Source organism: Pseudomonas sp. MWU12-2029, from assembly GCF_023242425.1.
Taxonomy (GTDB): domain Bacteria; phylum Pseudomonadota; class Gammaproteobacteria; order Pseudomonadales; family Pseudomonadaceae; genus Aquipseudomonas; species Aquipseudomonas kribbensis.
The window spans coordinates 1-57211 of sequence record NZ_JALJDY010000004.1; the positions used below are offsets into that span (position 1 = coordinate 1).

Consider the following 57211-nt stretch of genomic DNA (forward strand, 5'->3'; position numbering starts at 1 on the left):
GATTTTTCTATCAGTCAGAAGCTCAGTACCGTCGAAAGATCCAATCAGCGCGCATTCAGCGCAACGAGCAACTGCCCCCCTCATGCTCCTCTATATAGAGAGAAGAACATTCGGGCTCCATGAAAACGCAAAGCCAAGCAATACAAGACAGGAAGCTGAGGTTCGATTCAGAAGCAATGAGCCACCCACGAGACACAACCAGCCCGCGCCGCTTCAGCAAATCAAAGGAGTATGAAAACAACAGACAGCGGTAATCAACCGTGAGACCGGCGGACATCAACAAAGAAGGTTTTGTATAGATGGTGTCCCAGGGCAGGTTCGAACTGCCAACCTTCCCCTTAGGAGGGGGATGCTCTATCCAATTGAGCTACTGAGACATACACGTTGTCGCTTGCAGACGCTGCGCGACGGACGGCGAGCATGTTAACGGCCGAACCCTGATTTGTCATGTCGTCCGTAGGGCATTTTAAGTGTAGGCAGGCGCCCCGCAATCTCGAAGGGCGATTTACCGTGCAATTTGCATCATCAAAAAATAACCGTCATTGCACATTGCAATGCGCCATTTTTTAACCACCCTCTTAAATCATTGTTTTTTAAGGACTTAACAGCGGTTAAACTGTTGGCATGACGACTGCTTCGCTGCTCTGCAGAAGAACGATCGGAGATCAGCCTCATGAACCGCCCCCTCTTGCTTGCAAACGCGATCGCTTTAACGATTCTGGTGGGCTTTCACTTTGCCCCCGAGAGCACTGAACCGGTTGCACAGCGCATGCCGCATTACTTGCAGGTACAAAAGGCGCCACAGTGGGCAGTGCTGAGTGACCAGCGCAGCCACTCGCAAGAAGTCAGCGACCCTCTCGAGACGTCGCAAGCCAAATCAATCGATCGCCTGGTGTTTTGAATCATCTTCAGGAGTACAGAATGTCCAAGTCAGCGGCAGGATTTTTGATCCTCGCCTTATTGAGCGGCGCCCTGCATTTTTCGCTGTTCGAACAAACCGAAGTCACCCCGCCCCTGATCGGTTGCGCCGTTTTTGCAGTGCTGTTCTTGCTTGCACTGGCAGCCGGCCGCAAGTTCAAATTTGATCCGGTACTACGTTGAGCTTCACCCACTCCACAAAATAATCAGCGGCCACCGCCAACTCGCCAGAATTGTCGAGATGGAACACAGGCCTGCTGATTGACCTCCTTTCCAGGAACAAGGCGTTGCGAGCAAGCCTGGCATTGATTTGCTCAAGCGTCTCTCGTCCACGCTTAAGCAGACGCTCCCGCAACACCTCTTCCCTGACAGTCAACAAAACCGGCAACAGCGTCGGATAACCCTCCAGTGCTTGGCGCAGATTCGCGCGCGATCCGTTTACCAATACGTGGCGCCCTGTTTTCAGCCATTGGTCCATTTCAGCAGGAATACCATAGGAGAGTCCGTTCGCCTGCCATGACAATGAAAATTCACCGGCGCGTCGGCGTCGATCAAACTCCTCAGGAGTGACACTGAGCGCATCCTCCCCCACAGATTCCGCCGACCGAGTAATGACGCGGCGCATGACCTCACAATTCAGCAGATGCAAACGCTCACGCGCAGCCTCGATAAGGCTGTCCTTGCCCGAGCCAGATGGCCCCATCAGATAAATAAGCTTGCCATCCATCCTGAAAACGCCCCCGAGCAGGTGTACGCCCCTAGTAAATCGGCCATTTGCCACTATCCTGTACAAGGTAAGGAACAAGGATTCTAGCCGCATAGCATGCACGGTCTGGCGCCTTCGGGCATCAGTTCCTGCACATCAGGACGCGGTCAGAGATACGGGCCGGCTCATTCTTTTCAAACCAGTCCGCATTTCTGATAATTGGTGCTGGCATTACGCCTTTACCCAGATCAATATTTGTCACAGAATTGACGCCAATGATCTGGCAATTTTGAGGCATGATGCGAGCCTCTTAACAATTCAGGTTGAACCATTTGGCGCGGATGCTTGTCCTACGACTCATCCTGCGGCCAATCCCGAGAACCGCTCCCCTGAACTAACCGGTTAAATATATGCGCCCATTGAAACAGGCAATTTATTCCAGCCGTACGGCTGACAAGTTCGTCGTACGCCTGCCAGACGGAATGCGTGAACGCATTGCCGAGGTGGCTCGCAATCATCATCGCAGCATGAACTCCGAGATCATTGCGCGCCTTGAGCAGAGTCTTATTCAGGAAGGCGCACTGGGCGAAGAGCTGAGCATGCGCCTCGACAGCCCGGAGCTTTCGCTGCACGAACGCGAGTTACTGCAACGCTTCCGTCAACTCTCCCACCGCCAGCAGAACGCACTGGTTTCGCTGATCGCCCACGATGCCGAAATGGCCGCAGACGCATCCTGAGTCAAATCGAATATCTCAAGCCAGCATGAATGCTGGCTTTTTTTTGCCCGCAATCCGGGATTTCAAGGACGAAAAAAAGCCCGCCAATCGGCGGGCTGTTCGATACAGGAGATCAGAGCAGGAAAATCGTCGCCAGCCCCAGGAAGATGAAGAAGCCACCACTATCGGTCATGGCCGTGATCATCACGCTAGCCCCCATTGCCGGGTCGCGCCCCATCTTGGCCAGCGTCATCGGGATCAACACCCCCATCAACGCCGCCAGCAGCAGGTTGAGCGTCATCGCTGCCGTCATCACCACGCCAAGCGACCAACTGCCGTAGAGCATGTAAGCCACTACACCGATCACTCCACCCCAGACCAGGCCGTTGATCAACGCAACGGCGAGCTCCTTGCGCATCAGACGCGAAGTATTACCCGTGCTGACCTGATCAAGTGCCATGGCGCGAACGATCATGGTGATCGTCTGGTTGCCGGAGTTACCGCCGATACCCGCCACAATCGGCATCAGAGCGGCCAGCGCCACCAGCTTCTCGATCGACCCTTCGAACAGGCCGATCACCCGCGACGCGACGAACGCCGTGATCAGGTTGATCGCCAGCCACGCCCAACGGTTGCGCAGGGATTTCCAGACGGAAGCGAAAATATCTTCCTCTTCCCGCAGCCCCGCCATGTTGAGGACTTCGCTTTCGCTCTCCTCACGAATCAGATCGACCATTTCGTCGATGGTCAGACGACCGATCAGCTTGCCGTTCTTGTCGACCACCGGTGCCGAGATCAAGTCGTAACGCTCGAACGCCTGAGCGGCGTCGTAGGCATCTTCGTCCGGGTGGAAACTCACCGGATCGCTGGCCATCACTTCGGAAACCTGTTTCTCCGGATCATTGACCAGCAATCGCTTGATCGGCAGCACGCCCTTGAGCACACCGTCGTAATCGACCACGAACAGCTTGTCGGTATGACCCGGCAGCTCTTTGAGACGGCGCAGGTAACGCAGGACCACTTCGAGGCTGACATCCTCGCGGATAGTCACCATCTCGAAGTCCATCAGCGCACCGACCTGCTCCTCGTCGTAGGAGAGAGCCGAACGCACGCGCTCGCGTTGCTGCTGATCCAGAGTCTCCATCAGCTCATGGACGACGTCTCGCGGCAGCTCGGAGGCCAGGTCAGCAAGTTCGTCGGCATCCATGTCCTTGGCAGCAGCCAGGAGCTCGTGATCGTCCATGTCGGCGATCAGCGTTTCACGGACGGAGTCGGATACTTCGAGAAGAATGTCGCCGTCGCGATCAGCCTTGACCAACTGCCAGAGCGTCAGACGATCGTCCAGCGGCAGGGCTTCAAGAATGTAGGCAACGTCGGCGGAGTGCAGATCATCGAGCTTGCGTTGCAGCTCGACGAGATTTTGCCGGTGGACCAGGTTCTCGACCCGGTCATGATGTGCGCCTTCCTGGCGGTGAGTCAGGTCTTCGACGACCCGCTGGCGCTGCAGCAGCTCAACGACCTGAGCCAGGCGATCCTGCAGGCTTTCCTGTGTTTTCTTTACTTCGATTTCGGACATAGGCGAACTCCACTCCCAGCAGCGGGGCACGCCGGAAGGATCAATCAGTCAATTCATGATTGGTAAAACGGGGTACTGAGTATCTACTGGGTAAGTCCATGGAAGTTTTCCATAAGCCCCGGCGGGGCTGACGGGCGCAATGATACACCGCCTGACGGTTTTAAACGTTAAAAATCTAGGCTGAAACAAGCGCTTGCGAGACAAAGCTGAGCGCCGTCCTGACTCTTCAGACTCCGACGACTCATCCTGAAAAGAAAACACACCGGCGCTGAAAAAACTGCCGGCTACGCTTGAAAGGGATCGTCATGGAGGACGCCGAATGCCATCGAAAACATCCCGACTCATGCTGACCACCCTGCTCTGCCTCCCATCCACAGGGAACACAACGACACTTCACCGCTGCGAAGCTGCTGACGGCAGCCTCACATTCACGACGCTGAGTTGCGCCAACAATGAGCGCCTTTCACTTCAGGAGGTACGCCCCTACTCGCCCGGCTCGACAGTGGCATTGATACCCGAAGCCCGACACGAAGAAATATCCGGCATGAATATCAGAAAGCGGGAAATGGCCGTCGTAGGGCGCACCCAAGACAAATGCGGAGACCTGATCGACGCACGACAGAAGCGCGAAGCAATCATCAATCAACGAATCATCGCCGGCATGAGCCAGCAGGATGTTGAAAGCGCCCTGGGAAAGCCTGACAAGATCAGCATCCGCAATTCGGCAACGACTTATCGTTACGACCTCAAGCGAGGCCGCAGTGCTCAGGTCGATTTTGATGAGAAAGGATGCGTGACAGGAAAACTCAAATCCCGGACAGCAAAAAGCCCGCGTTAAACGCGGGCTTTCTGGTATATGGTGCACTCGACAGGATTCGAACCTGTGACCGCTCGGTTCGTAGCCGAGTACTCTATCCAGCTGAGCTACGAGTGCAATTTGTGTTTTTAGACCAGACCACAACTGGCTGAAGCCAAGTTATTTACATTGCTGCAACTAACTCTTAAATGGTGCACTCGACAGGATTCGAACCTGTGACCGCTCGGTTCGTAGCCGAGTACTCTATCCAGCTGAGCTACGAGTGCATTTGTGTTTGTTAGACCAGATCACACCTGGTTGAAGCCGAGTCACTTACATTGCTGCAACTGACTCTTAAATGGTGCACTCGACAGGATTCGAACCTGTGACCGCTCGGTTCGTAGCCGAGTACTCTATCCAGCTGAGCTACGAGTGCATTTGTTGCGCCGCATTATAGCCCGTCTAATCTCTATTCCAACCACTTTTTCTACTAATTTCAACAACTTACAGAAAAAGCCAGATTACAACGTACTAAGCAAATAATGGCGGAGAACGGGGGATTCGAACCCCCGACACCCTTGTGAGGTGTACTCCCTTAGCAGGGGAGCGCCTTCGGCCACTCGGCCAGCTCTCCGCAACACGGGGCGTATCTTAACCAACCTTTTCCCCGTTTGCAAACATAAAAATCAATAAAAATTAATGACTTGGTTCTTCGTCCTTCTCTTTCTTTATACGCAGGTAGATTTCCTCACGGTGCACGGCGACCTCTTTCGGGGCATTGACGCCGATACGCACTTGATTTCCTTTGACGCCGAGCACGGTCACGGTGATTTCGCCATCACCGATAATCAGGCTTTCTGCGCACCGACGAGTCAGAATCAGCATACCTTTCTCCTCACGCGAATCATTTCAGGGACAACAGTCTGCAAAAAAAAGGCACCCGACCTACAACCGGAGCGATCGTAGCCCTACATGCCTGAGTATTGACCAGCGCGAGCAAAAGAACAGTTCAGGGCTCGCGCCATTCAAAAAATAAAGGGCGCGGTCAGACCGCGCCCTTCATTGACCAGGATTACTCGCCCTGACGGGCTGGAGCATCCAGTTCGAAAGCCGTGTGCAGGGCGCGCACGGCCAGTTCCAGGTATTTCTCTTCGATCACGACGGAAACCTTGATTTCCGAAGTCGAGATCATCTGGATGTTGATACTTTCCTTCGCCAGGGATTCGAACATGCGGCTGGCCACGCCTGCGTGGGAACGCATGCCGACGCCGACGATCGAGACCTTGGCGATCTTGGTGTCGCCGACGACTTCACGGGCACCGATCTCGCGAGCGGTGTTTTCCAGCACGGTCTGCGCGGACTGGTAGTCGTTGCGGTGCACGGTGAAGGTGAAGTCGGTGGTGTTATCGTGCGCGACGTTCTGCACGATCATGTCGACTTCGATGTTCGCGGCACTGATCGGGCCGAGAATCTTGAACGCCACGCCCGGGGTGTCTGGCACGCCACGGATGGTCAGCTTGGCTTCATCGCGATTGAAAGCGATGCCGGAAATGATCGGCTGTTCCATGGTTTCCTCTTCATCAATAGTAATGAGGGTGCCCGGACCCTCCTTGAAGCTGTGCAGTACGCGCAGCGGAACGTTGTACTTGCCGGCAAACTCCACGGCACGGATCTGCAGCACCTTGGAACCGAGGCTGGCCATTTCCAGCATCTCTTCGAACGTGATCTTGTCCAGACGCTGAGCAACCGATACCACACGCGGGTCGGTGGTGTAGACACCATCGACGTCGGTGTAGATCTGGCATTCGTCAGCCTTCAACGCAGCGGCCAGCGCCACGCCGGTGGTGTCGGAACCGCCACGACCCAGGGTCGTGATGTTGCCGTGCTCGTCGACGCCCTGGAAACCGGCGACCACAACCACACGACCGGCCTTCAGATCACCGCGAATCTTCTGGTCATCAATCTGCAAGATACGCGCTTTATTGTGCGCACTGTCCGTCAGGATCCGCACCTGGTTGCCGGTGTACGACACCGCCGGCACACCGCGCTTGATCAGCGCCATGGCCAACAGGGCGATCGTCACCTGCTCACCGGTGGAAACGATCACGTCCAGTTCACGCGGAACCGGTTGATCTTCGCCACTGATTTGCTTGGCCAGATCGATCAGACGGTTGGTTTCGCCGCTCATTGCAGACAGCACAACCACCAGGTCATCGCCGGCATCACGGAATTTCTTAACCTTGTCGGCGACCTGCTCGATTCTCTCGACAGTGCCGACCGAGGTGCCTCCAAATTTCTGTACGATCAAAGCCATTTCAAAGCCGCCTCTGCCCATGAAGGGCGCCCAATAATCACTCGAACAGCCGCCGGGCCCGCCACTAGACTGCGGGCCCGACAGACCGTCTTATAAACCCTGCTCGACGAATGGAACGGTCAGCGCCAGTGCGCTATCCAGTGCGCCGGCGTCGACACCGCCGCCCTGCGCCATGTCCGGACGACCACCGCCCTTCCCGCCCACTGCCGCAGCAGCCTGTTTCATCAAATCACCGGCTTTGAGTTGGCCAGTCAGGTCCTTAGTCACGCCTGCAACCAGTACGACCTTTTCCTCATGGACACTGCCGAGCAGGATCACTGCGCGGCCGAGTTTGTTTTTCAGCTGATCGACCAGCGCCAGCAGCGCCTTGCCGTCCTGACCATCCAGACGCACGGCCAGAACTTTCACGCCCTTGACGTCCACGGCCGAGGCCGACAGATCGTCGCCTGCGGCAGCAGCGGCCTTGGCCTGCAACTGCTCGAGCTGCTTCTCCAGCGCGCGGTTGCGCTCCAGTACGGCCGACAGCTTGTCGATCAGGTTTTCGCGGCTGCCCTTGACCAGGCTGGCCGCTTCCTTGAGTTGTTCTTCAGCAGCGTTCAAGTAAGCCAGCGCCGCAGCGCCGGTGACCGCTTCGATACGACGCACACCCGATGCCACACCGCCTTCGCTGATGATTTTCAGCAGGCCGATGTCGCCGGTACGGTTGGCGTGGATACCGCCACACAGCTCGACGGAGAAATCACCACCCATGCTCAGCACGCGCACGTTGTCGCCGTACTTCTCGCCGAACAGCGCCATGGCGCCTTTCTGCTTGGCGGTTTCGATGTCGGTTTCTTCGGTTTCAACGGCGGAGTTCTTGCGGATTTCGGCGTTGACGATGTCTTCCAGAGCCTTGATCTGCTCAGGCTTGATCGCTTCAAAGTGACTGAAGTCGAAACGCAGGCGCTGACTGTCGACCAGCGAGCCTTTCTGTTGAACGTGATCGCCCAGCACTTTTCGCAATGCGGCGTGCAGCAAGTGCGTGGCCGAGTGGTTCAACGAAGTGGCGTGACGCACGTCGGCTTCGACGTGGGTTTCCACCGGCGCGCCAACGATCAGGCTGCCCGACGCCAGTACGCCGTGGTGCAGGAATGCGCCGCCGGTCTTGGTGGTGTCGCGCACGTCGAAACGGCTGTTGCCGGCCTGCAGGTAACCGCAATCACCGACCTGGCCGCCGGATTCGGCGTAGAACGGGGTCTGGTTCAGCACCACAACGCCTTCCTGCCCTTCACTCAAGACGTCCACGGACTGGCCATCTTTATAGAGAGCAACGACTTTCGCCGAACCGCTGGTAGCGTGGTAGCCGGTGAATTCGGTATCGACATCAACCTTGACCAGGCTGTTGTAGTCCAGGCCGAAGGAGCTGGCGGAACGTGCACGGACGCGCTGGGCTTCCATTTCACGCTCGAAACCGGCTTCGTCGATGGTCAGGCTGCGCTCGCGGGCGATGTCCGCGGTCAGGTCCATCGGGAAACCGTAGGTGTCGTAGAGTTTGAACACTACGTCGCCTGGAACCACGTCGCCCTTGAGTTCGGCCAGATCCTGCTCGAGGATTTTCAGGCCCTGCTCCAGGGTCTTGGCGAATTGCTCTTCTTCGGCTTTCAGTACGCGCTCGATGTGCGCCTGCTGGGATTTCAGCTCCGGGAATGCTTCGCCCATCTCGGCCACGAGAGCGGCAACGATCTGGTAGAAGAAGCTGCCCTTGGCGCCCAGCTTGTTGCCGTGACGGCAGGCGCGACGGATGATCCGGCGCAGCACGTAGCCACGGCCTTCGTTGGACGGCAGCACGCCGTCGGCAATCAGGAAGCCGCAGGAACGGATGTGGTCAGCCACGACTTTCAGGGACGCCTGATTATCGTTGCTGCAACCGATGGCCTTGGCCGAAGCAGCCAGCAGGCTCTGGAACAGGTCGATTTCATAGTTCGAGTGAACGTGCTGCAGCACGGCACTGATCCGCTCCAGGCCCATGCCGGTGTCCACCGACGGCGCTGGCAGCGGGTGCAACACGCCATCGGCGGTGCGGTTGAACTGCATGAACACGTTGTTCCAGATTTCGATGTAACGGTCGCCGTCTTCTTCCGGCGAGCCCGGCGGGCCGCCCCAGATGTCGGCGCCGTGATCGTAGAAAATCTCGGTGCAAGGACCGCACGGGCCGGTATCGCCCATGGTCCAGAAGTTGTCGGAGGCGTAAGGCGCACCCTTGTTGTCGCCGATGCGCACCATGCGCTCGGCCGGCACACCGACTTCCTTGGTCCAGATGTCGTAGGCCTCGTCATCGCTGGCGTAGACGGTGACCCACAGCTTTTCCTTCGGCAGGTTCAGCCACTTCTCGGAGGTCAGAAAGTTCCAGGCGTAGGTGATGGCATCACGCTTGAAGTAATCGCCGAAGCTGAAGTTACCCAGCATTTCGAAGAAGGTGTGGTGACGGGCGGTGTAACCGACGTTTTCCAGGTCGTTGTGCTTGCCGCCGGCGCGCACGCATTTCTGGCTGGAGACGGCGCGGGTGTACGCGCGCTTTTCCTGGCCCAGGAAGCAGTCCTTGAACTGGTTCATCCCCGCGTTGGTGAACAGCAGGGTTGGGTCGTTGCCCGGAATCAAAGAGCTGGAGGCTACACGGGTGTGGCCTTGCTCTTCGAAGAAGCGAAGGAAGGCTTCACGGATTTCTGCGCTTTTCATTAGGTTCTTCCACGGAGGCTGCGGCCAAAGGCCTGTACGAAACGTCAACAGACGAAACGACGGCAAAGGGCCGCATTATATCGGCCCTGCGCGCGGGGTACAGCGTGTTTATACGATAGAAACGGTCAATTGAGGGGCTAACGCTGTCACTTGCGCGAAAACTCGACGAATGTCGCGATCACTTGCTCGATTTGCGAGCGATTGACGTCCATGTGCGTGACCATCCGCAGACGGGCGGCAGCGCTCAGTTTAATCCCGCGCTCGGCGGCAAACGCCTTGATCGCCTCGGCACGGTCGCCCATCTGCACGTAAACCATGTTGGTCTGCACTGGCTCGACGGTGAAACCGGCCTCGCGCAGGCCTTCGGCCAGGAATTGCGCATTGGCATGGTCATCCGCCAGACGCTCGACGTTGTGATCCAGCGCATACAAACCTGCCGCCGCCAGCAATCCGGCCTGACGCATGCCGCCGCCGACCATTTTGCGCAGGCGCCGCGCCTTGCCGATCAACTCGGCCGAACCGCAAAGCACCGAACCGACCGGCGCGCCGAGGCCTTTGGACAGGCACACCGATACCGAATCGAAGTGCTGCGTGATCTCACGGGCATCGACCCCGAGCTTGACCGCCGCGTTGTATAGCCGCGCACCGTCCAGATGCAACTGGAGGCCATTGTCCCGAGTGAACTGACGCGCCCGGGCCAGATACTCCATCGGCAACACCTTGCCCTGCATGGTGTTTTCCAGTGCCAGCAGGCGGGTGCGGGCGAAGTGGAAATCATCAGGCTTGATCGCCGCTGCCACCTGATCCAGGTCCAGCGAGCCATCGGCCTGCACTTCCAGCGGCTGCGGCTGGATCGAGCCGAGCACCGCTGCGCCGCCGCCCTCGTACTTATAGGTATGCGCCTGCTGCCCGACGATGTATTCATCACCGCGTTCGCAATGGGCCATCAAGCCCAGCAGGTTGCTCATGGTGCCGGTCGGCACGAACAGCGCGGCGGCAAAACCCAACCGTTTTGCCAGTTCGGTTTCCAGACGATTGACCGTCGGATCTTCGCCATACACGTCGTCACCGGTGTCGGCACGGGTCATCGCGTCCAGCATGGCGGGAGTCGGTTGGGTGACGGTGTCGCTGCGAAGATCGATAACGCTCATGAACCTGGCCTCTGGTCAGCAGGGGAAATCCCTTTTCGTAGAGGAATTACTGCGGGCATGGCGCAGATTAATCAACCCTTGCGCAAGGAAAAGTCGTTTCCACGCTCCGAAAAAACCGATGGCAATCATCACAAAGGCGCAATGCACAGCCCGGCAATCTGTGATAAAAACGCTGCGCCGCCCGATAAAGGGCGGCGAAACGTTCTCAGGGCGGGGTGCAATTCCCCACCGGCGGTAATTGCGCGCAATGCGCATAGCCCGCGAGCGCTTGGTGACGGGCACGGCAAAAACCGTGAGCGGCGGCAAGGTCAGCAGACCCGGTGTGATTCCGGGGCCGACGGTCACAGTCCGGATGAAGAGAGAACGGGATTGACGCCAAAGGGCCGTCCGCCGTGTTCGCGCGAGCGTGCGTACCCTTGAATCCCTTTCGATTCATAACGCCCTGTTTTTCACACAAACAGGAGTCAGAACATGCAACCCACCGCTATCGACAGCAAAAGCAAACACCCTCACGGCGAGCGCGTCGCGTTCATCCAGGCCTGCTGGCACAAGGAAATCGTCGATCAGAGCCGTAAAGGCTTCCTCGCCGAAATGATCGCTCAGGGTTATCAGGAATCGGACATCGATTTCTTCGAAGTCGGCGGCGCCTTTGAAATGCCCCTGCACGCCAAGCTGCTGGCCAAGACCGGCCGTTATGCCGGTATCGTTGCCGCCGCCCTGGTGGTGGACGGCGGGATCTACCGTCACGAGTTCGTCGCCCAGTCGGTGGTCAGCGGCCTGATGCAGGTTCAGCTGGAAACCGAAGTGCCGGTGTTCTCGGTATCCCTGACCCCGCACCACTTCCATGCCGGCGAAGAACACTACAAGTTCTTCTTCGAGCATTTCGTGCACAAGGGTCAGGAAGCGGCGAAGACTTGCGCGGATACGCTGCAGAAAGTGCGTGCGCTGCGCCGCACCGAGCCGCGTGCTGTAGCGGTCTGATGCAATAACGATCTCCCCCGCGCGCTGCGTGGGGGAGATTCAGTTTCAGGCGAGATTTTCGTCAGTGGTCGGCACGATCAGAATGCCCGCCCGCAGGCCGTTCTTGACCTTGGGGTTCGGGAAAATAATCCGCGCGCCCTGCTCTTCGATGATCCAGCGGGTATTGGCCAGGTCTTCGGCCAGCACATAACCCACATCCAGTTCCGAAAAGTTTTCGATGTCCGCCGGCAGGTTCAGGCGGAACGAGTCACTGTGCTTGATGATTTCCCGGGCCACGCTGAACAGTTGCAGACCGTCCAGGCCCTGCTCGGCCATCTCAGGCTCGGTGCCTTCGATGATCTGCTTCAGACGGGTTTCCAGCAGCGACACATTGACCCCGGCGTTCTGCCCGAACGGCCGCGCCTTGCCCAGTTCCAGGGTGAAGGACTCGGCACCGAGCTTGTCGTAGGTGTAGGAACTGAAGACGATCGACGGTTTATTCTGCAACAGCACCGCCTCCATGCCGGCGGCGCGCAGGCGGGCCAGTTCAAGGCGGGAGTGCTGGCGCCCTTCCTTCCACGGATACAACGCAAACTGTTCGATCTTCGAACCGCGAATCGCCGTGTGCAGGTCGTAGTGCAGTCGCTGACGATCCGGCACGCTGAAGAAGCTCGCGGCCAGGCGTTCCAGCTCGCAGGCGCGCAGGGCTTCGGAACCGCTGCTTTGTTCGTGACGGCCGTTGAACAGCCGATTGACATCCTGTTCGATGAAACGCTCGCCCTTGCGAATCGCTTCCGGGTTGCCGAACAGGAACAGAATGCGTGCGCGCGGCTTCAAGTCGCCGCGGGCGATGTCATGCAGCAGCCGGTCGAGCAATTCGATCGGTGCCGTTTCGTTGCCGTGGATGCCTGCCGACAGCAACAGGTCCAGGCCATTGTCGCGCGCTTCGGGTGGCCGGACTTCCAGCGCACCCTCGCTCAGCCAGCGCATGCGCACGCCTTCGACAGTCAGTTGAGTCTTCTCCGCCGGTTCGCGGCCGGCGAGGGTCAGTTCAAGCAGTTTGCCGAGGGCGAGCATAGAGCGGTTTCCTTAGTGGTCGTGGTTGCAATCTGGGCCGTGCACGTGACCGTCATCGTCGCCGAGGTCAGCCGGTTCCATCTCCAGTTGCAGACTTACCAGATTAGTCGCCAATGGGCGCAGCAGCAGGTTGGCGTACTCTTCGTCGCCTTCTTCGACGTCCACGCCGATCAGCAGCTGGCCGCGGCCGTCCTGCTGGATCCACAGCTCTTTGCCTTGCCACATGACCGCGACGCGGGTGCAGGACGTTTGCAGTTGCGTGCCGTCGGTGTCTTCAAGGATCAGCTGCAGGGAATCGCTCATGTTTTACGCTCTCTTGGGGAGATGGAACCGTGCGTCGCGACGAAGCGGCGCACCGGTCATCAATTGATCTGGAATGGATAAACCGCGCCCAGTTTAAGGATTTGCGTCAGTTCATCCAGTGCCGTCCGGCATTCAAGCAGCAATTGCGGATCCGCCAGATCGCTTTCGCTCAGACGGTCGCGATAGTGCTTTTCAACCCATGCGGTCAACGAACCGTACAACGGGGCGGTCATGATAACCCCTGGGTTGACGGCCGCCAGTTCGGTTTCGTTGAGCGCGACGCGCAGTCGCAAACACGCCGGGCCACCGCCGTTCTGCATGCTTTGCTTGAGGTCGAAGACCTTCACTTCGCGGATCAGGCCGCCGGAGCTGGTCAGGCCTTGCAGATAGTTCCATACGCGCTCGTTGCCACGGCACTCTTCCGGCACGATCAGCAACATCGAACCATCAGGGCGCGACAGCAACTGGCTGTTGAACAGATAGGAACGCACCGCATCGTCCACGGTGACCGCCGAACGCGGCACGCAGACCGACTGGAACTTGCCGCCGACCTTGGCCAGTTTGGCTTGCAGTTCTGCCAGCATGTTCTCGGTGTCGAGGAATGCGTCCTCGTGATAGAACAGCACCTCGCCGTTGCCCACCGCGATCACGTCGTTGTGGAAAACGCCCTGATCGATCACCGCCGGATTCTGCTGTGCGTAGACCACGCCGTCGTCACGCAGGCCGTGCAGACGGGCGACCGCTTGCGACGCTTCGAGGGTCTGGCGCGCCGGGTATTTCTGCGGCGCCGGGTAACGGGTGTCGAACGCACTGCGACCGAACACGAAGAACTCGACGCCGGCATCGCCGTACTCACGGCAGAAACGTGTGTGGTTGGCTGCGCCTTCGTCGCCGAACTGTGCCACTGCCGGCAATGCGGCGTGGTGAGCGAAGTGCTGCTGGTCGGCGAACATCGCACCCAGTACGCGACTGGTGGTCGGGTGCTCGATGCTGCGGTGATATTTGCAGTTCAGGTTGGCGGCGGTGAAGTGCACGCGACCATCGGCGGTGTCGGCACTCGGGCTGACCGTGGCGGCGTTGGCCACCCACATGCTCGACGCCGAGCAGCTGGCGACCAGCAGCGGCATCGCTTCTTTCGCGGCGCGCTCGATCACCTGGGCATCGGTGCCGCTGAAACCCAGACGGCGCAGAGCGGCCACGTCCGGACGTTCCTGGGGTGCGAGGACGCCCTGCTGAAAGCCCATTTCCATCAGCGCTTTCATTTTCGCCAGGCCTTGCAGCGCCGCTTCCTTCGGGTTCGAGGACTGCTGGCTGTTGCTCTGGGACGCAACGTTGCCGTAGGACAGACCACCGTAGTTATGGGTCGGCCCCACTAGACCGTCAAAATTGACTTCAAAGGATTTCATCAGCGAGGCTCCACGAGAATCTGTTTTTATAGGCATCAAATAACAATCGAGTGCAATCGAGGCGCGACGCGCCTCACGCCATCTTCACGCCAGGCGTCAGGGCCGCCGGCAATACCAGGCTCGGGGTTTCCAGCGAGGCCACCGGGTACGCGCAGTAATCCGCCGCGTAGTAGGCGCTGGCGCGATGGTTGCCCGAAGCGCCGACACCGCCGAACGGCGCGCTGCTCGCAGCACCCGTCAGTTGCTTGTTCCAGTTGACGATACCGGCGCGGCTTTCCAGCCAGAACTGCTGATAGCGCTCTTCGGAATCCGACAGCAGGCCAGCGGCCAGGCCAAACGCGGTGTCGTTGGCTTCGGCAATCGCCGCCGCGAAATCGGCGTAGCGGATCACTTGCAGCAACGGGCCGAACAGTTCTTCGTCGGAGCGATCGGCAACCGCCGTCACATCAACGATGCCCGGGGTCAGCAACGCCGACTGGGCCTGTGGTTGAGTCATTGCCAGCAGCGAAACAGCGCCGTTGGCCAACAAATGCGCCTGGGCATCCATCAACGCTTTCGCCGCGCCGAGGGAAACCACCGAGCCCATGAACGGCGCCGGCTGCTGATCAAACGCGCCGACCTCGATGGTCGAGCTGACGTCCACCAGACGCTTGAGCAGACTGTCGCCCCACGCACCTTGCGGCACCAGCAGACGACGGGCGCAGGTGCAGCGCTGACCGGCGGAAATGAACGCCGATTGAATGATCGTGTACACCGCGGCATCGAGGTCAGCGACCTCATCGACCACCAGCGGGTTGTTGCCGCCCATTTCCAGCGCGAGGATCTTGTCCGGACGACCGGCGAACTGCTGGTGCAGGTGATTGCCGGTACGACTCGAACCGGTGAAGAACAGACCGTCGATGCCCGGATTCGCCGCCAGAGCGATACCGGTTTCGCGGGCGCCTTGCAGCAGGTTCAGCACACCAGCCGGAAGACCGGCTTCGATCCAGCACTTGACCGTCAGCTCGGCGACTTTCGGGGTCAGCTCGCTTGGCTTGAACAGCACGCTGTTACCGGCCAGCAGCGCCGGCACGATGTGGCCGTTCGGCAAATGGCCGGGGAAGTTGTAAGGGCCGAACACTGCCACCACGCCGTGGGGCTTGTGGCGCAATACGGCGGTGGCGTCGCCCAACGGGCCGCTCTTTTCGCCGGTACGTTCGCGGTAGCTCTGCACCGAGATCGCGATCTTGTTGACCATGCTGGTGACTTCGGTCGCGGCTTCCCACAACGGCTTGCCGGTTTCCTCACCGATGGTGCGGGCCAGTTCGTCGGCGTGGTTTTTCAGCGCAGCGGCGAACGCCTCGAGCACACTGATGCGCTCTTCGAGCGTCCGACGGGCCCAGCCCGGGAACGCCTGACGCGCAGCCTGCACGGCCGACTCGACCTGAGCGGCAGTGGCGCCCTCCCCCGACCACAGCACTTGCTGGGTCACCGGGTTCAGCGATTGAAAAGCATCGCCCTGACCGGCCAGCCACTCACCTGCGATGTATAGCGAATTCATTATTTCGACTCCCGGGCAGCAGACAACGCCACGGCGCGTACCTGATCGCCAGCGTTGAGTTGAAGACGTTTGGCGGTCAGCGGATCGACCACCAGCGTACCGGCGGCCAGACGGGCCGGCGCAGCCGTGATGCGGCAGTCTTCGCGTTTGCGGTTATGGATGATGAACGGCGTCGCGTCGTCGCCCGGCGTGCCGATGGCCAGCACCAGCGCCTCGCTGTCACGCACCGCGCGGATCTTGCTGGTCTCGCACTCGATGGCTGGACCGGCGTCGAAGATGTCGACGTAACCCTGATAGCTGAAGCCTTCGCTCTTGAGCATCGCCAGCGCCGGCTCGGTGTCCGGGTGCACCTGGCCGATGACGTTGCGTGCGTCCGGCGACAGGAAGCAGGTGTACAGCGGGAATTTCGGCATCAGCTCAGCAATGAACGCCTTGTTGCCGACGCCGGTCAGGTAATCGGCCTGGCTGAATTCCATCTTGAAGAAGTGACGGCCCAGGCTTTCCCAGAACGGCGAACGGCCCGCTTCATCGGATACGCCGCGCATCTCGGCGATGATCTTGTTGCCGAACAACTCAGGGAACTCGGCGATGAACAGCATCCGCGCCTTGGACAGCATGCGACCGTTGAGGCCGGTGCGGTAATCGGCGTGCAGGAACAGCGAGCACAGCTCGGAGTTGCCGGTCAGGTCGTTGGCCAGGAACAGCGTCGGGATCTCGCGATAGATGTTCAGCTCCTGCGAGGCGCTGACAGTCAGGCCGACGCGGAAGTTGTACCAAGGCTCGCGCAGACCGACGGCGCCGGCGATGGCGGAAATCCCCACCACGCGACCATTGTCGTCTTCGAGCACGAACAGGTAGTCCGCGTCGCCACGGCCGGCTTCACCGCGAAAGGTCTTCTCGGCCCAGCCGACCCGGTGAGTCAGGCGCTCTTCGTTGGCCGGCAAGGTGGTCAGGCCGGTGCCGGTGCTGCGGGCCAGGTCGATCAGAGCAGACAAATCGCTGCTGCGTACGGGACGAACAATCATGCTATCTCCTCAAACGGGCCGCCGTGGCCACCCGTGAAACTCGCTAAGGCGTTAAACCGCCACCAGGCGCACGCTGGCACCTTCACCGACGCCCAGGGCTTCGGCCGCTTCCAGATCCAGGGTCACCGGCTTGCCCGGTGCGTAATCCAGTTCCAGCAATACCGCGCGGTAATCCTGCAACTGAGCATTGGCCACCAGATACTGGCGCCCGGCACCTTTGACCGGCTCGCCGATCTTCACCGGCACCACACGGCTCTGGGCGATCGAACGGATCCCCGAAACGCGCGCATGCAGGGTCGGGCCGCCGTCGAAAATGTCGATGTAGTGATCGGTCTCGAAGCCTTCGCGCATCAGGATGTCGAAGGTGATCTGCGCACGCGGGTGCACCTGGCCCATCGCTTCCTGAGCGGAGTCCGGCAGCAGCGGCACGTAGATCGGGTAATGCGGCATCAGTTCGGCGAGGAATGTGCGGCTTTTCAGGCCACACAAACGCTCGGCCTCGGCGTAGTTCAGGTCGAAGAAGTTGCGACCGATGGCGTCCCAGAATGGCGAGTCGCCGTTCTCGTCGCTGTAACCGACGATCTCGGTCACCACCGAATCGGCGAAACGCTCCGGATGGCTGGCGACGAACAGCAGACGGCCACGGGAGTTGAGTTCGGCCCACGGCGAACCCACCAGCTCGCGCTGCACGTAGAAACTGGTCAGCAAGCTGTTGCCGGTCAGGTCGTGGCACTGCGAGAGCACGTGAATCTTGTTGTGGATCTTCAGCTCGCGGGAAGCGTGCACGAAGGTCTCGTTGCGAAAGCTGTAGAACGGCTCGGAATAACCGGCCGACGCGACGATCGCCGAGCAGCCCACCAGTTTGCCGGTGGCGGAGTCTTCGAGGACGAAGAAGTAACTCTCTTCACCGTTGAAACTCACTTCGGCGGCAAACGAGGCTTCGCTCGCGGCGATCTTGTCGCTCAGGCGTTCAACGTCATCCGGCAAGGAAGTGACACCAATCGGGCTGTCCGCAGCCAGACGCTGTACCTCGCCCAGATCAGCCATTTGCGCGGGGCGCATCACCAGCATGGTGTCACTCCTTTCTCTACTTCAGGTCGGCGAAAGCGCCGACTCGGGAAAAAAATGCCGGGCAGGCCCGGCACAGGAAATTTGTCCCGCTGCCAGTCCATGACGACAGGCAGCGGGCGGTCTTGCATGAATCAGGCTTGAGTCAGTTTCGCAGCAGCACGTTCGAAGCGATCCAGACCGGCGTCGATGTCCGCGTCTTCAACCACCAGGCTCGGGGCGAAACGGATCACGTCCGGGCCGGCCTGCAGAATCATCAGGCCTTCTTTTTCAGCGGCGTTGAAGATGTCCTTGGCCTTGCCTTTCCAGGCATCGCTCAGCACGCAACCGATCAGCAGACCGAGACCACGCACCTGGGTGAACAGGCCGTACTTCTCGCCGATCTGTTGCAGGCGGGTCTTGAACTTGTCGTGCTTGGCGTTGACGCCGTTCAGCACCTCAGGGGTGTTGATCACGTCGATTACCGCTTCGGCCACGGCGCATGCCAGCGGGTTGCCGCCGTAAGTGGTGCCGTGAGTGCCGACGACCAGGTGCTTGGCCAGCGCTTCGGTGGTCAGCATTGCGGCGATCGGGAAACCGCCGCCCAGGCTCTTGGCGCTGGTCAGGATGTCCGGAACCACACCGAAATGCTGGTAGGCGAACAGGTTGCCGGTACGGCCCATGCCGGTCTGCACTTCGTCGAACACCAGCAGCGCGTTGTTCGCGTCGCACAGTTCACGGGCGCCTTGCAGGTAAGCCAGCTCGGCCGGCAGTACACCACCCTCGCCCTGGATCGGTTCCAGAACGACCGCGCAGGTCTTGTCCGAAACAGCGGCTTTCAGTGCCGCCAGATCGTTGTACGGCACGTGGGTGATGCCGGTGATTTTCGGGCCGAAACCATCGGAGTACTTCGACTGGCCACCGACGTTCACGGTGAACAGGGTGCGGCCGTGGAAGCTGTTGAGCGCAGCGATGATTTCGTACTTCTCGGTGCCGAAACGGTCGAATGCGACACGACGGGCCAGCTTGAAGGCGGCCTCGTTGGCTTCGGCGCCGGAGTTGCAGAAGAACACGCGCTCGGCAAAGGTGGCGTCGATCAGCTTGTGCGCCAGGCGCAGGGCCGGCTCGTTGGTGAACACGTTGGACACGTGCCACAGCTTGTTCGCCTGCTCGGTCAAGGCACCGACCAGCGCCGGATGCGCATGGCCCAATACGTTGACGGCGATGCCGCCGGCAAAGTCGATCAGCTCGCGGCCGGCCTGATCCCAGACGCGGGAACCGGCGCCACGCACCGGAATGAAAGCGGCAGGCGCGTAGTTGGGAACCATAACCTGGTCGAAATCGGCGCGTTGTACCGCAGCGTGCTCAACGGACATCGGAGTCTCCTGATGAGGGCCACCCGCCTGAAACTGGCGAGCGATGGGGGGATTGTAAGGACAGTTTTATGCCCGGCCTTGTCGCCAAGCGACAACTTCTTATAGCGCAAACCCCGGATTTTCCCGGGTTTACGGCAATGCGACATATAGCGTCGCAAAGGCGCAGTTTAAACCGTCGCCGACAATTGCAGCAGGCCCACGAGCATATCAATTGGCATGTGCCGGCCTGTCATACATATCTACCGCATCCGTTGCAGAGATCTCTGGTTTGCTGACGGCTTCCCGACGTACATGGACAGACCCGATGCAGGCATCCACCGGACAGACTTCAGCCCACACACCGCTCAATCCCCCCGAGCACTACGAACCCCTCAGAAACGCTTTTCCGGAATGGCTCGGCAAAGCGTCGGCCGCCCGCCGCCAGGCCCTGAAGCACAATCGCCGCATGCTCACCGACAACCTCAAGAAAGCACCAAAAACGCAGCATGCTGAATTGAGAGCCCTCATCGCCCAACGCATGAGCATGCAAAACACCATCGACCGCACGCTTGAGCATCTGCAGGACACCAGCGCCTACGCCGAGCCGATCCTGACCCAGGCACTGAAGAGCAGATTCAGTCTGGACGTGGATGTCAGGAACACCTTCCTGCACCTCTACATCCCGGTGACAACGCCCGGGTTCCCGATCACCACCGGCAGCCGGACCTGGACGGTGTCGCTGCTCGATGCAGCACTGCACAATTTCGAAGAAGACGAAACCGAAGCTGACGCTTACTCCAGCGAGTCGACCTTCACGACCGGGCCATCACCGTCAGGTCAGTTCGAAACCCTGCCGCAGATAAAGGCACGCCTGAGCATCGCGGCGTTCACCCGCCTGTGCCGGGAACTGGACATCGGCGCCCGCTACAAGACGTATCTTGAAGAAAACCTGGCTATCAACGACCCCGGCGCCGGCGCGGCACTGCGTCAGCGCATCAACGTCAGCGAAAAGGCCGCCCTCCAGGCCGCCCTGCACATGGCAAAAATGAAGGGCGATGTCAGCGAGTTGTACGCACGCCTGATTGGCGGTTTGCTCGACGATCTGCAAGGCATGCGAGTCAATGGTCAGGCACTGCTTTGCCATGACCTGAGCATGATGTCGTCGAAGCTGACCGGTATCGTTCTTTTCGCGCCGGATCTACAGCAGGCACGCACCCCGGTCAGGGTGGTGGCCTATGTGCCGGACGACCCCGAGCATCCGATCAAGGAGTACGCCTCGACCGCAGAAATGATGCGCGAGCTGACACGTCAGTTGCGCAACCCGGAGTATCAGAAATTCTTCAGCCGTTTCGTGGCCCATGACCAGCGCGGGTATTTTTTCGCCGACCTCGGGCAGCGCCTGAGCCGGGTGAAATGGCACCCTTCGGAGCCCGGCAGCCCATTGCCCGCCTGGCGGGATACGCCCGTCGACAAGCCCAATCTGCAATTTTCCGTCACGCCCATCGAAGGCCGACTGCTGGATCAGCTATATCAACGAAAGCTGAACAAGATCCTCAATGACGCGGCAACGATCGCAGTCCCGACGGCCACGGTCGATCGCAACGCCCGCTGGGCGACATGGGACGCCTTCAGCCGGATTGCCTCTTCGATTCTTGAAATCGCCTCGTTCGTGCTGATGCCCTTCGTCCCCTTTCTGGGCGAAATGATGATGGCGTACATGGCCTATCAGTTTCTCGATGAAGTGTTCGAAGGGGTCGTCGACTGGGCCGAGGGGCTGAGCACAGAAGTCGCCGAGCATATGTTCGGTGCACTGGAATCGCTGATCCAGCTCGGTGCCTTCGGTATCGGCGGCGCCATCGCCGTCCAGGAGCTGCCGAAAGTGTTGCCTGCCGAGCTCATCGCACTGATCGACCGGTTCCAGCCCGTGAAAATGCGCAACGGCAAAACACTTTACTGGAAACCGGATCTGCAGCCCTACGCTCGCCGGATTCAACCACCCAAGGGGTCCGGGCCAGACCCACAGGGACTGCACTTGCACCAAGGGAAAAGGCTGCTCCCCGTCGACCAGAGCCATTACGAAGTCAGCGCTCATGAGCATCCCGGCAAACTTTACATCGAGCATCCGACCCGCGAGGACGCCTACCGCCCCATCGTGCGCCATAACGGCGAGGGCGCTTTCTACACCGAGCTTGAACGACCGCTCGAGTGGGACACCGCGACGGCATTGCAACGCATCGGCCATAGCGTCGAAGTGTTTTCCCCCGCAAAACGCGAGCGGATCCTCAAGGTCAGCGGTTTTCCGGAGGATGCGCTGCGCAAAATGCACGTCGACCAGGAGCGCTTGCCACCGCTGCTGGCTGACAGCATTCAGCGCTTTCGGATCGATCAGGAACTGCAGGACTTCATTGATCTTATCGCCAGCGACAAGCCCGAGAAGTATCTGAATGCCGATACGCTGATCCAGCTCCAGCTTCTCAAGGAACAGAATCTGTGGCCGACCACCAAAAGGCTGTGCCTTGTAGACGAGCAAGGCGAAATCGCGTGGCAATCCACGACCGACGGACGACTTCCGCTGACAGAGATTCGCCAGGGCAGCCTTGCCGAGGGTGACTTGCTCAAAACGCTGCTCCAGACCCTCGGCGAACCGGAAATCAACACATTGCTGGGAGAGGCGTTCGGCGAGATGTTCGCCCTCGATGTGCGCACCCGCAAACTCAGAGCCATGCTTGGACAGCTTGCCCGACAACAGCGTCCTTCACTTTTCGAGGCGCGCTATCAGACGCTGCAACAGAGCGCCGATCCCTTGGCCAGGCATGTGGCTCTGCATGCACCGCAACTGCCCGCCAGGATCACCGAAGAACTGCTGAGTACGGCGACCGGTTCAGAACTGTTGGAGATCAGCCAGGGACACTGGCCCGAAAGGCAGCAGGTCCTGACAGAACAGGCCACGCACGAACTGCGCATCACCCGTGCCTACGAGGGGCTTGAGCTGGCCTCGGTACGCAACCCCGATTCCGACACCCTGGCCCTGCACAGCCTTCAACAGTTACCGGGCTGGTCAACAGACGTACGTCTTGAAGTCCGCGCTCAGTCCCGGGCAGGACGATTACTCGACAGCACCGGGCCCATCGAGGCCCCCATCCAGAAAGTGCTGACCCTCAAATCCGATGGGCTCTGGCAGCCACACGACGAACAGGGACTGGAACTGCTTGGCCCCAGCGATTTCTACACAGCGGTTCTGCAAGCCCTGCCGGACGCGCAACGACAGGCTTTGAACCTGCAGATCGGCGAAGGTGAAAAGCTCAGGCAAGCCATCCGCGACAATCCGCTCCCCCGCACCGAACTGCGGCTGGCGATCTTGCCCGACCTTGCCCCGGCACCTGCCCCCGCACCTGCCGTGGATGCCTTACGCTTGCTGGGTACCGATGGTTACTCACGCAACACCCCACCGGCCGCGCAAGCACCCCGCACGCTGGAAAACCGGATCAGACAGGTCTACCCGAGAATGTCCGACAGCGATCGGCTCGCCATGGTCCGACGACTTGAAAACCACCCGGGCGGCGCAATCGCCGAGCTGTCCCGGCTCCAGCTTGAATACGCACAACTCGATAGCGACCTCAATCAATGGATGTTCGACCTCCCGGAGATCAACCCGGCAGACGGAGCCCGGATATCGGACGACCAGCGGATGGCCGCCATCCGCGATCGCCAGATGTTCGCCCACGCTCTGCGCATCTGCTGGCGCAGAGAGGTGCGCGGCCTCCATGGTTATGAAATGCGTTTTTCCCAGCCGATCGTGGGCGATCTGCCCGCGCTGACGGCAGACTTCAGCCATGTCGTCGATCTGGAGCTGGCCGGCAGCGGTGGACCGGGGGCCGTGAATGCTTTTCTTGAACATTTCCAGGGATTGGTGCGCATGGATCTGCGCAATTTCAACCTGCACAACCTGCCCCCGCACCTGGCGACCCTCCCGCAGCTGAAACAGTTGGCGCTGCAACGTTGCGGTGTCGTCCTGACGCAGGAAAACCAGTCGCTGCTGTTATCCCTCAACCAGCTGACCGCACTGAGCCTGAACAACAACCCGCTGGGTACGACGTTCGATTTCGGCGCCTTGCCGAACCTGACTCACCTCGACCTGTCCAGCACCGGAATCTCCGAAGTCCCGCCAGGATTGTTGAGTCACCCGCGCCTTATCAGCGCATGGCTCGCCAATAACCAGATCACCATGCTCCCCGAGCCTTTTTTTGAACAGCCTGCTGCGACCACTGCCGGGTACGATTTTTTCGACAATCCGCTTTCCAATGCGACCCGGGAAAAAGTGAAGATCTATTTCAACCGGACCGGCAGCGACCTGGGCATCCGCCCCGAGCAAGGGGATATCAACCGCACCAAGGCACTGTTCACCGACCTGAACGATCGTCAGTCCAGCGAGCTGATCTACAGCCTGCCCGGCTCGCTGGCACAGGGTCGTCTCCAACTGGAGCGTTGGGAAAGTGAAATCACCCGACTGACCATCGACCTGGCCACATGGTCACGAAGCACACCGAATCGCAATCCGGTCACAGGAGAGATGCTGACACCCGGCGAACACGCCAGTCAGTTTTACGAGCGCGAGATATTTGCCGGCCGGATTGAACGGCTATGGCGTCACCGCTCGACCGCACATCCGCTGACAAGGGCAGACACATTCTCGGCACAGGCCTCGTTCATGGGGGACATGCCCACATTGATGGCCGATTTCAGTCATATCACCGCCATGTCCCTGAACGGCAACAAGCAGATCAGTGCCACCTCGGCCTTCTTCCAAAGCTTCCCCCGATTGAAACGCTTGATACTGCACGACTTCGCACTTGATCGTTTGCCACAGACACTCACTGGCCTGCCGGCGCTTGAGACCCTGCTTCTGAAGAATTGCGGTGTGACATTCACAGGCGAGCTGCAGATCGCACTGGCTTCGATGCGCGAGCTGGAATCCCTTGAGTTGCCTGGCAACCCGTTGGGCAGCGCGCCCGATGTCGGCGGCCTGACAGAACTGACCTATCTGGATCTCTCTCGCACCGGCATCAGTCAGGTTCCGGACGGCCTGCCCGGCCACCCGAAATTGCGTACAGCCATCGTCAGTGACAATCGAATCAGCGAGCTGCCCGAAGCCTTGTTTGAAATACCCGCCTCCGCCAGTGAAGGATTCGACTTCTCAGGCAATCCGCTGAGCAACGACACACTTGAAAGGATCAAGCGTCATTCCCGAGAAGCCGGCGTGGATTTCGCGGTACTCGCCGAGCCGGCAGACATCGAGGCTACCCAGGCGCTGTTTCCCAGCCTGGATCGTGAAGAGGCCAGTGACGTGTTCTATGGATTACCTGGTGACCTGGAGCACGGACGGCGACAGCTCAGGCACTGGAAAGCGGAGTTCGAGCAACTCACCGCCGATCTGGCGCAATGGAAAATGGCAATTCCCCAGACTCATCCAGTCACTCACCGCCCCTTCACTCCCCCGGAGTTCCTCGCGGAACACGCGGCAAGAACAGCGTTTGCCGAACGAATGCAAAAACTGTGGCGCGCCCGATTGCCGGAAAATCCCAGACAGCGGGGAGACTCACTGGTCGCCAATCTGACCTTCAGCGGCGACTTGCCGAGTCTGACGACAGACTTCAGTCACATCCGCGTACTTTCAATCACCGGCAACCCGGCAGTGATCACCCTTGACGGATTTCTTCAACCCTTCCCGGCCTTGCGCCACCTGGAGCTTCACAATTTCAATCTTGGGCAAAACCCGCTGACCGCCCTGCACATTCCCTCCCTGGAACGACTGGTTCTGGAAAACTGCGGATTGACGCTAAGCCCACAAAGCCAGGCGACCCTGTCGTCCCTTGGCAGCCTGCAGTACCTCAACCTGAACCGAAATCCACTGGGGCAATCACCTACCCTCAAAACCCTGCCGGCACTGCTTCAACTGCACATGACCGACAGCGGCATTCTGAGCCTGCCCGACGGTTTGTTCGATCATCCCCGTCTGCTCGCTGCCTTCTTCGATCGCAACCGGATCCGCGAACTGCCCGACATCCTTTTCAAAGTCGACGCGCGGCCACCCCGGCAGATCAGTCTTGCCGACAACCCGTTGTCATCCGCCATGCGCGAACGCATCAAGCTTTGTTACCGGCAGTTCAGGCAGAGCTTTGGTGCTTCGATGCCACAGGAAGACGTCGCGCGGATCCGCGAACTGTTCCCGTCTCTGGACAATGAAGACGCCAATCGAGTGCTGTACCTGCTGGAGGGAACGCTTGATGAGGGCCGGTTGCAGATTGAGCACTGGGAGGCTGAACTTCGGCAACTTGAAGAGGACCTGGAACAATGGGTAACCGACATCCCGGAACGCTATCCGGGCAGTAACCTTGCACTGACCGAAAGCGACCGCGTCGCAGAGTTCGCGAGCCGCACGACGTTTCGCCTGGAGATCGAAGCGTTCTGGCGCCAAAGGTCTGCAGCAAACCCGGAATCGAGAGCTGCCACCCTCAACCTGGACCCGGAATTCATCGGTGAGCTGCCAGCCTTGAGCGCAGACTTCACTCATGTCACGACGCTGTCGATCATCGGCAATCCCCGGCTACGGGCCGGCACGGAGTTCCTGCGCGGCTTCACCGGTCTAGACTCGCTTGAACTGCGCAACCTGGCACTGGCTGAGATTCCGTCGGCACTGACCGGGATGCCGGATCTGCAACAATTGGTTCTGAGCAACTGCGGGGTTGTACTGAATGACGAGGGCAGCGCCGCACTGCATTCGCTGAAGCAACTGCTCAGACTCGATCTCTACAACAATCCGCTGGGCCGGTTGCCCGACATCCGCAAGCTGCCGTCTCTGGAGTTTCTGGACCTTTCGAGCACCGGCGTCTCGGCACTGCCTCAAGGTTTGCTGGACGCTCCAGGACTGGAAACGGCAATCCTTAGCGGTAATCGCCTCACCGAACTGCCCGCAGAGCTCTTCGACCTGCCCGCCTCCGTCACCAACGGTTTTGACTTCGGCAACAATCCACTGAACGCGCTCACCCGAGAGCGCATCAAGACCTTCTTTCGCGGAACCGGGGAAAACCTCGGCGTACTGGCCGAGCCGACCGATATCACCCGCGTCCAGACGCTTTATCCGGCACTGAGCGATGAACAGGCCAGCGCTTTTTTCTACCACCTCGAAGGCTCGCTGGCCGATGGTCGACTCGAACTGGGTCGCCGGGAAGCCGAACTCGGCCAATTGCTGGGCGATCTGGCAGCCTGGGAAAGCGAGATTCCCGAGCAACGCTCGAACGGTCAACCGCTCACACAGGATGAACGACTGGCGGAGGAGCAAAACAGAGCGCAGTTCAAGGAAGCGTTGCTGACTTGCTGGCGTGAAACACCTGTAGAAGGCTCGGATGTGGGTGATCACGATTTCACTTTCAGGCTGACAATCCTTGGAGAGCTGCCGACACTGAGTGCCGATTTCGGTCACGTTTCGGACCTGTACCTGGCAAGCACCCATGATGACTTGCCACGGATCGGACGATTCCTCGATGCATTCCCCAATCTCGTCAGCATCGATATTCGAGGCTACGGCCTGACCAATATTCCCGAAGCCATTTTCCGGATGAAACGGCTCAACACCCTGAGCCTGCCGGCATGCGACCTCACGCTGTCACCCCGTGATGTGGCCGGACTGGCGAACCTGGACGGCCTTGACCTGCTGCACCTGCATGACAATCCGCTCCGGCTGACGCCCGACCTCAGCAATTTGCAGGGGCTTACCGATCTGGACCTGAGCACCACCGGCATTCGCGAAATCCCGAAGGGGGTGCTCGGCAACTTCAACTGGATGGAGTTGGATCTTTCAGGCAATGAAATCACCGAAATGCCGGACGAACTGATGGAGGTACCGGCGTATGTCGGTGATCGCTACGACTTGCGCGGCAATCCCTTTTCCCCTCAAGCCATGCAGCGAATTCGGGCTTATTACCAGGAGACGGGCATGACGCTGAACATTGACGACGTGCTCGAGCATCCGCCGGTGCGCAGTCGTCCCAGTGTCGAAATGGAGGATTGAAAAGTGTCTGAAACAACAGCGCCATGACGTATGGCGCTGTCATTCGAGGATCAGCCGCGCTCCGGCGGCACCGACGACAGTTCGAACGGACTGCTGCTGCGCCGCTGGTTGCGGTCTTCCCGCGGCGTGGCGCCGAAGAAGTTGCGATAGGCGCTGGAGAAATGCGGCCCCGAGGAGAACCCGCAGGACAGGCCGATCTGAATGATCGACTTGCTGGTCTGCATCAACATCTGCCGGGCCTTGTTCAGGCGCAGTTCCAGGTAGTACTGGCTCGGCACGCGGTTGAGGTATTGCTTGAAGATCCGTTCCAGCTGACGTCGGGACACGCACACGTGCTGGGCGATTTCGTCGGTGGTCAGCGGCTCTTCGATGTTGGCTTCCATCAGCAGCACGGCTTGCGTGAGCTTCGGATGGCTGGAGCCGAGACGGTTCTGCAACGGAATGCGCTGACGCTCGCCGCCTTCGCGGATGCGCTCGACCACCAGTTCTTCGGAGACCGCGCCGGCCAGTTCCGCGCCGTGATCACGGGCCAAAACAGCGAGCAACAAGTCGAGCACCGACATGCCGCCGCACGCCGTCAGGCGATCGCGATCCCAATCGAACAGATGGCTGGTGGCGATGACTTTCGGGAAGCGCTCGGCGAAATCGTCCTGCCAGCGCCAGTGCACCGCCGCGCGGTAACCGTCGAGCAGACCGAGTTGCGCCAGCGGATATACACCGGCCGACAGGCCACCGATCACACAACCGGCGCGCACCAGTTGTTTCAGCGCGCTGCTGAGTGCCGGCGCCAAAGTCGTCGGTGGCTCGTCAGCGAGCAGGAACAGTTTCTGGAAGTTTTCGAGTTTGCCGGCCCAGGGTTCGCCGGGCAGTTGCCATTCACCTTCGGTCGGTGCTTCGGCCTGCAGGAACGACAATTCGTAAACCACGTCCGGATGCACACGCTGGGCAACACGCAAGGCCTCCTCTGCCAGCGCCAAAGTCAGAGCTTTAGTGCTGGGCCAAATCAGGAAACCAATTCGATGGGCAGTCATGGCGGGCGATCCGAAACGTAAACAGAGGGAAAAACCGAAATCGGCTGCAACCAAATTAGACCATCTGGCGCGCTGCGCAGCATGACCTAATTTGGTGCATAACGGGAGCGATTACTTGAGGCTGCCCGAGAGGAATTGTTGCAAACGTTCCGACTGCGGATTGACCAGCACTTCACGCGGGTTGCCGCTTTCTTCCACGACGCCTTTGTGCAGGAACACCAGTTGGTTCGAGACTTCACGGGCGAAGCCCATTTCGTGAGTCACCACCACCATGGTCCGGCCTTCCTGAGCGAGGGCCTGCATGACTTTCAGCACGTCGCCGACCAGTTCCGGGTCGAGGGCCGAAGTCGGTTCGTCGAACAGCATCACTTCCGGTTCCATCGCCAGCGCACGGGCGATTGCCACACGCTGCTGCTCGCCACCGGACATGTGCCCCGGGAACGCGTCTTTACGATGGGCCACGCCGACTTTGTTCAGGTAGTGCTCGGCTTTCTCGCGGGCTTCGGCCTTGGACACGCCCAGCACGTGAACCGGCGCTTCCATGATGTTTTCCAGCGCGGTCATGTGCGACCACAGGTTGAAGTGCTGGAACACCATCGACAGGCGCGAACGCATGCGTTGCAGCTGTTTCGGATCAGCGGCTTTCAGCGCGCCGTCCTTGTTGGCAACCAGTTTCAGCTCTTCGTTGTTGAGCAGGATCTTGCCCGCGTGCGGCTGCTCGAGCAGGTTGATGCAGCGCAGGAAAGTACTTTTGCCGGAGCCACTGGAGCCGATGATGCTGATCACATCGCCGGCGGCCGCTTTCAGGGAAACGCCCTTGAGCACTTCGTGACTGCCATAGCGTTTATGCAGGTCTTGGACTTCAAGTTTGTACATGCGGTCGGTTCTCACAAAAACAGTCAGTCGTTGAGCAAAGGGCCGTCGCGCAGCGCATCGCGCCCCGCCACTTTGGCCAGCCAGAAACCGGGTTGGGCGTAACGCAGCCGCTCAATGGCAAACAGCACCCCGGACGTACCAGCACACACCGTGCTGACCCGATCCGACAGCGGATCGATCACTTCGAAAATCTTGTCACCGGCTTCAACCCACTCGCCGGGCTTGCGCAGAAAACTCACCACGCCAGGATGCGGCGGCAGGAGCAGTTCAGTGCCCTCGAACGGCATGCCTTCGCACGGTTCGCGCACGGCGCTTGGCCACTCGCCACGAATCAGGCCCTGCTCGGAGAGGAACGCCAGAATGCCTTCAGCCCAAGCCTCCGCCTGCGCAGGCGTGGTGTCAGCCTGACCACCCAGTTCAACGGTGGTTGCCAGGCACGCCAGGGGAATCTGCGCGTCCGGGAACAGACGCGACAGACGCAGCCACGGCAGCGAACAGGCTTCGTCGAACGAACTGCCGCCGGAATCTTCCGCCAGCAGACCTACCTTCACATCCAGGTGCGCGGCGAGCGAACGCCACTGCGGCCAGTGCTGCGGCAAGGCGTACATGTGCAGCGCGGCTTCGCAGTCGCAATGCAGATCCAGCACCACATCGGCAGTCGCGGCGTGTTGCAGCAGGATGCGCTGCATACCTTGCAACTGGCTGCTGGCCTCGGGCAATGCGGCCAGATGATCGGCCATCGCCTGACGGATCAGACGGATGTTGGCGTGCGGATCATCACCGAGTTGTCCTTCAAGCTTTGCGGCCACCGGGGCGCTGAGCTCGACGAAATCACGGTTGAAATTCTTGCCGCTGCCGGCCTCGAAACGCCCCTGATGATTGCCTTGCAGCAACTGGCCAAGACCCAGCGGGTTGGCCACCGGCACCAGTTCGATGACGCCGTTTAGCAGGCCTTTGGCTTCGAGTTCGCCGAGGCGTTTTTTCAGTTCCCAGGCGGTGCGCATGCCAGGCAGTTCGTCAGCGTGGAGGCTGGCCTGGATGTAGGCCTTGCGCTCGCCGCTCCCGAAGCGAAACACCGAAATCCGGCGCTCGCTGCCCAAGTGGCTCCACGGCAGAACGTGGTCGATGCGTTCCATATCAGTGCTTCCTCGGGGCCAGGTAGCTCAGCCAGCGACGCTCGGCCAGCTTGAACAGGCGCACCAGGATGAAGGTCAGGCACAGGTAGAACACGCCGGCGGTGATGTACGCCTCGAACGGCAGGTAAAACTGCGCGTTGACGGTACGGGCCGCGCCGGTGATGTCGATCAGGGTCACGATGGACGCCAGACTGGTGGTCTGCAGCATCATGATCACTTCGTTGCTGTACTGCGGCAGTGCCCGGCGCAGGGCCGACGGCAACAGAATGCGCTTGTACATCTTGACCCGCGACATTCCCATGGCCTTGGCCGCTTCGATCTCACCGTTCGGCGTGGCCTTCAGGCTGCCGGCGATGATTTCGGCGGTGTAGGCGCTGGTGTTGATCGCGAACGCCAGGCACGCACAGAACGTTGCGCTGGACAGCCACGGCCAGAGGAAGCTTTCACGCACCGCTTCGAACTGGGCCAGACCGTAGTAGATCAGGAACAGCTGAACCAGCATCGGCGTGCCGCGAATCACGTAGGTGTAGAGCCACGCCGCACCATTGACCACGGCGTTCTTGGAGACGCGCATCAGCCCCAGCGGCAGGGCTGCGAGCAAACCGAAAAACAGCGACAGCGCGAGCAACTTGAGGGTGGTCACCAGGCCGCCGAGGTACAGCGGCAGCGACTCCCAAATGACGTTGTAGTCGAAGATCATAGATCAGCCGCCCTTACGCCTACCGAGTAGCGCTTCTCAAGGTGACGCAGCGCCAGCAACGAGACACTGGTGATCACCAGGTACATCGCCGCCACTGCGAGGAAGAAGGTGAAAGGCTCGCGGGTGGCGTCGGCCGCCTGCTTGGCCTTGAACATCATGTCTTGCAGACCGACCACGGAAATCAGCGCGGTGGCCTTGGTCAGTACCAGCCAGTTGTTGGTGAAGCCCGGAATCGCCAGACGGATCATCTGCGGCACCAGCACCCGGAAGAACACCTGGAAGCTGCTCATGCCGTACGCCATGCCCGCTTCGGCCTGACCTTTGGGGATCGCCATGAACGCGCCACGGAAGGTTTCCGACAGGTACGCACCGAAGATGAAACCGAGGGTGCCGATACCGGCGGCCAGCGGATTCAGGTCGATGTACTCGTCATAGCCGAGCATCGGGGCGACGCGGTTGAGCAGGTCCTGACCGCCGTAGAAGATCAGCAGGATCAGCACCAGGTCGGGAATCCCGCGGATCACCGTGGAATACAGATCGCCCAGCCAGGCCAGCCAGCGCACTGGCGACAGGCGCAAGGCGACACCGATCAGCCCGAGAACGATGGCCAGGGCCATGGACGACAAGGCGAGCTGAAGCGTCAGCCAAGCGCCATCGAGGATGACAGCCCCGTAGCCTTTCAACATGATTCAGGTCCTCGAAAGTTGGGATGAAAAAATGGCGCAAACCGCAGAGATCCTGTTGCTTGCGCCATTTCGGACGGGTCGAGCGACGTCTTTACTTGCCGTAAATGTCGAAGTCGAAGTACTTGTCCTGGATTTGCTTGTACTTGCCGTTTTCGCGGATGGCCGCGATGGCAGTATTGATCTTGTCTTTCAGGGCGTCGCCCTTGCGTACCGCGATACCTACGCCGTCGCCGAAGTATTTTTCATCGGTGAACTGCGGGCCGACGAACGCAAAGCCTTTGCCGGCGTCGGTTTTCAGGAAGCCGTCGTTCAGCAGGGTGGCGTCCGCCACGGTGCCGTCGAGGCGACCGGCGGCCACGTCGAGGTAGATTTCGTTCTGCGAGCCGTATGGCTTGATCTCGGCACCCAGCGGAGCCAGGACTTCACGGGCGAAGCGCTCGTGGATCGAACCACGCTGCACGCCGATGTTCTTGCCCTTGAGCTCGGTCAGTTTGTCGCTGACCACGGTGCCTTCCTTCATGACCAGGCGGGCCGGGGTGTTGTAGTACTTGTTGGTGAAGTCCACGGACTTCTTGCGGTCTTCAGTGATCGACATGGACGAGAGGATCGCGTCGATCTTGCGCACTTTCAGTGCCGGGATCAGACCGTCGAACTCTTGCTCGACCCACTGGCACTTGACCTTCATTTCTTCGCACAGTGCGTTGCCGATGTCGTAGTCGAAACCGACGATGCTGCCGTCCGGGGCTTTGGATGCGAATGGAGGGTAAGCCGCTTCGATACCGATCTTCAGAGGCTTTTCATCGGCGAATGTCGGCAGGGACAGCACGGACAGTGCCAGGGCGCCAAGCAGCACAAGTTTCTTCATCTTGGGACTCCATCGGTAAAGGGCAAAAACGGCAGAGTGAGCGACAGCCCAATATGCGAATGGGTGGAACGAAAGCGGTTGCTGCGTGCGTGGGATATTTCCGAACAAACCCTGAAGGCTTCAACGCGAGCCACGACGAGCGAGTGATCGGCATTCTAACGACAGGCCCGAAGCCGATATTTCTTCAATGCGACAACTAATTACAGAAGCACCGAGAAACCCGCTTGAGCACATTGACAGCTCCGCAATTTCATGCAAGAGCGAAAGACAGTGAACCGATCTATGCTGCAAATTGCGGGCCTATTATTCGCAAACCCTTCTAATCCGGCAAGCGCGGGGTGATGTCTTATTTTTCACCGGTCGTTTTGAGGCTCTAAAACGGGGCGATGCGTTTCTCATTGCCCCGTTGCGGGGCGGGCGGTTACACATTCGGTTACTTGAAGGCTGTCGGGTAACAGTGGGAATCGGCTGACGGAGCAATTCGATAATTATTGGAAAACAAAAAGCCCCGCCCGGCGCAATGCCGGACGGGGCTTTTCAGCCTTCAGACCCGCCGCTTACGCGACGTTCATGGTCTTGTGCGTATCGATCAGATGCTGCACCACACCCGGATCGGCCAGGGTGGAGATGTCGCCCAGGCCTTCGTACTCGGCGGTAGCGATCTTGCGCAGGATGCGGCGCATGATCTTGCCCGAACGGGTCTTCGGCAGCCCCGGCGCCCACTGGATCACGTCCGGCGAAGCGATCGGGCCGATCTCCTTGCGCACCCAGTTCTTCAGTTCCAGGCGCAGTTGCTCGCTCGGTTCTTCACCATTTTTCAGGGTGACGTAGACATAAATGCCCTGCCCCTTGATGTCGTGCGGCACACCGACCACCGCCGCTTCGGCGACTTTCGGGTGAGCGACCATGGCGCTTTCGATCTCGGCAGTACCCATACGGTGGCCGGAGACGTTGAGCACGTCATCCACGCGACCGGTGATCCAGTAGTAACCATCGGCATCGCGACGGGCGCCGTCACCGGTGAAGTACATGCCACGGAAAGTCTTGAAGTAGGTGTCGACGAAACGGTCGTGGTCGCCGTACAGGGTGCGCGCCTGACCCGGCCACGAATCGAGAATCACCAGATTGCCTTCGGCCTCGCCCTCGATAATGTTGCCGAGGTTGTCCACCAGCGCCGGCACCACGCCGAAGAACGGACGTGCGGCCGAACCTGGCTTCAGGGTATGAGCGCCCGGCAACGGGCTCATCATGTTGCCGCCGGTTTCGGTCTGCCACCAGGTATCGACAATCGGGCAACGGGACTTGCCGACGTTCTTGTAGTACCAGTCCCAGGCTTCCGGGTTGATCGGCTCGCCCACCGAACCGAGCAGACGCAGGCTGCTGCCGTCCGCGCCTTCGACAGCGGCGGTGCCAGAGGCCATCATCGCGCGGATCGCGGTCGGCGCGGTGTAGAGGATGTTGACCTTGTGCTTGTCGACGATCTTCGCCACCCGGGTGATGTCCGGGTAGTTCGGCACGCCTTCGAACAGCAGCGTGGTCGCGCCGTTGGCCAGCGGGCCGTAGACGATGTAGGAGTGACCGGTGACCCAGCCGACGTCGGCGGTGCACCAGTAGATTTCGCCCGGACGGTAGTCGAACACGCGCTCGTGGGTCATGGCCGCGTACAACAGGTAACCGCCAGTGGTGTGCTGCACGCCCTTCGGCTTGCCGGTGGAGCCGGAGGTATAAAGGATGAACAGCGCTTCTTCGGCGCCCATCTCTTTCGGCGCGCAGACAGTGCCCGCCACTTTCATCAGGTCTTCGTACCAGATGTCGCGATGCTGGTTCCACTTGATGTCGCCACCGGTGCGCTTGCACACGATGACTTTCTGGATGCTGCTGGTTTCCGGGTTGGTCAACGCGTCGTCGACGTTGGCCTTGAGGGAAATCTTCTTGCCGGCACGGATGCCTTCGTCAGCGGTGATCACCACTTTCGAGCGGCAGTCGATGATGCGACCGGCCAGGGCTTCCGGCGAGAAACCACCGAACACCACCGAGTGAATCGCGCCGATCCGGGTACAGGCCAGCATGGCGACCACGGCTTCGGGGATCATCGGCATATAAATGGTCACCACGTCGCCGCGGTGCACGTCCTGGCCACGCAGGGCGTTGGCGAACTTGCAGACTTGTTCGTGCAGTTCGCGGTAGGTGATGTTGCGGCTTTCGGAAGGATCGTCACCTTCCCAGATGATGGCGACCTGATCGCCACGCTCGGCCAGATGACGGTCGAGGCAGTTATAGGAAACGTTCAGGGTGCCGTCGGCAAACCACTTGATGTCGACATGGTGGTCGTCGAACGAAGTCTGTTTCACCGTGGTGAAAGGCTTGATCCAGTCGAGGCGCTTGGCTTGTTCGCGCCAGAAGCCGTCAGGGTTGACGACCGACTGCTGGTACATGGCTTTGTAGGTCGCCTCGTCGGTCAGCGTATTGGCCAGAACCTCGGGACGAACGGGATACAGAGAAGCCGCACTCATCTTTCCTACCTCGGTGTAATAGTTGTTTTTGTATGACCCTGTTGTAGCCGGGGCGACCGTATAGAACCATTCGACGATGGTAGTAACAAGCCCCTACAGGTCGTGGCGATAATCCCGATGCTCGCCCCCGATGGCCTCGCAGGCCTTGAATCTACTGGCCCCGCAGCGATTGTTACCAAATCTGCCAAAGGTGTTTATCAAAACCCCATCTGTTTACACCTATCCCGCCTCCCTAAAATCTGCCTCGCCGACAAGGCAAAGTGATTAACAACGTTACAGCCCCCACGAAGGCCGTTAATCCAGCTCTGAAGTAACAAACCAAAACGATGAAGTTCCACACGCAACCCCAAAAAGGTTGCGTGACCCCACTCGACCTCAAGAAGGTAAATTTCAAATGAAAGCTTTATTGGTTCTGGCCCTCAGCAGTCTGTGCGCAACCGCCATGGCAGACGAGGTCCCGACTGATGTCGCACAGCAACAACCGGCCATCGAGGAATACACTTACTCCACTCACCTGGACATCGCCAAAGTTGTATCGATGAGCGAAGTTCCGAATGTCTGCGAAGTGGTCCCGATGAAAATGGAGTACGACGACTCCACTGGCCAGCGTCACATCCTGCGTTACAGCGTGATGGGTAACGGCTGCACCAATTGATGGTTTGAGACTGCACCGAATCGGATCGCTCAGCGCAACATCGAGGGTCGATTCCAGCCCGGCTTCGGTCGGGCTCAGTTGTGTTTGAAGGGACGTAAAATGGTTGCAAAACACAAGATATAGTGAAAAACGCGTTTTTTTGCTCGTTTTTTGAGCAACCAATCACACGCAGAAAAATTAATGAAAAAAATTTCTCCGGGGCCAATCCCGGCGAAAGCCCTGTAAACCCTCGCTCCAAACGAAATCACCCTCCCGCTCGACCGCCCTGCGCTGTTTCGCCCTCCCCCACGCCGGTGTTTTTTTCCCTATAATGCCGCCCAATCGGGTCAGCAATATTCCCTTACAGGGATCAAAGCCATTCTGAAGCCCCGCAGCAGCGTCCACGCTGACTCGCGCCCGTCAGAGGCTCTCGGAAACCCGTAAAAATTTTCTGTTTATTGCCTGCGTTGCACCGCTGCAAAAAACGACATCCAACGCGGCCTGTACGGCCGTGTGAAAAACCAACCAATCAGTTTTCACACGGGCACAGGCCCTCACGCAGGAGACGACACGTCATGCTGAGCTGGGACGAATTCGACAAAGAAGACAGTGAAGTAGCAGCAGTGAAAGGCGCCAACGCCGGCCACGCTAGCGAAGCCAACATGGACCGCCTCGACAGCGCCGGCGGTGCCGCCGCCCTCGAAGCCCGCGCCGTGACCGCCGAAGACTCGGCCGCCGTGGCCCGCGCCAAGGCTGCACTGGATTCCCTCGACGTCGCCGAAGGCCTCGCCGAACTCGAAGGCTCCGCCGCCCGTGTCGCCGTTGACGAAAAGCGCATGATCAACTGCCGCGCCGACCTCAACCAGCTCGTGCCATTCAAGTACGACTGGGCCTGGCAGAAATACCTGGACGGCTGCGCAAACCACTGGATGCCGCAAGAAGTCAACATGACCGCCGACATCGCCCTCTGGAAAAACCCGGAAGGCCTGACCGACGACGAGCGCCGCATCGTGATGCGCAACCTCGGCTTCTTCTCCACCGCCGACTCCCTGGTTGCCAACAACCTGGCCCTGGCCGTGTACCGCCTGATCACCAACCCGGAATGCCGCCAGTACATCCTGCGCCAGGCGTTCGAAGAGGCGATTCACACCCACGCCTACCAGTACTGCATCGAATCGCTGGGCATGGATGAAGGCGAGATCTTCAACATGTACCACGAGATCCCGTCGGTCGCGAAAAAAGCCGCCTGGGGCCTGAAATACACCCGCGCCATCTCCGACCCGGAATTCAACACCGGCACCGTCGAGACCGATAAAGAACTGCTGCGCAACCTGATCGCCTACTACTGCGTTCTGGAAGGCATCTTCTTCTACTGCGGCTTCACCCAGATCCTCTCCATGGGCCGCCGCAACAAAATGACCGGCGTCGCCGAGCAGTTCCAGTACATCCTGCGCGACGAATCCATGCACCTGAACTTCGGCATCGACGTGATCAACCAGATCAAAATCGAAAACCCACACCTGTGGGACGCCGAAATGAAGGAAGAAGCTTCGCAGATGATCCTGCAAGGCACCCAGCTGGAAATCGAATACGCCCGCGACACCATGCCTCGCGGCGTACTGGGCATGAACGCAGCGATGATGGAGGACTACCTGAAGTTCATCGCTAACCGTCGTCTGTCGCAGATCGGCCTTAAAGAAGAATATCCAGGGACCACTAACCCGTTCCCTTGGATGAGCGAGATTATGGACTTGAAGAAAGAGAAGAATTTCTTTGAGACTCGGGTTATTGAGTATCAGACTGGTGGTGCGTTGAGCTGGGATTGATATAAATCCTAGACTAAAAATCATAAACAAAGCCCCGACCATGGGGCTTTGTTACTTCGAAACAACCAAAATTCTGCAGTTATGAAGTCGCCTCTTTAATCAGCCTCAAATGAGTGTACTCAGAAAAAACACTTACGACATTTTTTACAGTATTACTTCTGAGCGCTGCTAACCCCTCAACTGACGTGGTACTCCAAACATCCCACATACACAGAGCATCGACAATAGAAACCATTTTACTTTCAACGCCTGCATCCAGCGCATCTAGCAACAACGGCTCCTTATCCTTCAACTTCATAGTTACATAACGAAGAGCCGGTATTAGAAGCTCATTCATCCACCATCCAATTGCTCCACCTAGAAAGAACGTTTGAGTCCGTTGCTTCTGGATCGGATCTTTTTCCCAATTAGGAGGTAGCATATTTTTCACTATTTGATTGAGAATAATTATTATATTCTCTCGCTCAGTATCTCTACCTCCAGAAGCGTCCATATCTATTCCGAGTAATTCAGAGCACAACAACGGGGCAATCATTCGATCGATAACCATCCGGTCCGTAGTAGGTGCACCTAAGGCCCCAGGCTTCACAAATGCAGCTAGTTCATTATCTCCGTCAAAAAACACCAACCGCTGAAGTTCCTGCTGATAAAGTTTTTTTATCGCAGCGCGCTCTGTCTTAGGTTGCATAGCAACGAATCCCTGCTCCGTTCTTTTCGCATCCTTGTACTCATCTAGCAATCGAGAAATTACATCTCCTAACTTCGCTAACGTATCAGACCTCGTTAGCGGTTGCTTCTTTATTTCTTGCTGAATCTTCACGACAAGTTCTTGCAACATAGCTTTATTAGGATCGATATAAACCTTAAATGACCCGGTCTTTCTTCCCAACAGAATTTGAGCCGTGCTTTTATGCTGCCCATCAAATTGCAGTAAGACGCCAGCCTTTTCGCCATGCATTACGAGACGGCAGTTACTTGGCTCATGAATTGGACGATTAACAAAGTCAAGAGCTAGACGTCGAACATGTGAGTAGGAGACAAGCCGAGGCTGAATTTCTTTGTCATTCGAAACATACTCAAATGGAACCTCTGCATAAAAGTACTCAGTTCCCGTAGCCACATCTCGAGACACAGTAGAAGCAAACTGATCAGAACCAAAACTGAGAACAATCGTGCCGCCATCCCTATCAACTGAAACAGGCTGCCGACCTTTAGTCACATATTTTTCAATCACATTATCAAAAGTGATTGATTTTTTTTCTTCTGAAAAAACTCTAAACTCAACAATCGGTCGCGCCACTTCAAAAGGAAGATCTTTTCTGCTTGCATTGCACGAAAGATGCGCCAAATACAGATTACTTAAAACATTCCCACCAGCGCCACTGACACTTTCAGGAATTCTATGATCAGCAACGTTTAGGTCCGCATTATTACTTAATGCCTGTCCGCACAGAGCGCAAAGCCCGGAGGATTTCATCCACAGAGAATCCTCAGCGCCGTCTCTTTCTGACGGATCAAGCTTCGAAAGAATGCTTCGTGAAATTTTGAAAAGAGATTTAGGTTTCTCTTTTTTAGTAACGTTAGCCTTGGCCATATCCCCTCCTAAGCTCGTATCCCCGAGCAATTTGTTCTGCCCCCATCATCAGCGGAGCGGCCTGCGTGGTCAAGATCAGCCTCCTACTCTAGAGAAAAGATCAAAGGCGATTACAGCTACGCGAGTTGTACCAAAAAACCTCGCCTATCAAAGTACTTCAGAGATGCCCAGAGCGGACTGCTCTTTCATACGAACTTTTGACTATTTCTTACACACTCTATGAAATCACCCAGTCCTAGCAACCAACCTTGCTGCTCATCTGAATAAGTTCTCTGAATCGGTAATGGAACAACCAAACTTAAACCATGCGACTTCATTTCACTTGTTTGGCGTTCGCTTATTGCTGCTTCCAGAGTAATCAAATGCTTTGATCTGACCCGATGCGCCTCACTCAAAACTTGGCGCCATCGATCTTTACAGGTCGTTTTTGCACCCAACATCATCAATTTTTCAAGCGGAAATTCCGGATCACGATATTGTACAAAACCAGGAAAAACAAAGTCGGGTTTTGAATTATTTTCAGTTGTAAAACCCTTGCCACCTCCCTGTTGAAAATTTAAACCATGCATTCTAAATATGCAGCTCAAATGTCCTTCAAAAGCGTGACCCACTCGTGACTTTCTTCGATTCTGCACACTTAGTGAGAAAGATATAAAAGCTTCAACATCCTCACCCTCACATCCAAAACCTTTACGTAAACGCTGCTGAACCAAATATCGTTCATAAATACGGAAAAGCTTCTCTTCGTGCTCCATCCACCCAACAATTGCATTATCTGGAGAGCTGACGGGATCTATAATGTCTGCCAAATTTTTTCTCGCATACTCAGAAAAAATTGACGTAGTGGGAAATTTATCTCCGCCAAAATCTTTAATCAGCCGGGACAACCATTCATCGTCCTCTGCATCTTTATGGCCCAAATCAAGACCAAGCCCCTCTAGCATAAGCCTTAAAGGAAGGAGCAAAGCCACATTATCTAAAGAGCCCGCTTTAACTCTACTGCCGACACGGTCTAGCCCAAACAAAAGTCTCAGCTGATTTTCTATTGTCCCTCCTGGCGGCGTGAACACCATCAGAAGTGAACCATCACGCATTTTTGCGATAAGTAAAAAATCCCCCTCCGAAATCAATTCCGTAACAGAATTAGGATAATAATAGAGGCGATACTCTGGATCTCGTTTTGAATCATAGCTTCGTACGTCGTACCACGTAACGCGCCCCTCGCTAACTTCAGGCGCCAATGACTCATCGGTGATATAAACTTGTTTAGCTCTGAATCGAATTTTCTCATGCTCGTGGGGCGTGCCCAAGAATCTCATAAAACCGGCAGATGGGAGCCCTCCGATTTCATGCTGATTTGATTTATTCGGATTAGCATCGACCGCGCGCAAATATTTTGCTGCCACGCCCTCAAAGTAATCGCTAGTTTTATCCTTGTACATCCTCGCCCCTTAGAATCTAGCCGCGCCATTCTGTAAAAAAGTGCAAGTCTCCAGCTTTTATTCAGTCGTTTTTTCTTGAATCTGCATATACTTCTCACCGTTTTCTAGCCAGCCAACAATCTGATCCATCAAAACCGGCAACCGCCCTTTGGCTGCTGATCTAACCGCGCATTCCCAAATCAGAAGAACGCGCCACCCCGATGCCAGCAAAGCATTTACTTGCAATTCATCTCTATCGCGATTTTTCTGTATTTTGTCAATCCAGAATGCAGTTCTAGTCTTAGGAGCTTTAAAATAGCGACATGAATGCCCATGCCAGAAACAACCATGGACGAACACCACAGCCTTATATTTTGGTAACACCAGATCAGGTTTACCGGGAAGATCATTGACGTGCATGCGGTAACGAAACCCGCGAGCATGCAAAGCTTTACGAATTGAAACCTCTGGCTTGGTATTTTTGCCCTTGATGCCAGACATCATTCGGGAGCGGGTTACGGAATCCACCACATCGACCAAAGCTCACCTCCATGAATCAATAGCTCAGCTCCTTTGTAAACCCTTGGAGCCATCAAACTCAAGGTTCACACTGAGCTATTCAATACATTCGGGAGTGAAGTCAACGCGTGAAAATGACAGCACTTCAGACTTTGGGCAGAGATGTAGCTCCTTACTCTGGAAGGGCGAACTCTAGCTGCGGTCTTTCCTCTTCCGCGTTTTTCTCCTTCGCGGCCAATATCCGATCCTTCATCAATCGAGCTACAGCCTCAAAAACGGGAACTGCCACTGAGTTACCAAATTGACGATACGCTTGGGTGTCGGATACAGGGATCACAAATTTGCTTTCCCCTGGCTTATCAAAGCCCATCAGGCGTGAGCACTCATGTGGAGTCAAACGACGTGGGCGATTGAGCTGATTCAGCTCACTGTTGAAATCCAGGGTATCAACGAACCCGCGATCAACCAATATTTCTGAACCATCCTTGTGATATCTAGCCGAAAGTGTACGAGCCACATCGTCAGGCCGCGTCAGACCAAAACCAAAGCCATTACCCTTCTCTCGGTGCTTCTCGGCATATCGGTAGAGATAGTCCCAAAGCTTTGGAGTAAGGATGTATTTCTCGTCCACATCTTTATCGAGCAGATCACCGAAGCTAGGTCGCTGCTTTGGTATGTGCTTGCTGATGTCACGCAGGGTGAATCCTTGGTGAACATTTAAGTCACGACGGAACCCAACCAATACGATTCGCTCCCGATGCTGCGGTACAAAATGCTTGGCATCGATCACCTTCGGATCTGAACCCTTTGGTGCGTTTACATCTGCTACCTCATAACCCAACTCATCCAACGCTTCGCAAATGATCCGGAACGTATTGCCCTTGTCATGGCTTTTCAGGTTTTTGACGTTCTCAAGCAAGAATGCAGCCGGGCGTTTCGCGGCAATAATCCGCGCCACGTCAAAGAACAGGGTGCCCTGGGTCTCACACTCGAAACCGTGCTTGCGCCCCAGAGAGTTCTTCTTGGAAACGCCTGCAAGCGAGAAGGGCTGGCATGGGAAACCTGCCAACAGGACATCGTGATCGGGAATTTCGCGATCAATGTTCTTGTACGCTTCTTCGTCGCTGATTTCGGGTTTATCCGAAAGCGTGACCGAACGGATGTCGAGATTGAACCGGTGACGAGCCGGGTCGCAGAAGTGGTTGGCCTTGTAGGTCTTGACCGCGTACTTGTTCCATTCGGAGGTGAACAGGCACTCGCCGCCGATGACTTCAAACCCTTTTCTGATACCGCCGATACCGGCAAAGAGATCGATAAAGGTAAATGAAGGTTTATGGTTCAAACGTTTGGGCAGCAGATCCTTGAGGCGGGTGAACTCAATGTGGGAGAGCTTCGGCGAAGCCTTGCCCTTGATCCATCGATTGATGGTTTCACGGCACCAGTGGCTCGGGCTCACATCGTTGAGAATTTCGGCCAACTGCCCTTGGTCGTAGATCTCCAGCAGCTTGTGCAGTAACGCAAGGTCGGTAACAGGATGGGTATCAGGCTCATAAGAATCCGAGGTCGTTTCGCTCAAGGATTCAAAAGATGCTGTTTCAAAAAGATTCATGAGCCGAAAATTCCTCTGGGTCAAAGCTGTGACGAATGGTCACCATTCTAGCCCTGAAAACTTCAAAGTAAATGAAATTTCCCGTAATCCATGAGATCAGTCATGGCGACACGGGCCGGGAGAATTGGAAGAACAGCGGCGACCAAGCACTGGATATAAACACAGCATAATTTACTCCACGCCATTGTCCAGATTTCGTTTTGCCTCACGATCGGTAGGAAAAGTCGCTGGTTGACGACCATCCTTGATCCCCCTACCCTCATCTCCGAGCCTAAGAAACTCTACAAACCAGAGCGGTCCTCCGCACCCGACAGTAATGCGGCTTTTTTTCGTCTGCGGTTTCTCTACGCCTGCGAAAAATCCCGTTATGTCGGGAGTGGGCGAATACAAGACCCGAAAGGGGAATATGTCCGGCCCGTCTCTGGTGGGTTTCTTAGCTCCCGACACCCTTAACGAATGCCCTAAGAAAGCAGCCAGAGGTAAATGGAAATGCCTGACTACTCAACCTTCACGATGAAGGCGAATCGCTCTACCCGCCGTTTGAATCCCGTGCTCTCGACTTGGGAGGCACGCCATGTCTGAACCACTTACTCCAACTCGTTTTACCCGCAACAAAACCCACTTCCATGCTCTTCTGGTGGAGAACCAGGCTTGGTTCTGCGTCCATGAACTGGGGCGGTTGATGGGCAAATATCTGGATGAGCGACAGCTGCGCAAACTTGATGCCGATCAGCGGCAGATGATGCACGTTGAGACCTATGGCGAAGCCGGAGAACACTTGATGGTCAGCGAGTCAGGCGTATACGCGCTGCTGATCTATCACTACTGCCCCGAGTATCGGCAGCTTCGTGAGTGGGTGACGCATCAGGTTGTGCCTGCTCTGCGAGATGCCCGTCCGACGCGCTCGGTTGAGCGTCCGATACTGAGTGTTTTGAGCTGGCCCAAGATGTCGTTGAGCACACTGCACTGGCAGGATGAGCCGTGGATTCGGTTACGGGATATGCCGTGCTTGCTCGCTGAAGATCCGTTCAATCGGCAGGAGTCCTGGTGGCGTAAAGCTTCACGAATGCTGCGTAGTTACTGACATCAAAAAACCGCTGCTTGAGTTTTCAAGCAGCGGTTTTTTATGGCCCGGCGTCCCTGGAAAGACAATCGTCAGCAGTCTGGTTCTGCATCATTCTGAAAACAATCAGTGCAACCCACCCCACCACCCGCTATTAATACCCCTCCCCCACTCAAGGACCCGAGCCCCACCATGAAATTCGATCTCGCCTACTGCCTCAGCCTCGACGACAAACTGTCGATCTATGACGTTCGCGATCTTAATTTCGATGAGACGATGGCGTTCGATTCTGCGAAGGAACACTTCCAGTGCCCCAACGACGCCTGTCGTTCAGCGTTCGATGCTTCCAACGAGTTGGGTACGTTCAACGCCAAGAACGTGAATTACGTGCGCACGCCGCATTTCAAGAATCTGCCCGGTACGCAGCATGTGGCGGGTTGTCCGTATGTGAGTGTGAAGACGTCGGCGTCGGGGGTTGAGGCGGCGGATGGGGAAACGGATGACGGGCGTGAGGAGCATTTCCCGTCGGAGTTGTTGCTGACGCGTCGTGAGTACGTGCGCAAGCCTGCCGCGCCTGCGGGGGCGGCGGATGTGTTGCGGGATGATCCGGTGCGGGTGGCGGCTTCTCCCTCAAAAGAGTCGCCGAGTCGGGAGACGGCACCGGACAAGACCAGTGTCTTCGCCCACCCCGTGGAGTGTTTTGTGTCGAACTTCGCGGACAAGGATTTGCTCAAGCGCATGCCGTTGAAGATTGGCGAGCATACGGCGCCGTACAGTTCGTTCTTCAAGAAAATTGAGTATTTGATGGACAACAAGGGGCTGATTTACTGGGGCCGGATCAAGAAGATCGAGGACTTTCACAGCGCCAGTTTCCGGATCGATTTCGAGGACAAGGTCTGGTTCAAGAAGCCGGATGACAGCAAGAAGAAGCCTTATCCGGTCAGTGTCTATCTCAACAAAAAGCTGATCGATAACTACCGCAAGCGTAAGGCGTTTCTGGAAGAGATCAAGCACGCCATCGACAGCGATAAGGAGTTGTTCTGCTTCTTCTATGGTGTGACGCCGGAGTTGAAGCAGGTGCCGGGCAAGAAGAACCCCGAAAAGCCTTTCGAGGTCTTCAATGCGAATATCGAGAACCTGGATCACTTCATCATTCGTGAAGCGCCGGGTCTGGCGTGAAGGTCAGCCCTGGGGCAGTTGCAGTTTGACGGTGCCGGGGTGTTGTTTGATGACTGAGTACGGCAGAACGCTCCAGTCGACGAATCCACACACTGCCGCAACATGCGGATACGACGGATCAAACTTGATGCCCTGCTCCGTGAAGTACCACCCCATGAATTGCCAGGGATCGCTCTCGTCGTAGTGACAGTCGTTATCGCCCTCTGCGGTGACGGTCATTTGCCGGGGATACAGTTTCAGCAACTGTGCGACCAGCCAAGGCGCCAACTCTGTAGTCCGGTATTTCGACCAGGCATCAAAGGAACCGGGTGATCCCGCATTGAAATCATCGTGTTGTTCATAGTGCAACGGCTGACCTTGCCCTACCCACAAAACGTCCTCGAGCGTCAGTGTCTGACCGGTTGTGGCATCGAAGTTGAGCGCGTCGTTATTTTGGTCCGGGTAGGCGCCGCCACAGTAATAATCCGTTGAAATCCGCACACTCATTACCGAAGGCGTCATCCACAGAGGTTGGCTGGATTGAGAGTAATCACCCGAGCAACCGAAATACGCGATCACCTCCCCCCACAATCGGCCCATCAATTGTTGGTTGATGCGTTGACGCACTTGCGGGGAATAACCGGACACCACTTCAAAAAGCGAAGCCTGTGATTTGGGCTCGCTCCACCATTGCAGTGTGTAGTCCATGAAAGTTTCGGTTTTGCCCTTTTGCAGTTTCATTCCTTGCAGCCGCAGAAACTCGTAAGGGGCCGTCTCACGCAGGCTGACGATATAGGGCAATTCGTCGACAGGGGCTTTCGGAATCATTGCGGGCTGCAACTCAACCTTGAGGGTTTTCCCGGCCGGATTACTCCACTCACCGGACCAATTGCTCCCGATCGCGTGTAAACGAAGCGTTGGACGGGAGTCCCCATCCATCATCGAACCTTCGCTGAGTTCGAGCGTGTCCCCATCCCTGGAACCTTCGAGCTCCAGATCTTTTCGGTACTTCTGGTAGAAGTAACGCCCCTCTCCGGTTCGGGTATTTACCTCCAGAACGATCGCCGTCTTGCCCAGCGTTCCCGTGTAAACCTGCGTAGCGTTTTCCGCCCATGCCAGGGGATGGAAAAAAACGGCGAGTACCAAAATGCCGGAAAGGCGCAACGATCCGTGAAACATCAATTCTTCCTTGAGCAAGCGGGCAAATGCCGCAAAAAGTGACCGCGGATTATGTCGATGTTGTAGCGGGGAATCGAGCTTCGTCCGGATCAGCTCACGCACATGCTGATCATCACAATCACCAGCAACCCGATATAAACCCACGCATGCACCCGATCCGGTATCCGCCCGATCCACGGCGTGGCCAAGCGAATCCCCAGCATCGAGCCCAGCGTCAGCACCGCAAACGCCAGCAGATCCACGTACCCGATAAACCATGGCCCGAGTTCTGTCTCGTTGAACCCCGCCAACAACATGTAAGTCAGCGTCCCTGCCAGCGCCACCGGCACGCTCAATGGATTGGCCATCGACGTCGCCTGGGACATGCTCAACCCGCAACGCCGCAACAACGGCACGGTCATGACGCTTCCTCCCACGCCGAGAAAGGTCGCGATGGCGCCAATGCCTACCCCACCGCCGGACGTTTCCACCGTTCCCAATCGCCGTGGGATGACGCCTTCGGAATGTGTGAGAAACCCGCGTCGCAGCAGGCAGTCGACAATCGTCACGCCGAGGTAGGCGATGAAGGCATAACGTATGACTTCGCCGCTGACCCACACCGCTGCGATTGCGCCGACGACTGCGCCCAATCCGATGAACCCGCCCAAGGGCCACAGGTAATCCCGGATCAGGTTGCCGGCGCGACGATGTTTGCCGGTGGCGACCAAAGCGTTGACGATCATCACGCAGGTCGAGGTGGCGACGGCGATGTGCATGGCGGATTGGATGATCGAGTCGTCCGCGCCGTGGCTGGCGGTGAGCATGCGGTACAGCAGCGGCACGACGACGAAGCCGCCGCCGAATCCGAAGAGCACGGCAGTAACGCCGGTCAGGCAGCCGAAGAGTGTCAGCAGGAGGTAGAACATGGCGCGTCGTCCGTTGCTTGGGAGCGGTCGACTGTAGAGTGGCGGCGCTTGGCCTGCTTCAGCAAGTCAGCCAATAATGTTTGCGTTTACGCCAACTGCCGGGTGCCGCTCGATGCGCAATGTTTCGATCAATCTGCTGGATGACACGCCGCGCCCGGTGGTGGCGATCGGTACGGATTATTCCCACGGCTATCTGCTGCCACGTCATACGCATCGGCGGGCGCAATTGTTGTACGGCGCGACCGGGGTGATGCAGGTCAGCACGCATGACGGCAACTGGGTGGTGCCGCCGCAGCGGGCGGTATGGATTCCGCCGGGGGTGGCGCATGAGGTGTTGATGCTGGGGGTCAGCACTCGCAGTTTGTATATCGAGCCGGGGGCGGTGGATCTGGGTGAGCGTTGTCAGGTGATCAGTGTGTCGCCGTTGATGCGGCAATTGCTGATGGAGGCGGTGGAGCTGCCGCTGACCTATGACCTGACCGGGCGTGACGGCGTACTGATCAATTTGTTGCTGCATGAATTGCAGCGCAGCGCACCGCTTCCCTTGCATATCCCGCTGCCGTCTGACGGAAGACTGCTCGAACTGTGTAAGACCTTTCTGCATCAGCCGAATGCCCACCAATCCCCCCAGCAATGGGCCGATCATCTGCACGTAAGCTTGCGCACCTTCAACAGACTGTTTCGTCAGCAGACCGGCCTGAGTTTCAGTCAATGGCGCCAGCGCGCCTGCGTGGTACTGGCTTTGGCACGCCTGGCGGCGGGTGAAGCGGTGACGCGGATTGCCCTCGATTTCGGTTATGACAGCCCGGCGGCGTTCTCGACGATGTTCCGTCGGACCCTCGGTCAGGCACCGTCCGTCTGGTTGGAGCCGGCGAACTAGGGCAAATCAAAAAATGCGTTTGATCCCGGCCGAAAACAACTGTACAAAAACACAGTACATTTTCCATCAGCACTCTCGAGCCCGGAGCACACCATGGCCTCTTCAGCGATGAACCTCATCCTCGAACGTATCGCCCTTTTCCAGTTCACCCCGACACATTGCGCCCAGGCACGTGGGATGTTGGGCTGGAGCGTGGAACAACTATCGCGGGAGGCAGGGGTTTCGGTAGACGACATTCAGCGGTTCGAAGCGCAGCAGGAAGTGGCGGATTCGGCGCGGCTGGCGTTGACGTATCGGTTCGAGGCGCAGGGGTTGGTGTTCTTTCCGGGGTTTGCGCCGGGGCGTTCGACAAGCAATGGTTCGACAGCCGAATCGGTGCGTGGGAATTATGCGATGGCGGAGTGATCCGGTTCGCCTCATGGAGGCGAACCTGCATCAGTGAGTCAGGCCCCTTGCACCACCGCCTCACTCTCCCCTTCAACCGCCAACCACCACGCATGCCCGCGTTGCGGTTGTGCCAGGTTGAACGCCTCGCCCATTTGCGGGGTGGTAATGGAAACGTTGCGCTCCCAGGCCAGTGCAAGAATGCGGTCAAACGGTTCATGCCAGGCATGCATCGCCAGATCGAACGTGCCGTTGTGGATCGGGAATAACCAGCGGCCCTTGAGGTCGATGTGGGCTTGCAGGGTTTCTTCCGGTTGCATGTGCACGTGGGGCCACTCGACGTTGTAGGCGCCAGTCTCCATCAGGGTCAGATCGAAGGGGCCGTACTGTTCACCAATGCGTTTGAAACCGTCGAAGTAGCCACTGTCACCGCTGAAGAAAATCCGCGTGTCGCCGTCGATGATCACCCACGAAGCCCACAGGGTCTGGTTGCCATCGAACAGGCCACGGCCGGAGAAGTGCTGCGACGGGGTGGCGATGAAGCGGATGCCGGCGACTTCAGTGCCCTGCCACCAGTCGAACTGGCGGATCTTGCTGGCATCGATGCCCCATTTGACCAACGTGTCGCCAACGCCCAGCGGGGTCAGGAATACGTTGACCTTGTCCGCGAGTTTCAGCACCGCTTCGTAGTCGAGGTGGTCGTAGTGGTTGTGCGAAAGGATCACGGCTTCGATTGGTGGCAACTCGTCGATGCTGATCGGCGGCTGATGGAAACGTTTCGGGCCGGCCCATTGCACGGGCGAGGCGCGCTCGGCGAACACCGGGTCGGTGATCCAGAACTTGTCCTGCAGCTTCAGCAGCAAGGTCGAGTGACCGAGGCGGTAGACGCTGTGGTTCGGCGCAGCAATCAGGTCGGCACGGGTCAGTGGCTGGACAGGGATGGCCGACGCAGGTCGGGTATTGCGCGGTTTGTGGAAGATCATGTTCCACATGATGCGCAGCATCTTGCGCACACCTTCGCGCTGCACCGGCGCGTGGTTGCGGAACGTCCCTTCGGCCTGGCGCGAAGCTTCAGGTACAGGACTGACCGCGGAAGAAATTGATTTGGCCATGACTGAATGACTCCAGAAAAACCGCGCAATTCACGGTTTTCCACGGTGGGACGATAAATGGCCAAGGCACGCACGCATCAGCCGGACATCTGGTTTTAGGTTGCACCGATTAACGCAACATTACACTGATCGGTGTACTTTCTAGGTTGCATGAATCCGGATGACAAGTAAACTGCCGAGTGTAATTTCATCCTTTTTCCTGCCGAATCGAATTTATGACAGCTCCAACGCGCCTCACCGACCGCAAACGCGAAGCCATCATCCTGGCGGCCATTTCCGAATTCCGTGCCAACGGTTTCGAAGTCACCAGCATGGACAAAATCGCGGCCACAGCCGGGGTGTCGAAGCGCACGGTGTACAACCACTTTCCCAGCAAGGAAGAGCTGTTCGCCGAAATTCTCAACCAGTTGTGGGCACGGATCAGCACCGAGCAAGCCGTGTCGTATCAGCCCGACCAGCCCTTGCGCGATCAACTGCGAACGATGCTGCTGGCCAAACTGCAGATGATGGCGGACGACAATTTCATGGATCTGGCCCGGGTCGCCATCGCCGCCGCCATTCATTCGCCCGAGCGTGCGCAGAACATGGTGGCGCGCATGGGCGAACGTGAAGAAAGCGTGACCGTGTGGATCCGAGCCGCCCAAGCAGATGGCCGGTTGAAAGCGGTCGATCCGGAGTTCGCCGCGCATCAGGTGCAAGGGCTGCTCAAATCCTTCGCTTTCTGGCCGCAGATTTCCATGGGCCAGCCCTCGCTCGACAGCGCCACACAAAATGCCGTGGTCGATTCGGCACTGGACATGTTTCTGGCCTGCTACCAGCTCTAGATCACGTCTGCGCCGCGTAAATGGCTCACAAGGACACTGAATTTTCCCGCTGGAATAAATGACAATGTCTGTCATTGACCGATGAACGGTCGCTCTGAAGAATTACACTGCAAAGTGTTTCAGAATGAATCTGGCGAAGAACATCATGGAAAACCAACGCGGCAAAGGCTTGTCATTCGCCAGACGTATCTACTTGCCACGTGCCATTGGATTGGGGATCGGTTTCTTCAGCGTCGGCGCCGCGCTGTATCCATTGAATGTGCCGGCGTGGCTCTGGGCGCTGCTGCTGTTCAACGGTTTTCTCTGGCCCCATGTCGCCTATCAATGGTCGACCCGCTCGGCTTTCCCCTACCACGCCGAGCGCCGCAATCTGCTTTATGACTCGGTGTTCGGCGGTTTCTGGACCGCGTGTTTTCAGTTCAACCCACTGGTCACCGTGACCATTCTGTCGATGATGACCATGAACAACGTCGCCGCCGGCGGCCGACGTCTGTTCCTGCTCGGCGCCCTCGCCCAGTTGATCGGCGTGCTGCTGGGCTGGTCGCTGTTCGGGGTCAAGTTCACCCTGACGGCGACGCAGACCCAGGTCTGGGCGTGCCTGCCGATGCTCACTCTTTATCCGCTGGCGCTGGGGATGGTCTGTTATCGGCTGGCGATCAAACTCGCCGAACACAAACGCACCTTGAGTGCCTTGAGCCGCACCGACAGCCTGACCGGTCTGCTCAACCACGGTGCCTGGAAAGACCTGCTGCACCTCAAGTTCCAGCAGTGCCGCGAACACAACAGCCAAGCCACCCTCGCGCTGATCGACGTCGATCACTTCAAAGTGATCAACGACAGCTACGGGCACATCGTCGGCGATGCGGTGCTCCAGCAACTCAGCCGCGAACTCAAGTCCTTGCTGACTGAAAGCGAGCTGGCCGGCCGTTACGGCGGCGACGAATTCTGCGTGATCCTGCCCAACCTGCCACTGAGCAGAGCCGAAGCGCTGATGGAGCAACTGCGCCAGTCCCTGCACCAATACCGTCATCCCGATGTGCCGGAGTTGCGGGTCAGCCTGAGTATCGGACTGGCACGTTTTCACCCGACCTACCCGGATGCGCTGCACTGGCTGGATGATGCCGACAAGGCGCTGTACACCGCCAAACACACGGGCCGCAACACAATCAGCGTCGCGCTGAGCCGCTCCAGTGCCTGACAAGATTTGTACGACAAAGTGACACTGCACTTTCTTGTACAAGTTTAATAAGTTTGTATAAGATCAGGTCGCCAGCCTGGATGCTGGCACTTTAGTGGTCATTGCCCAATGTCGTCAGCTCGTTCGGCCGGCCAGCGCAGGAACAGGGACAACACCTCAGCCCTATTTCCGGAGCGCACCCCGCATGTTTTTCAATCGCCATCAGTCCGTCATCGCTGACCTGCAACACACCATCACCGAGCAATCCGGTTTGCTCGAAGCCATCGACCGCTCCATGGCGGTGATCGAGTTCGATCTCGACGCCGTGGTCCTGCGCGCCAACGACAACTTCCTGAAGACCACGGGCTACAAGGCCGAACAGGTGATCGGTCAGTCGCACCGCCAGTTCTGCCCACCGGAATTTGCCCGCAGCAGCCAGTACACCGAACTGTGGTCGCGACTGAAAAACGGTCAGTTCCAGTCCGGCACCTTCGAGCGCGTCGACAGCCAGGGCCGGCCGATCTGGCTCGAAGCCAGTTACAACCCCATCAAGGATGCGTCGGGCCGCGTGGTGAAAGTGGTCAAGTACGCCATGGACGTCACCGCCAAGGTGCAGCAGGAAAGCGAAGCCAACGCCAAATTGCAGGCCATCGACCGGGCCATGGCGGTGATCGAGTTCGATCTCGACGGCAACATTCTTACAGCCAATCAGAATTTTCTGGCGCGCATGGGCTACACCCAGGCCGAACTCAAGGGCAAACATCACCGTTTGTTCTGCCCCGCGCACCTGGTCAACAGCAGCGCTTACCAGGACTTCTGGCGCCGGCTCAATCAGGGCGAGTTTTTCCACGGGCAGTTCGAGCGCATCGATAAACACGGGCGAACCGTCTGGCTGGAAGCCAATTACAACCCGGTGTACGACGCCGCCGGGCGCTTGTGCAAAGTGGTGAAATTCGCCTCGGACGTCACCGCCCGGGTCGAGCAGCACGAGCAGGATGCCCGCAGCGCCAGCGCCGCTTATCACATCTCGGTCGCCACCCGAAAAGTCGCCGAGCAAGGCACGCAAGTCATTCAGCAAGCGGCCAGCGAAATGCGCGAAATCGCCGATGACATCGCCGAGTCGTCGACCCTGATTGCCCAGCTCGGCGAGCGCTCCGAGCAGATCACCGCCATCGTCAATACCATCCGTGCGATTGCCGACCAGACCAACCTGCTGGCGCTCAACGCGGCAATCGAGGCGGCGCGGGCTGGTGAGCAAGGACGTGGTTTTGCGGTGGTGGCCGATGAAGTGCGGCAACTGGCGGCCCGCACCAGCGGCTCGACAGCGGAGATTTCCAACATGATCGGCCTGATCCAGAGCGAAACCCGTCAGGCGATCAAGAGCATGGACGGCACCCGTGGACGCGCCGCGCAAGGCGTCGAGCTGGCGGATCAGGCGGGGACGGTGATTCTGCAGATTCGCGACGGTGCCAGCGAAGCCGTGGACGCCGTGAGCATGTTCGCCAACGAGCGAGCGCCGGGATAGGCCGACACGGGCGACGCAGGGCTATAGTGACTCAACGTCCCAAGCCCTGCCGAGTCCGTCATGACCACCGAAAAAAACGAATCCCCCGCTGCGCCTGTCGATCACCTGCGTTTCCACCGCCCCCACGCCCACCTCAACACGACCTTCGGCAACGATAAGTTCGCCCTGCGCGCCGAGGCGTTTGCGCGATTCTTCGGTACGCCGACCTTCCTCGGCGCCCAGACCCTGATCGTGGTGCTGTGGGTGTGCCTGAACATGTCCGGCATCACGACCTTCGACGTCTATCCGTTCATCCTGTTGAACCTGGCGTTCAGCCTGCAATCGGCCTATGCCGCACCGCTGATTCTGCTGGCCCAGACCCGTCAGGCCGCGCGGGACAAGGCGCAATCCGACGCCGACGCCCAGCACCGGGAAGCCCTGGCCGTCGCCAATAGCGAACGTCAGGTGCAGGCCGCGAAGAACACCGCGCAGTTGCTGGAGCTGCTGGAGCAGAACACCCGGCTCACCGAAATGACCAAGAACCTCACCGAACGTATCGAAGGCCTGACCCGCGAGTTGCACGATCACATGCGCCAGAACCCGCAGGCCTGATCACGGCAAACGCAGCGCCCGCCCGAGTTCATCGAACAGCGTGACCACCGAGCGCAACGCGCGGCAGTCCGGGCGGGTCAGCAGCCACAGTGCGGTGTCGTGACCGTGCAGCGGTTCGCTCAAGGCTTGCAGACCTTCGGTGATAAGAAAGTCCGGCAACGCCGCGACGCCGAGCCCGGCACGCACCAGCTCCGTCACCGACAACATGCTGTTGCAGCGATAGCCCGGCATCACGCCGGGCAAGTGCTGGCGGCGCCAGACCACGGTCGGGTGATCGGGCAGGAAATCGTCCGGAGCGATCCAGGTCATGGCGGCCAGATCGGATGCATCGATGTTTTGCAGATAACGCTCACTGGCACAGACCCGGTAGGAAATCTTCGCCAGCTCCCGTCCGACCAGATGCTCCGGCGGTGTACGCGTAAGGCGCAAGGCGATGTCGGCATCGCGGCGGCTGAGGTTGGCGAAATCGTTGGAGGTGCTCAGTTCGATGGTCAGCGCCGGGTAGTTCGGCATGAACTGCGCCAGCGCTGGCAGTAGCAGACCTTGCAGCACCGAGTCGGTACAGGTCAGGCGCACCGTGCCGCTGACCACTGCGCCACCCTGCTCCACACCGATGCGCGCCGCTTCCAGTGCCTGCTCGGCGCGTTCGGCCTGCTCGGCCAGGGTTTGCGCAAGACTGGTGGGCAGGTAACCGGCGCGGCTTTTTTCGAACAGTTGCTGACCGAGTGCGGCTTCCAGTCGGCGCACGGCGCGAAACACCGTCGACACATCGACCTTCAGCAGCTGCGAGGCCCGGGCCAGCGAGCCGCCGCGCACCAGGGCGAGAATCAGCGCCAGATCCGGGAAGTCGAGTCGATAGTGCGTCGCTGCATTAATCACTTGGGGAAACGCCCATATTGAGTGCGTGAACGCCAATCTATAGTGAGCGTCATCCCTCAACAAGCACAGCGAGCACTCATGGAATCCAGAGCCCTGCGCATCGCCCTGATCGGTGACTACGATCCACAAGTCACCGCCCATCAAGCTATCCCCGTCGCCCTCGGCCTGGCGGCGGAACACATTCGCCGACCCGTCGATTTCGAATGGTTCGCAACAGACAGGATTCACCTCGACACACCGCTCGACGGCTTCGACGGTTTCTGGTGCGTCCCGGCCAGCCCTTACAAGAGTGAAGCTGGCGCGCTACAGGCCATTCGTTTTGCCCGCGAACAGCAGCGACCGTTCCTCGGCACCTGTGGCGGTTTTCAACATGCCGTGCTGGAGTTTTCCCGCAACGTATTGGGCTGGGCCGATGCCGAGCACGGCGAAACCTCACCCGATTCCAGCCGCGCGGTGCTCTCGCCACTGACCTGCTCACTGGTGGAAGCGGTAGACAGCATTCATCTGGTGCACGGTTCGTTGATCGCCAAGGCGTACGAAACATCCGAGATTCGTGAAGGCTATCGCTGCCGTTTTGGAGTGAACCCGCAGTTCGAGCGGGAATTGCTGACCCATGACCTGCACGCCGTGGGCCACGATTCGGCAGGCGATCTGCGCGCCATCGAACTGAAAAACCATGTGTTCTTTGTCGCGACATTGTTCCAGCCGGAACGTGCCGCCCTCAAAGGGCAATTGCCACCATTGGTGCGCGCGTTTGTCGAAGCCTGCTCGGAGCAACCTCGATGAAACCGGACACTGAATGTTTCGCGGTGATCTTCACCTCGACCCGCACCGAAGGCGACAACGGCTACGCCGAAGCGTCCGAGCGCATGATGCAACTGGTGGCCGGGCAACCGGGGTTTCTCGGCATCGATTCGATCCGGGGCGCGGACGGGGTGGGGATTACGATTTCGTATTGGGAGAGCGAGGCGGCGATTCTGGCCTGGCGCGAGCATCCGGAGCACCGGGTGATTCAGGCGCGTGGGCGGGCCGAGTGGTATTCGGCGTTTCATACGCGGGTGTGTCGGGTTGAGCGGGAGTATCGGTTCGGAAAGTGAGGGCTGATCGGCCGCCATCACCAGCAGACCGGCGATGGCGGCAAATGAATCACCGAAAAACCTCAGCCCTTCACCAGACTGCGCACCGCCTCAATCTCCGGCACTTCACACTTGCTCATGTAAACCCGCAACGGCTCGGTGATGTTGATCCGGTCGTCGATGTGCTGATCGAGCAGCAACTGGATCAACTCGCGCTTCAACGTCATGGTCTGTTCCGTCGCGGGGGCCCAGACGAATTCGCTGGCGGGAATGATGCCGTCATCGGCCACGTCCATGCCGAACGAATCTTCGCTGAAACGCACGATGTACTGACCGGTCTTACGGTTGAGGCCGACAAAGCCCTTGAGGTCGTCGGCCGCCTGGCAGATAAGTTGGGATGTGATGCGCATGGTAAACCTCACAAGAGTGATCGAAGGTTTACACGCAGGGCATTGGGGCACACCCTCTGCCGGGGTGGTTGCCGTGGCCAAGCGTACTGCAAACAAACGCACAAAAGTGCGGAAATTTTCGCTTTCAGTACGTTTATGTCGGTCTTGCGATAGCACGTTTTCGTTTGAGTTGCTAAAAGGGACATCTTCGAAAATACCTGCGAAAGGACCTCGACATGCCCGCCACGTTTACCAAAAGCGCTCTGCTGCTGAGCCTAATGCTCGGCCTCGGCCAGGCCCATGCCGCCGCCCAGCCAAGCCCTGTTGCACTCGCTGCCTCCGAGGGCATTCCGCACCCGGCGGTGATCGCCCACCGTGGCGCGTCCTTCGACGCACCGGAATCCACCGCAGCCTCCTACAAACTGGCCCGGGACCTCGGCGCCGACTATCTGGAAATGGACCTGCAGCGCAGCAAGGACGGCGTGCTGTTCGCCCTGCACGACAACAACCTGCAACGCACCACCGACGTTGCCACCAAGTTCCCGGATCGCAAGGACAGCCCGGCCAACGCCTTCACCATGGCCGAACTGAAAACCCTCGACGCCGGCAGCTGGTACAACAAGGCCTACCCGGATCGCGCACGCCCGTCCTACGTCGGCCTGCAGATTCTGACCCTGGACGAAATCATCGACATCGCCCAGGCCAACCCGCAGCACAAGCCGGGCCTGTACATCGAGACCAAGGAACCGCAACTGTTCCCCGGCATCGAGCATGACCTGAAGGAAAAACTCCAGGCCCGCGGCCTGCTGATTCCGGCCGGCGCCAAACCGGTGAAAAACGTCGCCAGCGTCGGCGAAAGCAACGGCAAGGTGATCCTGCAGACCTTCGAGAAAAACAGCCTCGAACTGCTGCAAAAGGAAATGCCGCAGGTGCCGAAGATCCTGTTGCTGTGGGTCGGCGAAGGCAGCATCGAACCGAAATCCAAG

49 protein-coding genes, 5 tRNA genes and 1 riboswitch (1 of these 55 cut by a window edge) are annotated in these 57211 nt (G+C 58.3%); of the genes, 19 read left to right on the plus strand and 35 right to left on the minus strand.

The features are described from left to right. Positions 1-300: 300 nt before the first annotated feature. Both M5B44_RS10460 and M5B44_RS10465 read right to left on the minus strand, forming a co-directional pair. A tRNA-Arg gene (locus M5B44_RS10460) sits at positions 301-377 on the minus strand. A gap of 148 nt (positions 378-525) precedes the next feature. Then, a complete protein-coding gene (locus M5B44_RS10465; protein WP_248739124.1) occupies positions 526-675 on the minus strand; it encodes a hypothetical protein in 150 nt (49 codons plus the stop codon). Here M5B44_RS10465 and M5B44_RS10470 point away from each other — a divergent pair. Both M5B44_RS10470 and M5B44_RS10475 read left to right on the plus strand, forming a co-directional pair. Next, entirely contained in the window at positions 674-901 is a 228-nt protein-coding gene (locus tag M5B44_RS10470; protein ID WP_248739125.1) for a hypothetical protein, read from the plus strand. The two genes, M5B44_RS10465 and M5B44_RS10470, sit on opposite strands and share 2 nt — an antisense overlap. A gap of 20 nt (positions 902-921) precedes the next feature. Continuing rightward, positions 922-1101 carry a PA3371 family protein gene (locus M5B44_RS10475; RefSeq protein ID WP_134827818.1) on the plus strand — a complete coding sequence of 60 codons (180 nt, stop codon included), beginning with the start codon at positions 922-924 and terminating at the stop codon, positions 1099-1101. On the opposite strand, the gene phnN is transcribed toward M5B44_RS10475, so the two are convergent. Next, positions 1076-1645: a phosphonate metabolism protein/1,5-bisphosphokinase (PRPP-forming) PhnN gene (gene phnN / locus M5B44_RS10480; protein ID WP_248739126.1), complete on the minus strand. Its 570-nt coding sequence runs from the start codon at positions 1643-1645 to the stop codon at positions 1076-1078. The two genes, M5B44_RS10475 and phnN, sit on opposite strands and share 26 nt — an antisense overlap. Before the next feature lie 389 nt (positions 1646-2034). Between phnN and M5B44_RS10485 the strand changes: the two genes are divergently transcribed. Next, positions 2035-2361: an Arc family DNA-binding protein gene (locus M5B44_RS10485; protein ID WP_003178899.1), complete on the plus strand. Its 327-nt coding sequence runs from the start codon at positions 2035-2037 to the stop codon at positions 2359-2361. A gap of 112 nt (positions 2362-2473) precedes the next feature. Here M5B44_RS10485 and mgtE read toward each other — a convergent pair whose 3' ends face one another. Continuing rightward, complete coding sequence (gene mgtE / locus M5B44_RS10490) at positions 2474-3916, minus strand: magnesium transporter (protein WP_085709728.1); 1443 nt, start codon at positions 3914-3916, stop codon at positions 2474-2476. Positions 3917-4235: 319 nt separating this feature from the next. Between mgtE and M5B44_RS10495 the strand changes: the two genes are divergently transcribed. Continuing rightward, positions 4236-4754: a cell envelope protein SmpA gene (locus M5B44_RS10495; protein WP_248739127.1), complete on the plus strand. Its 519-nt coding sequence runs from the start codon at positions 4236-4238 to the stop codon at positions 4752-4754. Positions 4755-4773: 19 nt separating this feature from the next. Here the strand turns inward: M5B44_RS10495 and M5B44_RS10500 are convergent. The 8 genes from M5B44_RS10500 to ltaE form a co-directional block, all read right to left on the minus strand. After that, positions 4774-4850: transfer RNA gene (locus M5B44_RS10500), tRNA-Arg, on the minus strand. A gap of 72 nt (positions 4851-4922) precedes the next feature. Further along, positions 4923-4999 (minus strand) — tRNA-Arg (locus M5B44_RS10505). 72 nt (positions 5000-5071) lie between these two features. Beyond that, positions 5072-5148, minus strand: a tRNA-Arg gene (locus M5B44_RS10510). A gap of 107 nt (positions 5149-5255) precedes the next feature. Further along, positions 5256-5346, minus strand: a tRNA-Ser gene (locus M5B44_RS10515). 62 nt (positions 5347-5408) lie between these two features. After that, a complete protein-coding gene (gene csrA / locus M5B44_RS10520; RefSeq protein ID WP_002554426.1) occupies positions 5409-5597 on the minus strand; it encodes a carbon storage regulator CsrA in 189 nt (62 codons plus the stop codon). 187 nt (positions 5598-5784) lie between these two features. Continuing rightward, positions 5785-7026 carry an aspartate kinase gene (locus tag M5B44_RS10525; RefSeq protein WP_007951048.1) on the minus strand — a complete coding sequence of 414 codons (1242 nt, stop codon included), beginning with the start codon at positions 7024-7026 and terminating at the stop codon, positions 5785-5787. A 90-nt stretch (positions 7027-7116) separates the two neighbouring features. Next, positions 7117-9741, minus strand: coding sequence for an alanine--tRNA ligase (gene alaS / locus M5B44_RS10530; RefSeq protein WP_114884912.1), 2625 nt, complete (start codon positions 9739-9741; stop codon positions 7117-7119). Between the two features lie 146 nt (positions 9742-9887). Continuing rightward, entirely contained in the window at positions 9888-10892 is a 1005-nt protein-coding gene (gene ltaE / locus M5B44_RS10535) for a low-specificity L-threonine aldolase (protein ID WP_248739128.1), read from the minus strand. 197 nt (positions 10893-11089) lie between these two features. Beyond that, positions 11090-11261: riboswitch (FMN riboswitch) on the plus strand. Between the two features lie 102 nt (positions 11262-11363). On the opposite strand from ltaE, the gene M5B44_RS10540 reads away from it, so the two are divergent. After that, the gene (locus M5B44_RS10540) at positions 11364-11873 is read left to right on the plus strand and encodes a 6,7-dimethyl-8-ribityllumazine synthase (RefSeq protein WP_134827824.1); all 510 of its coding nucleotides are present in this window, start codon (positions 11364-11366) and stop codon (positions 11871-11873) included. Positions 11874-11918: 45 nt separating this feature from the next. Here M5B44_RS10540 and astE read toward each other — a convergent pair whose 3' ends face one another. The 7 genes from astE to M5B44_RS10575 all read right to left on the minus strand — a co-directional run bounded on the left by astE (position 11919) and on the right by M5B44_RS10575 (position 19626). Then, complete coding sequence (gene astE / locus M5B44_RS10545; RefSeq protein ID WP_085709724.1) at positions 11919-12929, minus strand: succinylglutamate desuccinylase; 1011 nt, start codon at positions 12927-12929, stop codon at positions 11919-11921. 12 nt (positions 12930-12941) lie between these two features. Next, positions 12942-13232 (minus strand): hypothetical protein, encoded by a 291-nt coding sequence (locus M5B44_RS10550; protein WP_011335531.1) that lies wholly within the window; start codon positions 13230-13232, stop codon positions 12942-12944. Between the two features lie 59 nt (positions 13233-13291). Next, on the minus strand, positions 13292-14638 hold the full coding sequence (astB, locus tag M5B44_RS10555) for an N-succinylarginine dihydrolase (RefSeq protein ID WP_248739129.1): 1347 nt from the start codon (positions 14636-14638) through the stop codon (positions 13292-13294). 73 nt (positions 14639-14711) lie between these two features. Next, the gene (astD, locus tag M5B44_RS10560; RefSeq protein ID WP_248739402.1) at positions 14712-16181 is read right to left on the minus strand and encodes a succinylglutamate-semialdehyde dehydrogenase; all 1470 of its coding nucleotides are present in this window, start codon (positions 16179-16181) and stop codon (positions 14712-14714) included. Then, complete coding sequence (gene astA / locus M5B44_RS10565; RefSeq protein ID WP_027612638.1) at positions 16178-17203, minus strand: arginine N-succinyltransferase; 1026 nt, start codon at positions 17201-17203, stop codon at positions 16178-16180. Before astA ends, astD begins: the two co-directional genes overlap by 4 nt. A gap of 51 nt (positions 17204-17254) precedes the next feature. After that, on the minus strand, positions 17255-18274 hold the full coding sequence (gene aruF / locus M5B44_RS10570) for an arginine/ornithine succinyltransferase subunit alpha (RefSeq protein WP_059404897.1): 1020 nt from the start codon (positions 18272-18274) through the stop codon (positions 17255-17257). 131 nt (positions 18275-18405) lie between these two features. Continuing rightward, on the minus strand, positions 18406-19626 hold the full coding sequence (locus tag M5B44_RS10575) for an aspartate aminotransferase family protein (protein ID WP_085709721.1): 1221 nt from the start codon (positions 19624-19626) through the stop codon (positions 18406-18408). A gap of 304 nt (positions 19627-19930) precedes the next feature. On the opposite strand from M5B44_RS10575, the gene M5B44_RS10580 reads away from it, so the two are divergent. Continuing rightward, the gene (locus M5B44_RS10580; protein ID WP_248739130.1) at positions 19931-27673 is read left to right on the plus strand and encodes a dermonecrotic toxin domain-containing protein; all 7743 of its coding nucleotides are present in this window, start codon (positions 19931-19933) and stop codon (positions 27671-27673) included. A gap of 50 nt (positions 27674-27723) precedes the next feature. On the opposite strand, the gene argR is transcribed toward M5B44_RS10580, so the two are convergent. From argR to acs, 7 genes are all read right to left on the minus strand, one after another. After that, complete coding sequence (gene argR / locus M5B44_RS10585) at positions 27724-28704, minus strand: transcriptional regulator ArgR (protein WP_085709719.1); 981 nt, start codon at positions 28702-28704, stop codon at positions 27724-27726. A 111-nt stretch (positions 28705-28815) separates the two neighbouring features. After that, the gene (locus tag M5B44_RS10590; protein WP_003227281.1) at positions 28816-29580 is read right to left on the minus strand and encodes an ABC transporter ATP-binding protein; all 765 of its coding nucleotides are present in this window, start codon (positions 29578-29580) and stop codon (positions 28816-28818) included. Positions 29581-29603: 23 nt separating this feature from the next. Beyond that, entirely contained in the window at positions 29604-30716 is a 1113-nt protein-coding gene (locus M5B44_RS10595) for a succinylglutamate desuccinylase/aspartoacylase family protein (protein WP_248739131.1), read from the minus strand. A 1-nt stretch (position 30717) separates the two neighbouring features. Further along, positions 30718-31416, minus strand: a complete 699-nt coding sequence (locus M5B44_RS10600; RefSeq protein WP_085709717.1) for an ABC transporter permease — start codon at positions 31414-31416, stop codon at positions 30718-30720. Continuing rightward, the gene (locus tag M5B44_RS10605) at positions 31413-32102 is read right to left on the minus strand and encodes an ABC transporter permease (RefSeq protein ID WP_065261785.1); all 690 of its coding nucleotides are present in this window, start codon (positions 32100-32102) and stop codon (positions 31413-31415) included. The genes M5B44_RS10600 and M5B44_RS10605 overlap by 4 nt, the downstream gene beginning before the upstream one ends. 91 nt (positions 32103-32193) lie before the next feature. Then, complete coding sequence (locus M5B44_RS10610; RefSeq protein ID WP_065261786.1) at positions 32194-32967, minus strand: ABC transporter substrate-binding protein; 774 nt, start codon at positions 32965-32967, stop codon at positions 32194-32196. A gap of 557 nt (positions 32968-33524) precedes the next feature. Next, positions 33525-35480 (minus strand): acetate--CoA ligase, encoded by a 1956-nt coding sequence (acs, locus tag M5B44_RS10615; RefSeq protein WP_114884931.1) that lies wholly within the window; start codon positions 35478-35480, stop codon positions 33525-33527. A 394-nt stretch (positions 35481-35874) separates the two neighbouring features. Here acs and M5B44_RS10620 point away from each other — a divergent pair, with 394 nt between their 5' ends. Together M5B44_RS10620 and M5B44_RS10625 are read left to right on the plus strand one after the other, a co-directional pair. After that, complete coding sequence (locus M5B44_RS10620) at positions 35875-36135, plus strand: DUF2790 domain-containing protein (protein WP_085709715.1); 261 nt, start codon at positions 35875-35877, stop codon at positions 36133-36135. Positions 36136-36689: 554 nt separating this feature from the next. Next, positions 36690-37940, plus strand: a complete 1251-nt coding sequence (locus M5B44_RS10625; protein WP_007951068.1) for a ribonucleotide-diphosphate reductase subunit beta — start codon at positions 36690-36692, stop codon at positions 37938-37940. A gap of 79 nt (positions 37941-38019) precedes the next feature. On the opposite strand, the gene M5B44_RS10630 is transcribed toward M5B44_RS10625, so the two are convergent. From M5B44_RS10630 to dcm, 4 genes are all read right to left on the minus strand, one after another. Next, positions 38020-39534: an HNH endonuclease gene (locus tag M5B44_RS10630; protein WP_248739132.1), complete on the minus strand. Its 1515-nt coding sequence runs from the start codon at positions 39532-39534 to the stop codon at positions 38020-38022. Between the two features lie 185 nt (positions 39535-39719). Continuing rightward, complete coding sequence (locus tag M5B44_RS10635) at positions 39720-40976, minus strand: type II restriction endonuclease (protein ID WP_248739133.1); 1257 nt, start codon at positions 40974-40976, stop codon at positions 39720-39722. A 57-nt stretch (positions 40977-41033) separates the two neighbouring features. After that, entirely contained in the window at positions 41034-41495 is a 462-nt protein-coding gene (locus tag M5B44_RS10640) for a very short patch repair endonuclease (protein WP_248739134.1), read from the minus strand. A gap of 151 nt (positions 41496-41646) precedes the next feature. Next, complete coding sequence (gene dcm / locus M5B44_RS10645; RefSeq protein WP_248739135.1) at positions 41647-43083, minus strand: DNA (cytosine-5-)-methyltransferase; 1437 nt, start codon at positions 43081-43083, stop codon at positions 41647-41649. 574 nt (positions 43084-43657) lie between these two features. Between dcm and M5B44_RS10650 the strand changes: the two genes are divergently transcribed. Further along, positions 43658-44167, plus strand: coding sequence for a Bro-N domain-containing protein (locus M5B44_RS10650; RefSeq protein WP_248739136.1), 510 nt, complete (start codon positions 43658-43660; stop codon positions 44165-44167). A gap of 171 nt (positions 44168-44338) precedes the next feature. Next, complete coding sequence (locus M5B44_RS10655; RefSeq protein WP_248739137.1) at positions 44339-45325, plus strand: hypothetical protein; 987 nt, start codon at positions 44339-44341, stop codon at positions 45323-45325. A 3-nt stretch (positions 45326-45328) separates the two neighbouring features. On the opposite strand, the gene M5B44_RS10660 is transcribed toward M5B44_RS10655, so the two are convergent. Both M5B44_RS10660 and M5B44_RS10665 read right to left on the minus strand, forming a co-directional pair. Next, positions 45329-46585 (minus strand): hypothetical protein, encoded by a 1257-nt coding sequence (locus tag M5B44_RS10660; protein WP_248739138.1) that lies wholly within the window; start codon positions 46583-46585, stop codon positions 45329-45331. Beyond that, positions 46573-47388 carry a sulfite exporter TauE/SafE family protein gene (locus tag M5B44_RS10665; RefSeq protein WP_248739139.1) on the minus strand — a complete coding sequence of 272 codons (816 nt, stop codon included), beginning with the start codon at positions 47386-47388 and terminating at the stop codon, positions 46573-46575. The genes M5B44_RS10660 and M5B44_RS10665 overlap by 13 nt, the downstream gene beginning before the upstream one ends. Before the next feature lie 112 nt (positions 47389-47500). Here M5B44_RS10665 and M5B44_RS10670 point away from each other — a divergent pair, with 112 nt between their 5' ends. Next, positions 47501-48268, plus strand: coding sequence for an AraC family transcriptional regulator (locus M5B44_RS10670; protein ID WP_248739140.1), 768 nt, complete (start codon positions 47501-47503; stop codon positions 48266-48268). A gap of 93 nt (positions 48269-48361) precedes the next feature. Then, the gene (locus M5B44_RS10675; RefSeq protein WP_248739141.1) at positions 48362-48673 is read left to right on the plus strand and encodes a DUF3071 domain-containing protein; all 312 of its coding nucleotides are present in this window, start codon (positions 48362-48364) and stop codon (positions 48671-48673) included. Between the two features lie 38 nt (positions 48674-48711). Here M5B44_RS10675 and M5B44_RS10680 read toward each other — a convergent pair whose 3' ends face one another. Continuing rightward, positions 48712-49764 carry an MBL fold metallo-hydrolase gene (locus M5B44_RS10680; protein ID WP_248739142.1) on the minus strand — a complete coding sequence of 351 codons (1053 nt, stop codon included), beginning with the start codon at positions 49762-49764 and terminating at the stop codon, positions 48712-48714. Positions 49765-49979: 215 nt separating this feature from the next. Between M5B44_RS10680 and M5B44_RS10685 the strand changes: the two genes are divergently transcribed. From M5B44_RS10685 to M5B44_RS10700, 4 genes are all read left to right on the plus strand, one after another. Beyond that, entirely contained in the window at positions 49980-50588 is a 609-nt protein-coding gene (locus M5B44_RS10685) for a TetR/AcrR family transcriptional regulator (RefSeq protein ID WP_085709705.1), read from the plus strand. 145 nt (positions 50589-50733) lie between these two features. Then, positions 50734-51786 (plus strand): diguanylate cyclase, encoded by a 1053-nt coding sequence (locus M5B44_RS10690; RefSeq protein WP_248739403.1) that lies wholly within the window; start codon positions 50734-50736, stop codon positions 51784-51786. 184 nt (positions 51787-51970) lie between these two features. Next, entirely contained in the window at positions 51971-53290 is a 1320-nt protein-coding gene (locus M5B44_RS10695; protein ID WP_248739143.1) for a methyl-accepting chemotaxis protein, read from the plus strand. Positions 53291-53350: 60 nt separating this feature from the next. Further along, entirely contained in the window at positions 53351-53881 is a 531-nt protein-coding gene (locus M5B44_RS10700; protein ID WP_114884959.1) for a DUF1003 domain-containing protein, read from the plus strand. Here the strand turns inward: M5B44_RS10700 and M5B44_RS10705 are convergent, their stop codons facing one another. Further along, the gene (locus M5B44_RS10705; protein WP_248739144.1) at positions 53882-54823 is read right to left on the minus strand and encodes a LysR family transcriptional regulator; all 942 of its coding nucleotides are present in this window, start codon (positions 54821-54823) and stop codon (positions 53882-53884) included. Positions 54824-54838: 15 nt separating this feature from the next. On the opposite strand from M5B44_RS10705, the gene M5B44_RS10710 reads away from it, so the two are divergent. After that, positions 54839-55546, plus strand: a complete 708-nt coding sequence (locus tag M5B44_RS10710) for a CTP synthase (RefSeq protein ID WP_248739145.1) — start codon at positions 54839-54841, stop codon at positions 55544-55546. Then, positions 55543-55857, plus strand: a complete 315-nt coding sequence (locus tag M5B44_RS10715) for an antibiotic biosynthesis monooxygenase family protein (protein ID WP_085709700.1) — start codon at positions 55543-55545, stop codon at positions 55855-55857. Before M5B44_RS10710 ends, M5B44_RS10715 begins: the two co-directional genes overlap by 4 nt. Positions 55858-55919: 62 nt before the next feature. Here the strand turns inward: M5B44_RS10715 and M5B44_RS10720 are convergent, their stop codons facing one another. After that, entirely contained in the window at positions 55920-56246 is a 327-nt protein-coding gene (locus M5B44_RS10720; protein WP_248739146.1) for a DUF2025 family protein, read from the minus strand. A gap of 215 nt (positions 56247-56461) precedes the next feature. Here M5B44_RS10720 and M5B44_RS10725 point away from each other — a divergent pair, with 215 nt between their 5' ends. Beyond that, positions 56462-57211, plus strand: partial view of a glycerophosphodiester phosphodiesterase gene (locus M5B44_RS10725; RefSeq protein ID WP_248739147.1) — the 5' portion only. Its footprint extends 378 nt past the window's final position; 750 of the gene's 1128 nt are visible here — the first part of the coding sequence; it begins with the start codon at positions 56462-56464; its stop codon lies beyond the right edge, outside the window.

Coding starts and splice junctions, on each gene's coding strand:
- phnN (WP_248739126.1), bottom strand. CDS start 1,645: ATGGATGGCAAGCTTATTTATCTGATGGGGCCATCTGGCTCGGGCAAG.
- M5B44_RS10470 (WP_248739125.1), top strand. CDS start 674: ATGAACCGCCCCCTCTTGCTTGCAAACGCGATCGCTTTAACGATTCTG.
- M5B44_RS10605 (WP_065261785.1), bottom strand. CDS start 32,102: ATGTTGAAAGGCTACGGGGCTGTCATCCTCGATGGCGCTTGGCTGACG.
- aruF (WP_059404897.1), bottom strand. CDS start 18,274: ATGCTGGTGATGCGCCCCGCGCAAATGGCTGATCTGGGCGAGGTACAG.
- M5B44_RS10710 (WP_248739145.1), top strand. CDS start 54,839: ATGGAATCCAGAGCCCTGCGCATCGCCCTGATCGGTGACTACGATCCA.
- M5B44_RS10655 (WP_248739137.1), top strand. CDS start 44,339: ATGAAATTCGATCTCGCCTACTGCCTCAGCCTCGACGACAAACTGTCG.
- M5B44_RS10635 (WP_248739133.1), bottom strand. CDS start 40,976: ATGTACAAGGATAAAACTAGCGATTACTTTGAGGGCGTGGCAGCAAAA.
- astB (WP_248739129.1), bottom strand. CDS start 14,638: ATGAAATCCTTTGAAGTCAATTTTGACGGTCTAGTGGGGCCGACCCAT.
- M5B44_RS10610 (WP_065261786.1), bottom strand. CDS start 32,967: ATGAAGAAACTTGTGCTGCTTGGCGCCCTGGCACTGTCCGTGCTGTCC.
- M5B44_RS10625 (WP_007951068.1), top strand. CDS start 36,690: ATGCTGAGCTGGGACGAATTCGACAAAGAAGACAGTGAAGTAGCAGCA.
- dcm (WP_248739135.1), bottom strand. CDS start 43,083: ATGAATCTTTTTGAAACAGCATCTTTTGAATCCTTGAGCGAAACGACC.
- mgtE (WP_085709728.1), bottom strand. CDS start 3,916: ATGTCCGAAATCGAAGTAAAGAAAACACAGGAAAGCCTGCAGGATCGC.
- M5B44_RS10680 (WP_248739142.1), bottom strand. CDS start 49,764: ATGGCCAAATCAATTTCTTCCGCGGTCAGTCCTGTACCTGAAGCTTCG.
- M5B44_RS10525 (WP_007951048.1), bottom strand. CDS start 7,026: ATGGCTTTGATCGTACAGAAATTTGGAGGCACCTCGGTCGGCACTGTC.
- M5B44_RS10685 (WP_085709705.1), top strand. CDS start 49,980: ATGACAGCTCCAACGCGCCTCACCGACCGCAAACGCGAAGCCATCATC.
- M5B44_RS10600 (WP_085709717.1), bottom strand. CDS start 31,416: ATGATCTTCGACTACAACGTCATTTGGGAGTCGCTGCCGCTGTACCTC.
- M5B44_RS10595 (WP_248739131.1), bottom strand. CDS start 30,716: ATGGAACGCATCGACCACGTTCTGCCGTGGAGCCACTTGGGCAGCGAG.
- M5B44_RS10620 (WP_085709715.1), top strand. CDS start 35,875: ATGAAAGCTTTATTGGTTCTGGCCCTCAGCAGTCTGTGCGCAACCGCC.
- M5B44_RS10695 (WP_248739143.1), top strand. CDS start 51,971: ATGTTTTTCAATCGCCATCAGTCCGTCATCGCTGACCTGCAACACACC.
- M5B44_RS10665 (WP_248739139.1), bottom strand. CDS start 47,388: ATGTTCTACCTCCTGCTGACACTCTTCGGCTGCCTGACCGGCGTTACT.
- M5B44_RS10550 (WP_011335531.1), bottom strand. CDS start 13,232: ATGAGCGATTCCCTGCAGCTGATCCTTGAAGACACCGACGGCACGCAA.
- M5B44_RS10690 (WP_248739403.1), top strand. CDS start 50,734: ATGGAAAACCAACGCGGCAAAGGCTTGTCATTCGCCAGACGTATCTAC.
- M5B44_RS10475 (WP_134827818.1), top strand. CDS start 922: ATGTCCAAGTCAGCGGCAGGATTTTTGATCCTCGCCTTATTGAGCGGC.
- M5B44_RS10650 (WP_248739136.1), top strand. CDS start 43,658: ATGTCTGAACCACTTACTCCAACTCGTTTTACCCGCAACAAAACCCAC.
- M5B44_RS10575 (WP_085709721.1), bottom strand. CDS start 19,626: ATGTCCGTTGAGCACGCTGCGGTACAACGCGCCGATTTCGACCAGGTT.
- M5B44_RS10590 (WP_003227281.1), bottom strand. CDS start 29,580: ATGTACAAACTTGAAGTCCAAGACCTGCATAAACGCTATGGCAGTCAC.
- M5B44_RS10630 (WP_248739132.1), bottom strand. CDS start 39,534: ATGGCCAAGGCTAACGTTACTAAAAAAGAGAAACCTAAATCTCTTTTC.
- M5B44_RS10720 (WP_248739146.1), bottom strand. CDS start 56,246: ATGCGCATCACATCCCAACTTATCTGCCAGGCGGCCGACGACCTCAAG.
- M5B44_RS10485 (WP_003178899.1), top strand. CDS start 2,035: ATGCGCCCATTGAAACAGGCAATTTATTCCAGCCGTACGGCTGACAAG.
- M5B44_RS10700 (WP_114884959.1), top strand. CDS start 53,351: ATGACCACCGAAAAAAACGAATCCCCCGCTGCGCCTGTCGATCACCTG.
- ltaE (WP_248739128.1), bottom strand. CDS start 10,892: ATGAGCGTTATCGATCTTCGCAGCGACACCGTCACCCAACCGACTCCC.
- M5B44_RS10540 (WP_134827824.1), top strand. CDS start 11,364: ATGCAACCCACCGCTATCGACAGCAAAAGCAAACACCCTCACGGCGAG.
- alaS (WP_114884912.1), bottom strand. CDS start 9,741: ATGAAAAGCGCAGAAATCCGTGAAGCCTTCCTTCGCTTCTTCGAAGAG.
- M5B44_RS10670 (WP_248739140.1), top strand. CDS start 47,501: ATGCGCAATGTTTCGATCAATCTGCTGGATGACACGCCGCGCCCGGTG.
- astE (WP_085709724.1), bottom strand. CDS start 12,929: ATGCTCGCCCTCGGCAAACTGCTTGAACTGACCCTCGCCGGCCGCGAA.
- M5B44_RS10465 (WP_248739124.1), bottom strand. CDS start 675: ATGAGGCTGATCTCCGATCGTTCTTCTGCAGAGCAGCGAAGCAGTCGT.
- M5B44_RS10580 (WP_248739130.1), top strand. CDS start 19,931: ATGCAGGCATCCACCGGACAGACTTCAGCCCACACACCGCTCAATCCC.
- astA (WP_027612638.1), bottom strand. CDS start 17,203: ATGATTGTTCGTCCCGTACGCAGCAGCGATTTGTCTGCTCTGATCGAC.
- M5B44_RS10495 (WP_248739127.1), top strand. CDS start 4,236: ATGCCATCGAAAACATCCCGACTCATGCTGACCACCCTGCTCTGCCTC.
- acs (WP_114884931.1), bottom strand. CDS start 35,480: ATGAGTGCGGCTTCTCTGTATCCCGTTCGTCCCGAGGTTCTGGCCAAT.
- M5B44_RS10715 (WP_085709700.1), top strand. CDS start 55,543: ATGAAACCGGACACTGAATGTTTCGCGGTGATCTTCACCTCGACCCGC.
- argR (WP_085709719.1), bottom strand. CDS start 28,704: ATGACTGCCCATCGAATTGGTTTCCTGATTTGGCCCAGCACTAAAGCT.
- M5B44_RS10675 (WP_248739141.1), top strand. CDS start 48,362: ATGGCCTCTTCAGCGATGAACCTCATCCTCGAACGTATCGCCCTTTTC.
- csrA (WP_002554426.1), bottom strand. CDS start 5,597: ATGCTGATTCTGACTCGTCGGTGCGCAGAAAGCCTGATTATCGGTGAT.